Source organism: Ensifer sp. Root954, assembly GCF_001429005.1.
Lineage (GTDB): Bacteria > Pseudomonadota > Alphaproteobacteria > Rhizobiales > Rhizobiaceae > Ensifer > Ensifer adhaerens.
The window spans coordinates 228,320-283,798 of record NZ_LMJM01000045.1 but is presented as its reverse complement, the minus strand read 5'-3'; the positions used below and the strand labels follow the sequence as shown (position 1 = coordinate 283,798).

Annotated in this window: 57 protein-coding genes and 1 pseudogene (2 of these 58 only partly in view); 29 read left to right on the top strand and 29 right to left on the bottom strand. The window is 62.7% G+C overall.

Annotated features, from left to right (window positions below; all coding sequences use genetic code 11):
• From ASE71_RS26415 to ASE71_RS37450, 3 genes and pseudogenes are all read right to left on the bottom strand, one after another.
• A protein-coding gene (locus ASE71_RS26415) for a family 16 glycosylhydrolase (protein ID WP_034790436.1) crosses the window boundary here: on the bottom strand, positions 1-15 show its beginning. It extends 1,383 nt beyond the left edge of the window; 15 of the gene's 1,398 nt are visible here — the first part of the coding sequence; its start codon is at positions 13-15; its stop codon lies off the left edge, out of view.
• A 135-nt stretch (positions 16-150) separates the two neighbouring features.
• Positions 151-579 carry a TetR family transcriptional regulator C-terminal domain-containing protein gene (locus ASE71_RS26410; protein ID WP_244497391.1) on the bottom strand — a complete coding sequence of 143 codons (429 nt, stop codon included), beginning with the start codon at positions 577-579 and terminating at the stop codon, positions 151-153.
• Positions 580-585: 6 nt separating this feature from the next.
• A pseudogene (locus tag ASE71_RS37450) lies at positions 586-759 on the bottom strand (helix-turn-helix domain-containing protein); the annotation flags it as partial.
• Positions 760-857: 98 nt separating this feature from the next.
• Between ASE71_RS37450 and ASE71_RS26405 the strand changes: the two are divergent.
• Positions 858-1,580 (top strand): NIPSNAP family protein, encoded by a 723-nt coding sequence (locus ASE71_RS26405; protein ID WP_034790446.1) that lies wholly within the window; start codon positions 858-860, stop codon positions 1,578-1,580.
• Positions 1,581-1,692: 112 nt separating this feature from the next.
• The gene (locus ASE71_RS26400) at positions 1,693-1,881 is read left to right on the top strand and encodes a hypothetical protein (RefSeq protein WP_060521158.1); all 189 of its coding nucleotides are present in this window, start codon (positions 1,693-1,695) and stop codon (positions 1,879-1,881) included.
• Between the two features lie 96 nt (positions 1,882-1,977).
• On the opposite strand, the gene ASE71_RS26395 is transcribed toward ASE71_RS26400, so the two are convergent.
• Positions 1,978-2,955, bottom strand: coding sequence for a L,D-transpeptidase family protein (locus ASE71_RS26395; protein ID WP_060521157.1), 978 nt, complete (start codon positions 2,953-2,955; stop codon positions 1,978-1,980).
• Positions 2,956-3,208: 253 nt separating this feature from the next.
• On the opposite strand from ASE71_RS26395, the gene ASE71_RS26390 reads away from it, so the two are divergent.
• Genes ASE71_RS26390 through ASE71_RS26365 form a run of 6 tightly spaced genes read left to right on the top strand, consistent with a single transcriptional unit; the run spans position 3,209 to position 8,900 of the window.
• Positions 3,209-4,231, top strand: coding sequence for a LacI family DNA-binding transcriptional regulator (locus ASE71_RS26390; RefSeq protein WP_090297342.1), 1,023 nt, complete (start codon positions 3,209-3,211; stop codon positions 4,229-4,231).
• A gap of 34 nt (positions 4,232-4,265) precedes the next feature.
• Complete coding sequence (locus ASE71_RS26385; RefSeq protein WP_060521156.1) at positions 4,266-5,222, top strand: substrate-binding domain-containing protein; 957 nt, start codon at positions 4,266-4,268, stop codon at positions 5,220-5,222.
• Entirely contained in the window at positions 5,222-6,025 is an 804-nt protein-coding gene (locus tag ASE71_RS26380) for an ATP-binding cassette domain-containing protein (RefSeq protein WP_034790756.1), read from the top strand. The genes ASE71_RS26385 and ASE71_RS26380 overlap by 1 nt, the downstream gene beginning before the upstream one ends.
• Entirely contained in the window at positions 6,022-7,020 is a 999-nt protein-coding gene (locus ASE71_RS26375) for an ABC transporter permease (RefSeq protein ID WP_060521155.1), read from the top strand. Before ASE71_RS26380 ends, ASE71_RS26375 begins: the two co-directional genes overlap by 4 nt.
• Before the next feature lie 5 nt (positions 7,021-7,025).
• Positions 7,026-8,093, top strand: a complete 1,068-nt coding sequence (locus tag ASE71_RS26370; protein ID WP_060521154.1) for a phosphotriesterase — start codon at positions 7,026-7,028, stop codon at positions 8,091-8,093.
• Positions 8,094-8,132: 39 nt separating this feature from the next.
• Positions 8,133-8,900: a glutamine amidotransferase gene (locus ASE71_RS26365; protein ID WP_060521153.1), complete on the top strand. Its 768-nt coding sequence runs from the start codon at positions 8,133-8,135 to the stop codon at positions 8,898-8,900.
• A 31-nt stretch (positions 8,901-8,931) separates the two neighbouring features.
• Here the strand turns inward: ASE71_RS26365 and ASE71_RS26360 are convergent, their stop codons facing one another.
• A complete protein-coding gene (locus tag ASE71_RS26360; RefSeq protein ID WP_060521326.1) occupies positions 8,932-9,831 on the bottom strand; it encodes a ribokinase in 900 nt (299 codons plus the stop codon).
• A gap of 25 nt (positions 9,832-9,856) precedes the next feature.
• On the opposite strand from ASE71_RS26360, the gene ASE71_RS26355 reads away from it, so the two are divergent.
• From ASE71_RS26355 to ASE71_RS26320, 8 genes are all read left to right on the top strand, one after another.
• Entirely contained in the window at positions 9,857-10,699 is an 843-nt protein-coding gene (locus ASE71_RS26355) for a BtpA/SgcQ family protein (protein ID WP_060521152.1), read from the top strand.
• A 2-nt stretch (positions 10,700-10,701) separates the two neighbouring features.
• Positions 10,702-11,349: a TenA family protein gene (locus ASE71_RS26350; protein ID WP_060521151.1), complete on the top strand. Its 648-nt coding sequence runs from the start codon at positions 10,702-10,704 to the stop codon at positions 11,347-11,349.
• 24 nt (positions 11,350-11,373) lie between these two features.
• Positions 11,374-12,624: a Zn-dependent hydrolase gene (locus ASE71_RS26345; protein ID WP_060521150.1), complete on the top strand. Its 1,251-nt coding sequence runs from the start codon at positions 11,374-11,376 to the stop codon at positions 12,622-12,624.
• Between the two features lie 155 nt (positions 12,625-12,779).
• Positions 12,780-13,310 carry a sigma-70 family RNA polymerase sigma factor gene (locus ASE71_RS26340; protein WP_060521149.1) on the top strand — a complete coding sequence of 177 codons (531 nt, stop codon included), beginning with the start codon at positions 12,780-12,782 and terminating at the stop codon, positions 13,308-13,310.
• Positions 13,303-14,064: an anti-sigma factor family protein gene (locus ASE71_RS26335; protein WP_060521148.1), complete on the top strand. Its 762-nt coding sequence runs from the start codon at positions 13,303-13,305 to the stop codon at positions 14,062-14,064. Before ASE71_RS26340 ends, ASE71_RS26335 begins: the two co-directional genes overlap by 8 nt.
• Positions 14,065-14,074: 10 nt before the next feature.
• The gene (locus ASE71_RS26330; protein ID WP_034790478.1) at positions 14,075-14,791 is read left to right on the top strand and encodes a Bax inhibitor-1/YccA family protein; all 717 of its coding nucleotides are present in this window, start codon (positions 14,075-14,077) and stop codon (positions 14,789-14,791) included.
• 27 nt (positions 14,792-14,818) lie between these two features.
• Positions 14,819-15,385, top strand: a complete 567-nt coding sequence (locus ASE71_RS26325; protein ID WP_034790482.1) for a DUF2076 domain-containing protein — start codon at positions 14,819-14,821, stop codon at positions 15,383-15,385.
• 401 nt (positions 15,386-15,786) lie between these two features.
• Positions 15,787-17,367 carry a TerC family protein gene (locus ASE71_RS26320; protein ID WP_060521147.1) on the top strand — a complete coding sequence of 527 codons (1,581 nt, stop codon included), beginning with the start codon at positions 15,787-15,789 and terminating at the stop codon, positions 17,365-17,367.
• A 56-nt stretch (positions 17,368-17,423) separates the two neighbouring features.
• Here ASE71_RS26320 and ASE71_RS26315 read toward each other — a convergent pair whose 3' ends face one another.
• Positions 17,424-18,437, bottom strand: coding sequence for a 2Fe-2S iron-sulfur cluster-binding protein (locus ASE71_RS26315; RefSeq protein ID WP_060521146.1), 1,014 nt, complete (start codon positions 18,435-18,437; stop codon positions 17,424-17,426).
• A 473-nt stretch (positions 18,438-18,910) separates the two neighbouring features.
• Here ASE71_RS26315 and ASE71_RS26310 point away from each other — a divergent pair, with 473 nt between their 5' ends.
• From ASE71_RS26310 to ASE71_RS37445, 3 genes are all read left to right on the top strand, one after another.
• On the top strand, positions 18,911-20,173 hold the full coding sequence (locus ASE71_RS26310; protein ID WP_034790524.1) for an efflux RND transporter periplasmic adaptor subunit: 1,263 nt from the start codon (positions 18,911-18,913) through the stop codon (positions 20,171-20,173).
• Positions 20,170-23,349 carry an efflux RND transporter permease subunit gene (locus ASE71_RS26305; protein WP_060521145.1) on the top strand — a complete coding sequence of 1,060 codons (3,180 nt, stop codon included), beginning with the start codon at positions 20,170-20,172 and terminating at the stop codon, positions 23,347-23,349. The genes ASE71_RS26310 and ASE71_RS26305 overlap by 4 nt, the downstream gene beginning before the upstream one ends.
• A gap of 406 nt (positions 23,350-23,755) precedes the next feature.
• Positions 23,756-23,878: a hypothetical protein gene (locus tag ASE71_RS37445; RefSeq protein WP_255380984.1), complete on the top strand. Its 123-nt coding sequence runs from the start codon at positions 23,756-23,758 to the stop codon at positions 23,876-23,878.
• A gap of 53 nt (positions 23,879-23,931) precedes the next feature.
• Here ASE71_RS37445 and ASE71_RS26300 read toward each other — a convergent pair whose 3' ends face one another.
• Positions 23,932-24,213 (bottom strand): hypothetical protein, encoded by a 282-nt coding sequence (locus ASE71_RS26300; protein WP_143034231.1) that lies wholly within the window; start codon positions 24,211-24,213, stop codon positions 23,932-23,934.
• Positions 24,214-24,526: 313 nt separating this feature from the next.
• Positions 24,527-25,417: a LysR family transcriptional regulator gene (locus ASE71_RS26295; protein ID WP_034790537.1), complete on the bottom strand. Its 891-nt coding sequence runs from the start codon at positions 25,415-25,417 to the stop codon at positions 24,527-24,529.
• 98 nt (positions 25,418-25,515) lie between these two features.
• Between ASE71_RS26295 and ASE71_RS26290 the strand changes: the two genes are divergently transcribed.
• Positions 25,516-26,265 (top strand): sulfite exporter TauE/SafE family protein, encoded by a 750-nt coding sequence (locus ASE71_RS26290; RefSeq protein ID WP_034790540.1) that lies wholly within the window; start codon positions 25,516-25,518, stop codon positions 26,263-26,265.
• Between the two features lie 168 nt (positions 26,266-26,433).
• On the opposite strand, the gene ASE71_RS26285 is transcribed toward ASE71_RS26290, so the two are convergent.
• Entirely contained in the window at positions 26,434-26,766 is a 333-nt protein-coding gene (locus ASE71_RS26285; protein WP_034790543.1) for a DMT family transporter, read from the bottom strand.
• A 42-nt stretch (positions 26,767-26,808) separates the two neighbouring features.
• Positions 26,809-27,732 carry a DMT family transporter gene (locus ASE71_RS26280; RefSeq protein WP_034790550.1) on the bottom strand — a complete coding sequence of 308 codons (924 nt, stop codon included), beginning with the start codon at positions 27,730-27,732 and terminating at the stop codon, positions 26,809-26,811.
• Positions 27,733-28,124: 392 nt separating this feature from the next.
• Here ASE71_RS26280 and ASE71_RS26275 point away from each other — a divergent pair, with 392 nt between their 5' ends.
• Complete coding sequence (locus ASE71_RS26275) at positions 28,125-29,042, top strand: LysR family transcriptional regulator (protein WP_060521144.1); 918 nt, start codon at positions 28,125-28,127, stop codon at positions 29,040-29,042.
• 421 nt (positions 29,043-29,463) lie between these two features.
• Here ASE71_RS26275 and ASE71_RS26265 read toward each other — a convergent pair whose 3' ends face one another.
• From ASE71_RS26265 to nirK, 7 genes are all read right to left on the bottom strand, one after another.
• Positions 29,464-31,056, bottom strand: coding sequence for a TolC family protein (locus ASE71_RS26265; RefSeq protein WP_082566507.1), 1,593 nt, complete (start codon positions 31,054-31,056; stop codon positions 29,464-29,466).
• Complete coding sequence (locus tag ASE71_RS26260; protein WP_060521143.1) at positions 31,053-33,113, bottom strand: FUSC family protein; 2,061 nt, start codon at positions 33,111-33,113, stop codon at positions 31,053-31,055. Before ASE71_RS26260 ends, ASE71_RS26265 begins: the two co-directional genes overlap by 4 nt.
• On the bottom strand, positions 33,091-34,155 hold the full coding sequence (gene mdtN, locus ASE71_RS26255; RefSeq protein ID WP_060521142.1) for a multidrug transporter subunit MdtN: 1,065 nt from the start codon (positions 34,153-34,155) through the stop codon (positions 33,091-33,093). Before mdtN ends, ASE71_RS26260 begins: the two co-directional genes overlap by 23 nt.
• Positions 34,152-34,466 (bottom strand): YtcA family lipoprotein, encoded by a 315-nt coding sequence (locus ASE71_RS26250; RefSeq protein ID WP_244497390.1) that lies wholly within the window; start codon positions 34,464-34,466, stop codon positions 34,152-34,154. The genes mdtN and ASE71_RS26250 overlap by 4 nt, the downstream gene beginning before the upstream one ends.
• 183 nt (positions 34,467-34,649) lie before the next feature.
• The gene (locus ASE71_RS26245) at positions 34,650-35,297 is read right to left on the bottom strand and encodes a Crp/Fnr family transcriptional regulator (RefSeq protein ID WP_082566519.1); all 648 of its coding nucleotides are present in this window, start codon (positions 35,295-35,297) and stop codon (positions 34,650-34,652) included.
• A gap of 175 nt (positions 35,298-35,472) precedes the next feature.
• On the bottom strand, positions 35,473-36,390 hold the full coding sequence (locus ASE71_RS26240) for an SUMF1/EgtB/PvdO family nonheme iron enzyme (RefSeq protein ID WP_060521140.1): 918 nt from the start codon (positions 36,388-36,390) through the stop codon (positions 35,473-35,475).
• Positions 36,391-36,492: 102 nt separating this feature from the next.
• Positions 36,493-37,629 carry a copper-containing nitrite reductase gene (nirK, locus tag ASE71_RS26235; protein ID WP_034790564.1) on the bottom strand — a complete coding sequence of 379 codons (1,137 nt, stop codon included), beginning with the start codon at positions 37,627-37,629 and terminating at the stop codon, positions 36,493-36,495.
• A 338-nt stretch (positions 37,630-37,967) separates the two neighbouring features.
• Here nirK and ASE71_RS26230 point away from each other — a divergent pair, with 338 nt between their 5' ends.
• Positions 37,968-39,191: an NnrS family protein gene (locus tag ASE71_RS26230; protein ID WP_060521139.1), complete on the top strand. Its 1,224-nt coding sequence runs from the start codon at positions 37,968-37,970 to the stop codon at positions 39,189-39,191.
• Between the two features lie 68 nt (positions 39,192-39,259).
• Here ASE71_RS26230 and ASE71_RS26225 read toward each other — a convergent pair whose 3' ends face one another.
• The 4 genes from ASE71_RS26225 to ASE71_RS26210 form a co-directional block, all read right to left on the bottom strand.
• Positions 39,260-39,586, bottom strand: a complete 327-nt coding sequence (locus ASE71_RS26225) for a metal-sulfur cluster assembly factor (RefSeq protein ID WP_034790566.1) — start codon at positions 39,584-39,586, stop codon at positions 39,260-39,262.
• Positions 39,573-40,103, bottom strand: a complete 531-nt coding sequence (locus ASE71_RS26220; protein WP_034790568.1) for a DUF2249 domain-containing protein — start codon at positions 40,101-40,103, stop codon at positions 39,573-39,575. Before ASE71_RS26220 ends, ASE71_RS26225 begins: the two co-directional genes overlap by 14 nt.
• Positions 40,084-41,463, bottom strand: coding sequence for a hypothetical protein (locus ASE71_RS26215; protein ID WP_060521138.1), 1,380 nt, complete (start codon positions 41,461-41,463; stop codon positions 40,084-40,086). The genes ASE71_RS26220 and ASE71_RS26215 overlap by 20 nt, the downstream gene beginning before the upstream one ends.
• 135 nt (positions 41,464-41,598) lie before the next feature.
• Positions 41,599-41,877 carry a DUF2249 domain-containing protein gene (locus ASE71_RS26210; RefSeq protein WP_034790571.1) on the bottom strand — a complete coding sequence of 93 codons (279 nt, stop codon included), beginning with the start codon at positions 41,875-41,877 and terminating at the stop codon, positions 41,599-41,601.
• A gap of 224 nt (positions 41,878-42,101) precedes the next feature.
• On the opposite strand from ASE71_RS26210, the gene hemN reads away from it, so the two are divergent.
• A complete protein-coding gene (hemN, locus tag ASE71_RS26205) occupies positions 42,102-43,454 on the top strand; it encodes an oxygen-independent coproporphyrinogen III oxidase (protein WP_060521137.1) in 1,353 nt (450 codons plus the stop codon).
• Positions 43,455-43,923: 469 nt separating this feature from the next.
• On the opposite strand, the gene ASE71_RS26200 is transcribed toward hemN, so the two are convergent.
• The 6 genes from ASE71_RS26200 to ASE71_RS26175 all read right to left on the bottom strand — a co-directional run bounded on the left by ASE71_RS26200 (position 43,924) and on the right by ASE71_RS26175 (position 49,535).
• Complete coding sequence (locus ASE71_RS26200; protein ID WP_060521136.1) at positions 43,924-45,825, bottom strand: nitric oxide reductase activation protein NorD; 1,902 nt, start codon at positions 45,823-45,825, stop codon at positions 43,924-43,926.
• An 8-nt stretch (positions 45,826-45,833) separates the two neighbouring features.
• Entirely contained in the window at positions 45,834-46,646 is an 813-nt protein-coding gene (locus ASE71_RS26195; RefSeq protein WP_060521135.1) for a CbbQ/NirQ/NorQ/GpvN family protein, read from the bottom strand.
• A 65-nt stretch (positions 46,647-46,711) separates the two neighbouring features.
• Positions 46,712-48,058: a nitric-oxide reductase large subunit gene (locus ASE71_RS26190; RefSeq protein WP_060521134.1), complete on the bottom strand. Its 1,347-nt coding sequence runs from the start codon at positions 48,056-48,058 to the stop codon at positions 46,712-46,714.
• A gap of 24 nt (positions 48,059-48,082) precedes the next feature.
• Positions 48,083-48,535: a c-type cytochrome gene (locus ASE71_RS26185; RefSeq protein WP_060521133.1), complete on the bottom strand. Its 453-nt coding sequence runs from the start codon at positions 48,533-48,535 to the stop codon at positions 48,083-48,085.
• Between the two features lie 158 nt (positions 48,536-48,693).
• Positions 48,694-48,972: a cytochrome C oxidase subunit IV family protein gene (locus ASE71_RS26180; RefSeq protein ID WP_060521325.1), complete on the bottom strand. Its 279-nt coding sequence runs from the start codon at positions 48,970-48,972 to the stop codon at positions 48,694-48,696.
• 5 nt (positions 48,973-48,977) lie between these two features.
• The gene (locus ASE71_RS26175; RefSeq protein WP_113544623.1) at positions 48,978-49,535 is read right to left on the bottom strand and encodes a cytochrome c oxidase subunit 3; all 558 of its coding nucleotides are present in this window, start codon (positions 49,533-49,535) and stop codon (positions 48,978-48,980) included.
• Between the two features lie 122 nt (positions 49,536-49,657).
• On the opposite strand from ASE71_RS26175, the gene ASE71_RS36560 reads away from it, so the two are divergent.
• The 3 genes from ASE71_RS36560 to ASE71_RS26165 all read left to right on the top strand — a co-directional run bounded on the left by ASE71_RS36560 (position 49,658) and on the right by ASE71_RS26165 (position 51,020).
• Complete coding sequence (locus tag ASE71_RS36560) at positions 49,658-49,813, top strand: hypothetical protein (protein WP_089044838.1); 156 nt, start codon at positions 49,658-49,660, stop codon at positions 49,811-49,813.
• Between the two features lie 78 nt (positions 49,814-49,891).
• Entirely contained in the window at positions 49,892-50,320 is a 429-nt protein-coding gene (locus ASE71_RS26170) for a hemerythrin domain-containing protein (protein ID WP_051659203.1), read from the top strand.
• Between the two features lie 10 nt (positions 50,321-50,330).
• Positions 50,331-51,020 (top strand): NnrU family protein, encoded by a 690-nt coding sequence (locus ASE71_RS26165; protein ID WP_060521323.1) that lies wholly within the window; start codon positions 50,331-50,333, stop codon positions 51,018-51,020.
• 1 nt (position 51,021) lies between these two features.
• On the opposite strand, the gene ASE71_RS26160 is transcribed toward ASE71_RS26165, so the two are convergent.
• Both ASE71_RS26160 and ASE71_RS26155 read right to left on the bottom strand, forming a co-directional pair.
• Positions 51,022-51,612 carry a UbiX family flavin prenyltransferase gene (locus tag ASE71_RS26160; protein ID WP_060521132.1) on the bottom strand — a complete coding sequence of 197 codons (591 nt, stop codon included), beginning with the start codon at positions 51,610-51,612 and terminating at the stop codon, positions 51,022-51,024.
• Positions 51,609-53,120 carry a UbiD family decarboxylase gene (locus ASE71_RS26155; protein WP_060521131.1) on the bottom strand — a complete coding sequence of 504 codons (1,512 nt, stop codon included), beginning with the start codon at positions 53,118-53,120 and terminating at the stop codon, positions 51,609-51,611. The genes ASE71_RS26160 and ASE71_RS26155 overlap by 4 nt, the downstream gene beginning before the upstream one ends.
• A gap of 115 nt (positions 53,121-53,235) precedes the next feature.
• Between ASE71_RS26155 and ubiT the strand changes: the two genes are divergently transcribed.
• The 3 genes in view from ubiT to ubiV are tightly spaced (at most 7 nt apart) and all read left to right on the top strand, a layout consistent with a single transcriptional unit that may run on beyond the window.
• Complete coding sequence (ubiT, locus tag ASE71_RS26150; RefSeq protein WP_060521130.1) at positions 53,236-53,754, top strand: ubiquinone anaerobic biosynthesis accessory factor UbiT; 519 nt, start codon at positions 53,236-53,238, stop codon at positions 53,752-53,754.
• Complete coding sequence (ubiU, locus tag ASE71_RS26145) at positions 53,745-54,722, top strand: ubiquinone anaerobic biosynthesis protein UbiU (protein WP_034790618.1); 978 nt, start codon at positions 53,745-53,747, stop codon at positions 54,720-54,722. Before ubiT ends, ubiU begins: the two co-directional genes overlap by 10 nt.
• Before the next feature lie 7 nt (positions 54,723-54,729).
• Positions 54,730-55,479: the 5' portion of a ubiquinone anaerobic biosynthesis protein UbiV gene (gene ubiV, locus ASE71_RS26140; protein WP_034790621.1), read on the top strand. The gene runs 177 nt beyond the window's last position; the window shows 750 of its 927 coding nt (coding positions 1-750); its start codon is at positions 54,730-54,732; the stop codon falls past the right edge of the window.

The window sequence follows — 55,479 nt, the reverse complement described above, 5'->3', positions numbered from 1 at the left end:
GGCAGTTCTGCTCATCGAGAAGTCTCCTGTTTATTGGAGTGCCCCTTCCCGATGAGCACCTCTAGCATCTCAAGCTGTCGCCCACACCCCCAACATTTGCGGATAATCCGGAGCAGCGGCCTCCCCACGAGGGAGCCGAGCGGACCCAGCCTAGACGTATTTCGACGCGAGAAGTGCTGCGATCTCCGCCTGACAGTTCACGAGCGGACGTGTGTGCTGATTGGCTTTTGCCATCGCCATCGCGCCGGAATAGGCGGCGATGATCAGGGTGGCGAGGCTGTCGGGTTGAATGCCTGCGACGCGCTTCAGGCGGATGTCTTCCTGGAATCGCGCCGCGAGCGCTTCTTCCCAAGCCTCAAAAATTGCACCCAGCGCCTGCTGCATCTCGTCATCATGCCTGGAGACTTCGATCGCCATATTGTTCAGCGGGCAGCCGGAGACGGAGCCGTTTTCGGAGAGCTCGCTGATGATCTCGGTGAAGATCTGATCGATCGCTGTGGGTGTATCGCTCGAGGTACGCAGCGGGTCGATCCACGTTTGCCGCACCGCTACGGCGACGCGGTCGCGGATAACCGCCAATCCAAGTTCCCGTTTGGCCGGAAAGTGATGGGCCATAGCGCCTCCTGAGACGGATGCCTTCGCGCGCAATTCCTGCATTCCCGTCGCGAGATATCCTTGGGTGACAAAGGCCTGGTAGGCCGCATCGACGATCCTGCGGCGCACCGCTTGAGGATCGTTGGTTCTTTTGTGTTCGCTCATGACCGCCGCCTGAAAAATCGTTCGCCATAGTGCCTTGACAAAACAGGTCGATCAACCTGTTATTAGAAACAGGACAATTGACCTGTTTTGGAGGATTCATGGAACCGCACGCCGTTTACGAACTTCGCCGCTACCGACTTCATCCCGGCGGAAGGGATCGCCTGATCGACTTGTTTGACCGCGAATTCGTTGAACCGCAGGAAGCGCTCGGAATGCGTCTTGAAGGCGAATTCCGCGACTGCGACGATCCCGACGCCTTCGTCTGGGTACGTTCCTTTGCCGATATGCCAACGCGAACCGACGCGTTGGCGGCCTTTTATTCGGGCCCGGTTTGGAAGGACCATGGGTCTCGCGCCAACGAGACGATGCTCAACTCGGACAATGTGTTGCTGGTCAAGCCAGTCGCTGGCACGCAGCCGTTTCCTCACAACCTTGCAAGGGAGCAAGAGGCACAATCGACCAGAGGTGTCGTCACCGTGAACCTCTGCTCGCTGGCGCCCGGCACGGAGGACCGTTTCGCTGCATTCTTCATCGCCGAGGCACTGCCGATCCTCGAAGACGCCGGTGCTCGCATCGACGCGGTGTTCGTTACCGAACGCAGCGCAAACGCCTTCCCGAGGCTCCCCGTCCGTGAGGGCGAAACGGTGTTTATCTGGTTTGAAATGCATGAGGACGACGACGGCCTTTCACGGCATCGGGAGCAACTGAACAAGGACGTCAGATGGACCAGTGAGGTCTTTCCTCGAATGGATAGCCAGTGCTGGCGAAGGATCGAGGTTTCTCGGCTGACCCCGACGTCGCGATCGCTTTGCACCTTGTAGCTGGCGCCCATACACGCCGGATCGGTACGAACGCACCCACAGCCGCCAGGAACGCATCCTGGCGGAACCAAACCAGCCTCCAAACGTTGTATTGGGTTAGGGGAGGCACGGAATGAAACACGCGGATGTTCGAACAGTCGCCAACGCCCAGATCAGACATATCTGGGACGTCGCGGATTATTGCCGGCGGACCGGTATTCACAAAACCGAAGAGCAGCGCCTGATCAAGGTGCTCGGTAGACAGGCAACCAGCCACGAGCTCCAGATGAACATCGTGCGCGTTCAGACGCGTATCCGCTGAAGCTTCGACATGGGAATTGCGCGAGCGGTCACCGCGTGATCGGTGGCCGGTTTCGACTTCTTGCCCGTTCAGAAATTCCTAAACGTCTTCGCTACCTTAGTCGACGAACTCGACAATCACGCCAGGCTTGACCATCCCCGCCAACTCCTCCGCATCCCAGTTGGTCAGGCAAACGCATCCGTGCGATCCCGACTTGTCGATCATCGACGGCTCCGGCGTGCCGTGAATTCCGTAGGTGGGCTTCGAGAGATCGATCCAGACCGTGCCGACCGGACCGTTCGGGCCGCCCGGCAAGGTCAAGATCTTTCGGTTGTCGCCCTGCTTGAAGTTGATTTTTGGATTGTAGACATAGGGCGGCATTCGGGCGACGCCTTTGACCTTGTGCGTTCCCGAAGGAGATGGCGTTTCCCGGCTGCCGATCGTTGCCGGATAGGCTGCGATCAGCGTATCGTCGGCGCCAAGTGCCACGATTTGACCGGTGCGCCGGTGCGCTTCAATGCGCTTGACCGTTCCCTGCGTCGGTGGACCTGGGTTCACAACGGAAACCGTGTCACCGACCGAGAACTCCGAAGTCTGATTGAGCGCCTTGAGAAGATCGATATCCATGTGGAAGCGCTCCGCCAGCTTCTCGGCGACGCTCGTGTATCCGAGCTGAGCCATCTTCGCCTGCTCGGAGTAGTCTTCGGGGATCTCAGCGACCAATCCTTGAGCATCGTCCTCGGAGATGACGTAGGGCTCGACCACCGTCGTCTGGTCCGGCAGTCGCCCGATGACGTCGGCGTCCAATGTTCCGTCAGCGGACAGACCTTGCATGGTCTCGAAGGCGGCGATCGCCTTGGCGACATTCTCACCGGCGAAACCGTCGATCACACCGGGCGACGCCCCCGCCCGATCGAGAAGCACCTGGAGCCTGACGATGGCGGGGTCTGGCTTGTCCGAGGTCTCGGTCGTCCGTTCCAACAATGTGGGCGTAATCGATGCACCGTCGATGGCTTCTGGCTGAAGCGTCTGGGCATTGGCCAGCGCGGCGGGGGATAGCAGCATCAGCGCCGCCAATAGAACCTTGGTTTTCATGATCTCTCAATCGATCAGCCCCTGATTTGTTCCCGCCTCGCGGCGCCAAGATGCTGCTTTCTCAGGTGCGAACGGCATTGACCTTGCGGCCTTTTCGCCGCGGCCAATCGGCCCCAGGCCGAGCCTCGATCCGTGGCCCCATAGGCGCACCGACCTCGTGTCAGAGAAAGTCTCTTGACAGAACACGAAAGTCGAAATCTTATTGTAAAGCGTTTTAGTAAATCGGTTTACAACGGCAGGGGATGGAGCCAAGGTGACCACACGACGCGTCACAGGTCTGAAGGATGTAGCCCGAGCTGCCGGCGTTTCCGTGACAACGGTCTCGCGCCTGCTGAACGGATCGCTCGACCTGCCTTCCGAAACGAAGAAGCGGATCTCGGATGCGATCCGCGACCTCAATTACCAGCCCAACCCGCATGCCCGCCGGCTCAGCCGCGGTCGTTCCGATACGATCGGTCTTGTCGTTCCCGATATCGCCAACCCCTTCTTCGCGACGCTCGTGGCAGCCGTCGAAGAAGAGGCGGATACCCGCGGGCTTGCCGTCTCGCTTTACGCCACCCTGAACCGGGCCGGTCGCGAGGTAGCCTATCTCCAGCTGATCGAACGCAATCACGTCGATGGCCTGATCTTCGTCACCAACCACCCGGACGACGGTCAACTCGCCACGTTGATAAACCGCACCGGCAAAGTCGTGATCGCCGACGAAGACGTTCCCGGCGCGCAGGCGCCCAAGCTCTTCTGCGATAACGAGCTGGGCGGAGCGCTCGCAGGCCGGCATCTGGCGGAATTCGGGCACAGGGATGTGCTGTTCGTCGGCGGCCCGCAAGCGATGATCAGTTCGCGTCGGCGCTCCAACGGTCTTGAGCGGACGCTGCGCGATGCGTTCGGCGAGGATATCCGTCTTTTAAAATACGCCGGTGACTACACCGTGGCCTTCGGTCGGCAGGCGGCGAAGCGCTTCATCGAGGAAGGTCGCCCGGCAACGGCGATCTTCGCCAGCTCGGACGAAATCGCCATCGGCATGATCGAGGTCTTCCGGGACCAGGGGGTGTCGATCCCGGACGATGTTTCGGTCATCGGCTTTGACGACGTCGGCCCGCTCCATCTTTTCGGTCCGCCTATGACCGCCATTCGCCAGCCGGTCCGCGCGATCGGCGGGCGTGCCCTCTCCCTTCTTCTCGAAACAAACTGGCAGGGCAAACAGGCTCTCGTCGAAGAGCTCCTGCCAGTCGAAATCGTCGTGCGGAAATCCGTTGCTCCGCCTGCGAAACGATAAATCACGCAATGGAGAACCAACAGAGGATGAGAACATGAACTGGAATTTGAAACGCAGGACTTTAGTCGCCACGCTTGGTTTCACGGCATTGACGACCCTCGGCGCTGCTCTCTCGCCGGCCCTTGCCGCCGAAAAGACCTTTGCGCTCGTGCAAATCAACCAGCAGGCGCTTTTCTTCAATCAGATGAACGAAGGCGCGCAGAAGGCGGCTGACGCTGCCGGCGCGAAGCTCGTCATCTTCAATGCCAACAACGACCCGGCCGCGCAGAACAGTGCGATCGAAACCTACATTCAGCAGAAGGTCGATGGCATCGCCGTCGTCGCAATCGACGTCAACGGCATCATGCCGGCGGTCAACCAGGCAGCCGAAGCCGGGATCCCCGTCGTCGCCATCGATGCGATCCTTCCGGAAGGCCCGCAGAAGGCGCAGATCGGCGTCGACAACGCCACGGCCGGCGCCGACATGGGCAAGTTCTTCCTCGACTACATCAAGGCCAACGCCGATGGCAAAGCCAAGATCGGTGTCGTCGGCGCGCTCAACTCCTTCATTCAGAACGTTCGTCAGGAAGGATTTGAAAAGACCATCAAGGATGTCGACGGTATCAGCTCGGCCGGCGTCGTCGATGGACAGAACGTGCAGGACAACGCGCTCGCTGCCGCCGAGAACCTGATTACCGGCAATCCCGACCTGACCGCAATCTATGCGACCGGTGAGCCGGCCCTGATGGGTGCCATCGCCGCGGTCGAAAGCCAGAGCAAGCAGGATAGCGTGAAGGTCTTCGGTTGGGACCTGACGGCCCAGGCGATCGCCGGCATCGACGCCGGCTACGTCACCGCCGTGATTCAGCAGGATCCGGCTGCCATGGGTGCCGCTGCCGTCGACGCCTTGAAGAAGGTCTCCGACGGCGGCAGCGTCGAAAAGACCATCGCCGTGCCGGTAACGATCGTCACCAAGGACAACGTCGAGCCATATCGGGCGATCTTCAAATGATGACGACTGAAAGACAGCATCCTCCCGCTGTCGCTGGTGTCGGGGGGGCTTTGCCCTCCCGCACCGGTGTCAGCCCCCGCGTGTCCCTCAAAGGGATCGTCAAGACGTTCGGATCGCACCAGGCGCTGCGTGGCGTCGACCTCGACATCTATCCCGGCGAGTGCCTTGGCCTCGTCGGCGACAACGCCGCCGGCAAATCGACGCTGACCAAGGTCATCTCGGGCACCTACATTCCCGATGGCGGGACCATTACGCTGGAAGGCGAAGAGGTTCGGTTCTCAGGACCTGCGGACGCCCGTAACCGCAATATCGAAATGGTCTTTCAGGACCTGAGCCTTTGCGACCACATCGATGTGGTCGGCAATCTTTTCCTCGGTCGAGAAATCAGCAAAGGGCCATTCCTCGATACGAGGACCATGCTCGAGGAAGCACGCAAGATGCTCGATGCGCTGGAAATCCGCATTCCGCGTCTGACCGGCAAGGTCGCTCAACTCTCGGGCGGACAGCGTCAGGCGATCGCGATCGCGCGCGCCGCTTCGTTCAATCCGAAAGTCCTCATCATGGACGAGCCCACCTCGGCGCTCGCCGTGGCGGAGGTCGAAGCCGTGCTCGCGCTGATCAACCGCGTCAAGGCAAAGGGCGTCTCGGTCATCCTGATCACCCACCGTCTCCAGGACCTGTTCCGTGTCTGCGACCGCATTGCCGTGATGTACGAAGGCACCAAGGTCGCCGAGCGCGAAATCGGCAAGACCAACCTGGAAGACCTCGTCAAGCTGATCGTCGGGGAAGGAGCCAAGCAATGACGGCCTATACCGAACGCGCAAAAGGCTCGCCGGCGGCAGACTTCCTTTCGGAAAACGCCCAGGTTCTGTCGATCGCCTTCTTCTTCCTGGCCTGCGTCATCTTTTTCGCGGCCACGACCGATACCTTCATGACGCTCGGCAACATTCTGAACGTCATCCGCCAGGCAGCGCCGATTCTCATCGTCGCGGTCGCCATGACGCTGGTAATCATAACCGGCGGCATCGACCTCTCTGTCGGTTCGCAGGTCGCCCTGGTCAATGCGGTGGCGGCCATTGTCTTGGCCATGGGCTATCCCTGGCCTCTCGTCGTCGTCGCGATGCTCTTCTTCGGCGCCTTTCTCGGCTTCGTGCAGGGATGGTTCACCGCCTATCAGGGTATTCCGGCCTTCATCGTCACGCTTGCCGGCCTGTCGATCCTGCGCGGCTTGGCGCTCTATCTGACGCAAGGGTACTCGATCCCGATCAAGGACGCTCCCGGCTTCTTCATGCTCGGCCGCGGCGAATTGCTGGGCATTCCGATGCCTGCGCTTATCGCGGTTGCGGTCGCGGTCGCCGGTTATGTCGTCATATCCTCGACCAAATACGGCCGCCAGGTCGTCGCCGTCGGGTCCAACATGGAAGCGGCTCGCCGCGTCGGCATGCCGGCGAAATGGGTGATCGCCTCGGTCTATATGATCGCCGGCGTTGCCTGCGCCCTTGCTGGCCTGTTGATCGCCGCGCGCCTCGGCTCCGGCTCCTCGAATGCGGCCGTCGGCTTCGAGCTTCAAGTTATCGCCGCCGTAGTGCTGGGCGGGACATCGCTGATGGGGGGGCGCGGCACGATCCTCGGGACCGTGCTCGGCACGATGACGATTGCGGTCATCGGCAACGGCCTGATCCTCATGCATATCTCGCCGTTCTTCACGCAGATTGTTACCGGTGCGATCATTCTCGTTGCGATCTGGCTCAACACCCGGATCTTCACCGCCAACTTTCGCTTCGGCGGCAAGAGATAACCGTCATGAGCAAGGAGCTGTCAGAAGGACATGTGCGGTCCGGCAAGGTGATGACGGTGAACGGCGCGATCAACGCGGATCAACTCGGCATCACACTGATGCACGAGCATATCCTCAACGATTGCCGCTGCTGGTGGAACGCACCGCAAACGAAGGAGCGTCAGTATCTCGCCGAAGGCTTCGTCTGCATGGAGATCCTCGGCGAACTTCGCCAGGACCCCTTCGTTAACAAGCACAACATTACGCTCGACGACGAACCCTTGGCTATCGCCGAATTGCAGGCTTTCGCGACCGCAGGCGGCCGTACAGTCGTCGAACCTACCTGCAATGGCATCGGTCGAAACCCGCTCGCCTTACGGCGCATCTCCAAGGCGACGGGTCTCAATATCGTGATGGGGGCCGGATACTATCTTGCCTCCTCGCATCCGGCCGAGGTCGCGGACATGAGCGTCGACCAGATCGCCGACGGCATCGTCCGCGAGGCCATCGACGGTGTTGACGGCACGGGCGTGAAAATCGGACTGATCGGCGAGATCGGCGTCTCCTCCGATTTCACCCCGGCCGAGGAGAAGTCCCTGCGTGGGGCCGCCCGGGCGCAGGTCCGGACCGGTTTGCCGCTGATGGTGCATCTGCCGGGCTGGTTCCGGCTCGGCCATCGGGTGCTCGATGTCGTCGCCGAGGAAGGGGCGGATCTGCGCCACACCGTGCTTTGTCACATGAACCCGTCCCACGACGATTTCGCCTATCAAAGCGAGCTCGCCGAACGCGGTGCGTTCATCGAATACGACATGATCGGCATGGACTTCTTCTATGCCGATCAACAGGTACAGTGCCCGAGCGACGAAGAGGCAGCACGAGCGATCGCCAGGCTGGTGGACGCCGGCCACATGGACCGCATCCTGCTCTCGCACGATGTGTTCCTGAAGATGATGCTCAGCCACTACGGAGGCAACGGCTATGCCTACGTCCTGCGCCACTTCCTGCCGCGTCTCAAACGACACGGACTGGAGGACGGCGCGCTCGACAGAATGATGCGGGACAACCCCCGCTCGGTATTCCAAACCGGGGCCTGATATCGGCTCCCAACGCAATTCAAGACAGACGGATAGACCATGACAAAGAAAGTGCTTCTCGTCGGCGAGAGCTGGGTAAGCTCCGCCACCCACTACAAGGGTTTCGACCAGTTCGGCAGCGTGACCTTCCATCTGGGCGCGGAACCGCTCGTCAAGGTGCTCAAGGACAGCGAGTTCGAGCTGACCTACATGACCGCACACGACGCCGTGGACCAGTTCCCCTATGAAATGGCAGGCCTCGACCAATACGATGCGATCATCCTGTCGGATATCGGCGCCAACTCGCTGTTGCTGCCGCCGGCCGTATGGCTGCATTCGCGCACCGTTCCGAACCGGTTGAAGCTCATCAAGGCCTGGGTCGAAAAGGGCGGAGCGCTGCTGATGGTCGGCGGCTACTTCTCCTTCCAGGGTATCGACGGTAAGGCGCGCTGGCGCCGCACGGCTGTCGAAGACACGCTTCCGGTGACGTGCCTTCCCTATGACGACCGCGTCGAGATTCCCGAGGGCGCGGTTGCCGACGTCGTCAAGCCGGACCATCCGACCATGGCGGGGCTTTCGGGCAGTTGGCCGTTGCTTCTCGGCGTCAATGAAGTGGAGGTTCGCGATGGAGCCGAGGTCGTCGCCCGGCTTCCCGAAGATCAGGGCGGACACCCGCTGCTCGTCCTTGGCGGTTTCGGCAAGGGGCGCACCGCCGCCTGGACGTCCGATATCGGCCCCCACTGGCTGTCGCCGGCATTCTGCGAGTGGGAGGGCTACGGCCGCCTCTGGAAGAACATCCTTGGGTGGATGACGGCAACGGAGCGCTAACCGCAGCGAGGAGCGCGCGCTGAGGAGAGCCTCAGCGCGCGGCCAGGATCGCTTGCAACTGCTCGATCGATGGAAACGCCGAACGGGTTCCGGGACGGCTGACAGTGATGGCGGCGGCGCGCGTTGCATGTTCGATCGCGGTGCGATCGAGGCGAGTGCCACGAAGTGTGGCGGATGCGAGCGCCACCGCCATGAACGTGTCGCCGGCGCCTGTCGTGTCGACGACGTCGCATTCGACGGCGCCGATCGGGACGCTGCTTTCGGCGGTGACGAGCATGGCTCCGTCGCCGCCGAAGGTCAGGACGACTTCGCGAACGCCGGCCGCAAGCAGCTTGCGGGCAGCCTCTTCGCCGCTGGTACCGGTCATTGCCTGCGCCTCACCCTGGTTGAGGAAAGCAATGTCAACCAAGGGCCACAGGGTGCTGAAATAAGGACGCAAGGGAGACGGATTGAAGGCGGTGATCATGTGGCGGGCGCGCGCAGCTTCAAGGACACCCCGCGTCGTTTCGTCCGACAGGTTTCCCTGGAGCACAGCAAGGTCGCCGGGAACCGCGTCGGCCAGCGCTGCCACGGCGTCGGCAAGCGTGAGGTTCTGGGCAGAGTCGGTGGTCGTGATGTTGACGTTTTCTCCATCCGGCGTGGTCAGCACGATCGAGAAGTCGGTGGACTTGCCGAGGACCGGCACAAGTCTGCTGACCACCGGTTCGCTTGCCAGATGCTGGCGGATCATGTCGGCGCGAAAGCCGTCGCCGAAGGCTGCGACAAGGCTCGTCGGCAGGCCGGTGCGGGCCATGACAACAGCCTGGTTCGCGCCCTTGCCACCGAGGTCCCGGGACCGCTGGCTACCGTGGATCGATGCGCCCGCGGCCGGCATTTCCGACACGGCGATGGTCTCGTCCACCGTCACATTACCGATTACGTAAGCGTGCATGAACATACCTTCGAAAGGGAGAGAAATGCAGGAAATATCTGACAAGTCCACAAGCGCCATAAGGGAAATATTTGGGACTGACAAGGTTCTGATCGGCATGATCCATTGCCCGGCCTTCCCCGGTGCGCCGCGCTATCGGGGTGCCGATATGTCTGTTATCTACGATGCCTGCATGCGTGACGCCGAGGCGTTGGTCGAGGGTGGCCTGCATGGCCTGATGATCGAAAATCATGGCGACGTGCCGTTCTCCAAGCCGGAAGATATCGGCCACGAAACGGCAGCCTTCATGTCGGTCGTCACCGACCGGATCGCGCGGGCGACAGGTGTGCCGCTCGGCATCAACGTCCTTGCCAATGCGCCGATCCCGGCCTTTGCCATAGCCATGGCGGGCGGCGCCAAGTTCATTCGCGTCAACCAGTGGGCCAACGCCTATGTCGCCAACGAAGGCTTCATGGAGGGGCGGGCCGCAGAAGCGATGCGCTACCGCTCATTGCTGCGTGCCGAGCACATCAAGGTCTTTGCCGACAGCCATGTGAAGCACGGCGCCCACGCCATCGTGGCCGATCGCTCGATCCAGGAACTGACGCGCGACCTCGCCTTCTTCGACGCCGACGGTGTGATCGCCACCGGTCAGCGCACCGGCAATACGGCAACCATCGAGGAGATCGAGGAGATCGGCTCGGCGACGCACCTGCCGCTTCTGGTCGGCTCGGGCGTGACCAAGGACAACATCGTCGAAATCCTCAGGCGCACCAACGGCGTGATCGTCGCCTCGTCTCTGAAGCAGGGCGGGGTCTGGTGGAACCCGGTCGATATCGAGCGGGTTAAGGCTTTCCGCGCCGCTGCCGAACCCGCGCTGGAGGCGTGACGATGGCGGCTGAAACGCTTTCGGAACAGATCCTGCGGGAAAACGCCACCGTCTTCGAAGCCATGGTGAACCATCGCTTCGTCGAGGACATCGTGATGGGGCGCCTGTCCCCGCAGGTTTTCGAACGCTATCTCGTCTATGAGGGGGCCTTCGTCGAAAGCGCGATCTCGATCTTCGCCTTTGCGGCGGCGAAGGCCGAGACGATCGAACAGAAGCGCTGGCTGATTGCCGTTCTGGATGCGCTCGCCAACCAGCAGATCGCCTACTTCGAACGGATTTTTGCCGAACGCAATATCAATCCCGGCACCTATGATCTCAATGTTGCCGAGGTCGATGCTTTCCGAACGGGTATGCTGGACATCGCCCGCAACGGCGGTTTCCTCGATACCGTCGCTGCCATGTTTGCGGCCGAGTGGATGTACTGGACCTGGTCGAAAAGGGCCGCCCGTTCATCGTTTGCCGATCCACATTTGAAGGAATGGGTCGAAATGCACGCCGATGATGAGTTTGCGGCTCAGGCGAAGTGGCTGAAAAAAGAACTCGACGTAGCCGGCGACGCGCTCGAGGCTTCCGAGCGCAAGCGCCTGAGCGCTATCTTCGGGCGAGCGCAGCAACTTGAAATCGCCTTTCATGACGCAGCCTACGTCTGATCAAGGCGACATTTGGGAACGACCATGACCTCTCGCACCACAGTGGACGGCAAGCGCCTGCTCAAGCGTCTTGATGACTTCGCAAAAATCGGCGGGACGCCGGCCGGGGGCGTCAACCGGCAGGCTTTGTCGGTGGAAGATCGGGGCTCCCGCCGGCTGCTAGCGGAACTCGCGCTTGCGCGCGGTTTCCGCGTCTTCCAGGATCCGATGGCAAACCTGTTCATCCGGCGGGAGGGCCTTTTTCCTCAAAGGCCGCCGTTCGTGATCGGCAGCCACCTCGACAGCCAGCCGACCGGCGGGCGCTTTGACGGAGCGCTCGGCACTCTGGCGGCCTTTGAGGTGATGGAAAGTCTCGAAGATGCCGGCATCGAGACTGATTTTCCGCTTGAGGTCGTTGCCTGGACGAACGAAGAAGGAAGCCGCTTTGCCCCCGGCACGATGGGATCGATGGCTTTTGCCGCCGGTGCCATCCCCGGGGCCTGGTCCGATCTTCGCGGCCGCGACGGAGCGTTGTTCGTCGATGAGTTGGAGGCAACACTGAAAGCCCTGCCGGAAGCCGAAATGCGCCCGCTCGGCTTCCCGATCACCGGCTACCTTGAGCTTCATATCGAACAGGGCCCGTCGCTCGAACGGGAGAACATACCGGTTGGCATCGTCTATGGCATCCAGGGCACGCGGTGGCTGGAGGTCAGGATCGATGGGCAGGCAGCGCATGCGGGCACGACGGCGCTCGAATTCCGTCGCGACCCGATGGCCGCGGCCGTTACCGCGCTTGAACCACTGTATAGGAGCGCCATGCCGGGCGACCGGCGCGCACGCTTTACCGTCGGCCGCTTCGCAGTCGAACCAGGTTCGGTGAACTCGATTCCGGGGTCGGTCACGTTCACCGTCGATCTGCGCCACCCGGAGACCAACGCCATCGACGACCTGGAAGAGCGGGTCCGGCAGGCATGTGACAACGCCTCTAAAGCCAACGGTTGCCAGAGCACAACGCGGCAAATCTTCGACATGCCGCCGGCCCTCTTTTCAGACGACCTGCTCACCTGCCTCGATCGCGCTGCCGCATCGCTCGGACTGACAACCAGGCGTATGCTCTCCGGCGCCTTCCACGATGCCTTGTTCGTCAGTCGTGTCGCGCCGGCAGCCATGATCTTCGTGCCTTGCCGCGATGGGCTTAGCCACAACGAAGCGGAATATGTCGAGCCCGCGCATTCCATCGAAGGTGCCCGTATGCTGCTTGCCGCGACCCTCGAAGCGTTTGCTGCGGGCGCATAGAGCGCGCGCGGGTGCTGCTCGCCGCCCCTGTAGCCAGCGCAGGCGCGCTTCGGTGTTGCCAGCGGGCATGCGCTCCGAAACTGCTGCATCCGGATGGATCATATTTTTTTCGTCGACGATGGATGAGAAATCGCATCGGCTCCGTATATGCGGGTATGGAATCGAAAAAAGGCGCTTTCGACGTTATTGGGCAGCTGGCCGCGCTGCGGCGCTACGCGCGTTCGCTTGCGCGCAATTCGCCTGACGCAGAAGATCTCGTTCATGATGCCTTGGTGAGAGCCTACGAGCGGCGCTCGACGTTCCGGTCGGGAGCGAACCTTCGAAACTGGCTTTTTGCCATCGTTCGCAACGCCCATATCGACCGCGTACGATCGGCGCTGTCGCGCGGCCAGCGTGACAGCCAGACGGCGCAGGAAGCCGTATCGTCCTACCCGGCCCACCAGGAACACAGCGTCCGGCTCGCTCAGGTTCGCGAGGCGTTCATGCTGCTGCCGGAGGAGCAGCGCGAAGCCCTACATCTGGTTGCTGTCGAAGATCTCTCCTACCAGGAGGCCGCCGACATACTCGACATCCCCGTCGGGACCTTGATGTCGCGCGTCTCCCGCGCACGAGCAGCGCTCAGAGATTTCGAAAGCGGACGGAGGAAGCCTAACCATCTGAAGCTTGTCGGAGGCGACAATGACTGACGTCGATACGATTACCGATGGCGATCTCGACGCCTACATCGACAATCAGCTCGACGCGACCGGTCGGCTGCGGGTCGAGACCTGGCTTGCCAGGAATCCGGATGCGGCGGCGCGCGTCATGGCCGACCTCGGCATGCGCACCACGCTCAAACTGGCGATGACGTCGGATGTCGTTGCCGGTCGTCCAGAGACGCGCGAGGCGGCCCGGCGCCTTTCTTCTGGGCTTGCGAATGCGCGCGTTTGGAACGCGCTGCAAAAGGTTGCGGCGGTCGGCTTGATGGTGTCGGTCGGGTGGATTGCCCATTCGGCGGTCGGCCCGAGCGAAGTCAATGCCTCGGCCCATCCGCCGGCTTTCGTGGAGCACGCCATCCGCGCCCATCAGACCTCGGTCGTAAGGGCTGGAATGCCGTCGCAGCCTGAGGTTCAGACCTATGACCGGGACGACATTCGTGCCGCGACCGCCATCGTCATGCCGGAGCTCCCGAAGGGCTGGAACGTCGTCGATGTCCAGGTGTTCCCCTCGGAATTCGGACCCAGCGTCGAGATGAGCGTCAAGACCGACGCGGGCACGGTCATTTCACTTTTCGCCGGCAGGCCCGGTCGTTTCGCGGTCGAACCCGTGAAGGACCTCAACCTTTCCAATGCCGAGGCTGCCTGGTGGCAGGTCGGCGAGGTTGCCTATGCCGTCGTTTCAAGCACGCCGGGCATCGGCCTCAGCGACGAGGCCGAGCTTCTCAAGAACTCACTTTACTGAGGAAACCTTCATGTATCAGAACCAGAACCGCTTCGGCGGTATGAGTCAGGCTTCGGCCGCCGCCCTCGACGAGGGCCTTCGCCAGCACATGCTGCGCGTCTTCAACTATATGGGCCTCGGCCTCGTCGTGACGGGCCTTGTCGCCTTCATCGTCGGCACCACGCCGGCGCTTTACGTGCCGATCTTCTCCACGCCGCTGAAATGGGTGGTGATGCTGGCGCCGCTCGCCTTCGTCTTCTTCTTTTCCTTCAAGATGCATTCGATGTCGGCATCCTCGGCACAGATGACCTTCTGGGCCTTCTGCGCCGTTATGGGCCTGTCGCTCGCTTCGGTCTTCCTGGTCTTCACCGGCGCCAGCATCGCCCGCACATTCTTCATCGCCGCTACCATGTTCGGAGCGACGAGCCTCTACGGCTATGTGACGAAACGGGACCTCGCGAAGTTCGGTTCGTTCATGATCATGGGTCTGATCGGCGTGATGATCGCCTCGATCGTCAACATCTTCCTCGGTTCCAGCGCCCTTCAGTTTGCCGTCTCGGTGATCGGCATCGTCGTCTTCGTCGGTCTGACCGCCTGGGACACGCAGAACATCAAGGAGCAGTATGCCGACAACTTCGACCAGGAATCCCAGCAGAAGCTGGCGGTCTTCGGCGCTCTCTCGCTCTACCTGAACTTCGTCAACATCTTCCAGCTGCTGCTGAATTTCACCGGCCAGCGCGAAGAGTAACAGTCGCCGATATCAAGGACATATCTTATGGATCGCAATGATCAGCAGGCCATAGACGGCCTGTTCTCCAAGCTCGCCCAGGCGGAGCGCCAATCCGCTCCGCGCGACGCGGAAGCCGACCGCTTCATTCAAGAGCGGATAGGCCAGCAGCCGGGCGCGCCCTATTACATGGCGCAGACGATCGTCGTACAGGAACAGGCACTGGAGGCGGCTCAACGCCGTATCGAAGAACTGGAAGCGCACACCGCACAAAGCCAGCAGCGCGGCGGCTTCTTCTCCTCGATGTTCGGCAGCAACGCTGCTCCTCAGCGCCCGGCGCCACAACAGGCCGGGTATGGCCGTGCGGCCCCGAGCTCGCCATGGGGCAACCAGAGCCAGGCTTACGGCCAGCCGATGCAACAGCGCACCGGCGGCGGCTTCCTCGCGGGCGCCGCGCAGACCGCAATGGGCGTCGCCGGTGGCGTCCTGCTCGGCAATGCGATTGCCGGCATGTTGGGTGGTAACGAGGCCCAGGCCGCTCAACCAGCCGCCCCTGCCCCGGAGCCGGAAGCGCCCGTTGACGACATGGATTTCGGCGGCGACGAAGATATTTGACGCCGCTTTTGGCTTCCGGGGACCATCCCCCTCCCCCGGAAGCCAGCCTTCCCTCAGAGCCAACCCTTTCTCATGATCCCAGCTGCACCAAGCCCACCGCCTGTCCCCCATCCGGTCACGATGACCCGCCACCTTGTCGGTCGCGCAGGGTGGGCGGAGTTCGGCTTGCTGTTTGCCGCCCGCTCCATGGCCTATCCGACAAGGCGGACCACGCGGCATGCCTGACGACGCCGACCCTGACCAACGTTCATCAGACCCTACAAGCGCGGCTCCGCTGAAGCGGTTTCGCGGTCACCTACTTTGCGCCCGCAACCGTCGACCAGACGGGCGGGCGACGCTTTTTCTTTTCCCATCAACAATAGAAGGATTGGCCTTGCCTTGAGGGCTGGCCTTTAAACCCAATGATGTTCGAATGGATGTCTGATCCGGCCGCCTGGGCGGGTCTCGCCACCCTCATCGTTCTCGAGATCGTGCTCGGTATCGACAACCTCGTCTTCATCGCCATCCTCGCGGACAAGCTTCCAGAGCATCAACGGGAAAGAGCCCGACTGATTGGCCTCGGACTGGCGCTGGGCATGCGTCTCGTCCTGCTTGCCTCGATCGCCTGGATCGTGACGCTGACCACTCCGTTGTTCACAGTGCTCGGCGCTGAGATCTCCGGCCGCGACCTGATCCTTCTGTTCGGCGGCCTGTTCCTTCTGTTCAAGGGGACGATGGAGCTGCACGAGCGCCTCGAGGGCCATGCCGGTCACAAGGAAGGCAAGGTGGAGCATGCGGTCTTCTGGCAGGTCCTCGTGCAGATCGTCGTCCTCGATGCCGTCTTCTCGCTGGACAGCGTCATCACCGCCGTCGGGATGGTTCAGCATCTCTCCGTGATGATGATCGCGGTCATTGTCGCCGTCGGCGTGATGCTGCTTGCGTCCAAACCACTGATGGCCTTCGTGTCGAAACACCCGACCGTCGTCATCCTCTGCCTCGGCTTCCTGATGATGATCGGCTTCTCCTTGATCGTCGAAGGGTTCGGTTTCCATATCCCCAAGGGCTACCTCTATGCGGCGATCGGCTTCTCGGTGCTGATCGAGGCCTTCAACCAGATCGGACGCCGCAACCGCGAACGCTTCATGACGACGGGTGACTTGCGCGAGCGTACGGCAAATGCCGTTCTCTCCCTCCTCGGTCGACGCAAGAGCGAGACGTCGCTCGGCGAAACGGCGGATGTCATCGCGGAGCGGGCGACGGAGGACGAACTGTTCACGCCGGTGGAGCACGAGATGATCGAAGGCGTACTGACACTTGCAGAGCGCCCGGCAAAATCGGTCATGACCCCGAGGCTTGATGTCGAGTGGCTGGATATCGAGGAGAGTGACGACGAGTTGCGCCGCAAGATCATCGAAACAGGTCATTCGCGCTTCCCGATCGGACGCGGCAATCTCGATGAGTTCCTGGGCGTCGCGCTGGCGAAAGACCTGTTGAGAGACCTGCTCGAGACCGGCAAGATCGACTTCAGCCGATCCCTTCGCCAGCCCTTGGTCGTGCATGAAACCGTCAGCGCGCTGCGCCTGCTTGAGCAGTTGCGACAGTCTCCCCTTCAGGTCGCGATCGTCCTTGACGAATATGGCTCGATGGAAGGCCTGGTGACACCAACAGACCTGCTCGAAGCCATCGCCGGCGACTTTGCCGACGATGATGATGATCAGTTGACGGTCGAGCGCGAGGAAGACGGAGCGCTCCTCGTCGACGGGTGGATCGATATCCGGCATGTCTCAAAACTGCTGGAGGTCGATCTCGTGGATGAGGCCGACCGCTACTCCACACTGGCAGGCCTCGTTCTTTGGCGCCTCGGACATCTGCCCAACCAGGGTGAAAGCGTCAGCTTTGGTGGCCTGACCTATGAAGTCGTCGCCTTGGATGGCCGCAACGTCGACAAGGTCAGGATCCGAAGGCCGCAGATGGAGGAACTGACGGGCGCCCAGTTTCGCTGAGCTTCCGCCAGGCTGAGATGAAGCAGTTGCGCCGCCGATTTTGCGCCCGAGAGCGGCTATTCCGCCGGCTCGGGCGTGAAAAACACGTCGGCATGCATGTCTGAGCGGTTCAGGCCGCGGGCAAACGCAACCTCCATTGCCGCATCCACCATCGGCGGCGGGCCGGCGACATAGGCTTTCCATCCGTCGAGGTCAGACAGATCCTCGGCCACTGCCTCCGTCACGAATCCACGGCGGTATCCTGCCGAATCCGCCTCCGACAACACGGCCTGGAAGACGAGATTGGCGTGCCACTCGGCGAGCGCGCGAAAATGATCGACGAGGTAGAGATCACGCTCGCTGCGTGCGCCGAAGTAGAGATGGATCGGCTGCTTCAGGCCGTGGGCAAGGGCGGTTTCGACGATCGATTTGATGGGGGCGAGGCCGGAGCCGCCGGCGATGCACAGGATCGGGCCGGAGTGGTTCTCCCGCAGATAGGAGGATCCCATCGGGTATTCGAGCGTCACCTTGTCCCCGGCCTTCAGAGCGCCGTGCACATATTGCGAGGTCGCTCCGCCGACCACGTGGCGAATGTGGAACTCCACCCGGCCGTCGCCATGCCGGTTGGCCATGGAATAGCTGCGGGCGGGGACCCCGTCGAAACTCACCTGCGCATATTGTCCAGCGACGAAACGAGAGCTGCCCCCATCTTCCGCATCGATGCGCACCAGCTTGATGTCGTGCGTGAGGTCCTCCAGATGCGTAACGATGCCGCTTAGCCGTTGGGGCGTTTGGACGGCATCTTCTTCGCCGCCTCCAAGCCATGCCACGGCGGTGTCCGTTACCGGAAGCGCCCGGCAGGCAAGGATGAGACCGCCGGCTTTCTCCTCATCGGTGAGGGCGAAGGGCGAATGCTGGAGAAGCTCCACCTCGCCTTCGATCAGCCGAGACTTGCAAGCGCCGCACCGCCCAGATCTGCAGCCATGGGGGTAAGGAAGCTTGGCGGCGAGCGCAGCGTCGAGAATGGTCTGGTCGGCGTGCACTTCGAGGTTTGTTCGTGCCGATCGTATGTCTATGCGTTTGACGGTCATATCAAATGTTTCCTCACAGCGTTCGAATCCTCTCGCGGGCCGGTTCCTGACGGCGGCAAGCGAAAATGCCCTCAGGCTGCGGCTTCCAGCGCTGGTAAGGTCAAGGGGTATCGGATCACCGCCGACGTTCTCAGTTTCGGAGATTGGAATGCGACGGCGAACCTGGACCGATCGCCTAGTGGGACTCTCGGCGCGACCACACGAATGACGGTGGCGTGGCGCCCCAGCAAAGAGCACAGCTCAGTCGTGGTCGGCGCCCCCCGCCGGAGTGCCAGCCGCGGGGAATACACAAGACGAAAATCCAGATTTTCCAATCTCTTATCGGCAGAACTTGACCATTCGCATCAGGGTGAGCGAAAGAAGTTTCAGGAGGTCTTGACCTTTCCATCGTTGGAAACCGCACCTTCGCGAAGAACTGATCGCTGCCGTGGCCGCCCCGGCCGCAAGCGTGAACAAAATGAAGGTGAACGAGAATGAGTAAAAAGGCCGCCGCCCTGTTCCTAGCCGGTATCGCAACCGTTGGAGGGCTTGCGCTTGCCGACGGCGATGGAATGGGAACCTTCGCCAGTCGGCTTCTTGGGCTTGCCTCCTCGACCAGTGCGTCGGAGGCAGTCGCGGCGACCGGAACCACGGGTGCGCCCATGCCCAAGGTTCCGGTCGCCGAGGTCATCACGCGAGAGGTCGCGCCAGCCGTAGAGTTCACGGGCCACTTCGAGGCGGCAAAATCCGTTGAACTGCGTCCGCGTGTCGGCGGCGCCATCGACAGGGTGAGTGTTCCCGAAGGCGCTCTCGTCAAACCGGAACAGGTCCTGTTCCAGATCGATCCGCGACCGTTCCAAGTCGCCCTGGACGCCGCCAAGGCGCGCTTGAAACAGGCGATCGTTCTTCTCGATCACGCCGACATCGCGTTCCGCCGCGCCAAATCCCTGGCTCCGAACGGGACCGTGTCGCGCAAGACCTATGACGATGCCGAGGCAGTGCGGCGCCAACGGCAGGCCGAGGTCGAAATCGCCAAGGCAGCAGTGGCTGCGGCAGAGCTTGATCTCTCCTTCACGCGCGTCGCAGCCCCGATTGGCGGGCGGGTCGATCGTGTCCGGGTGACCGAGGGCAACCTTGTTTCAGGCGGCAATGCGGGTGCCGCCACGCTCCTCACCACCATCGTCTCGACGGACCCGCTCTACGTCTACTTCGACATCGACGAAGCGACGTTTCTCGATTTTGGCGGGCGAGCGCGTCCTGACAATGGAGAAGGCGGAACCGAGAAGTTGCCGGTCGGGATTGGCCTCATGACGGATGCCGGTTTCCCCCATGCCGGCGTGCTCGACTTCATCAGCAACCAGGTCGAACGCAGCACCGGCACGATCCGGGCCCGCGCGATCGTCCGGAATCCGGACGGACTGCTGGCCCCGGGTCTGTTTGCTCGGGTGAACCTTGTGACGGCCCAGCCAGCCCGCACCGTTCTGATCGACGATCAGGCGATCGGTACCGACCAGGGTCGCCGCTATGTGCTGACGCTGGGCTCGGGGAACAAGGCCGAGTACCGGCCGATCGAACTCGGTCCGATGATCGACGGCTTGCGTGTCGTCGCAAGCGGTCTCAGGCCGGGTGAGAAGATCATTCTCAAGGGCCTCGTGCGCCCTGGTATGGAGGTTGACCCGCAGACGGTTTCGATGGTGTCGGGCGAAGCGGCCAAAGGTGACTTAGCGGCCGCCGCTTCGCAGGAGGCGCGTCGATGAACATTCCACGCTTTTTCGTCGACCGCCCCATCTTTGCGGTCGTTCTCTCCGTATTGATGCTGATCGGCGGTGGCCTGACCCTCCTAAAGCTGCCGCTCAGCGAATATCCCCAGGTGACGCCGCCGACCGTGCAGGTGACCGCAAGCTATCCGGGTGCCAGCCCCGAAGTGATCGCCGAAACGGTTGCGGCTCCGCTGGAGCAGGTGATCAACGGCGTCGAGAACATGCTCTACATGAGCTCGCAGGCCGCAACTGACGGGCGCATGACGCTGACGGTGACCTTTCAGCAGGGCACCGATCCCGACATGGCGCAGATCCAGGTTCAGAACCGGGTTTCGCGCGCGCTTCCGCGTCTGCCGCAGGAAGTTCAGCGCATCGGTGTCGTGACGCAGAAGACCTCGCCCGATATCCTGATGGTCGTGCATCTGGTTTCGCCCGATGACCGCTACGATCCTCTCTACCTATCGAACTTCGCGACGCTGCAGGTCCGCGACCAGCTCGCGCGCCTGTCGGGTGTGGGTGACGTGCTCGTCTGGGGAGCCGGCGAATACTCCATGCGGGTCTGGCTCGATCCGGCCAAGGTCGCGGCGCGCGGATTGACCGCTTCCGACGTGGTTGCTGCAATCCAGGAGCAGAACGCTCAGGTGGCCGCCGGCTCCGTCGGCCAGCAACCGGATGCCTCGGCAGCGCTGCAGGTCACGGTCAACACGCTCGGCAGGCTATCCAACGAAGAGCAGTTCGGCGCCATCGTCGTCAAGACCGGCGCCGATGGCCAGGTCACCCGGCTGCGCGACATTGCCCGCATCGAGTTGGGCGCCGACTCCTATGCGCTGCGCAGTCTTCTTGACGGCAAGCCGGCGCTGGCGCTGCAGATCATCCAAAGCCCCGGCGCCAACGCGCTCGACGTGGCGAGTTCCATTCGCGCCACGATGGAAGACCTGCAGAAAGGCTTTCCTGAGGGCATAGAGTATCGCATCGCCTACGATCCCACCGTCTTCGTGAAGGCCTCGCTGGAGGCCGTGGTGATGACGCTACTTGAAGCGATCGTGCTGGTCGTCATCGTGGTCGTGCTTTTTCTTCAGACCTGGCGCGCGTCGATCATCCCGCTGGTTGCCGTGCCGATCTCCTTGGTCGGCACATTCGCGCTGATGTACATGTTCGGCTTTTCGCTCAACACGCTGTCGCTGTTCGGCCTGGTCCTCTCGATCGGGATCGTGGTCGACGATGCGATCGTCGTCGTCGAAAACGTCGAGCGTCACATCGCGCTTGGCGAAACGCCGAAGGAAGCGGCGCGCAAGGCCATGGACGAGGTGACCGGGCCGATCATTGCGATCACGTCCGTGCTCTCGGCCGTGTTCATTCCGTCAGCGTTCCTATCCGGCCTGCAAGGCGAGTTCTATCGTCAGTTCGCCTTGACGATCGCAATCTCGACGATCCTGTCCGCGGTCAACTCCCTCACCCTTTCCCCGGCGCTAGCCGGCGTGCTTCTGAAGCCGCACCACGGCGAGGTGAAGCGCGATCTCCTGACGCGCGTGATAGACGGCCTGTTCGGCTGGTTCTTCCGGCTCTTCAACCGGTTCTTCGAGCGCGCTTCGAACGCCTATGTCTGGTCCGTCCGCCGTGCCGTCAGGTTCAGCGCGCTCGTCCTTCTCGTCTACGCTGGCCTGGTCGCCACGACATGGCTGGGCTTCCACACCGTGCCGAACGGCTTTGTCCCGGCGCAGGACAAATACTACCTGGTCGGCATCGCCCAATTGCCGACAGGAGCCTCGCTCGACCGAACCGAGGCGGTCGTCAAGAAGATGTCGGAGATAGCCCTCGCGGAACCGGGCGTCGAAAGCGTCGTCGCTTTTCCGGGGCTTTCGGTCAACGGCATGGTCAATATTCCCAATGCCGCCGTCATCTTCACGATGCTGAAGACCTTCGACGAGCGCAAGGATCCGTCCTTGTCCGCATTCGCGATCGCAGGTCGCCTGATGGGCAAATTCAGCCAGATACCCGACGGCTTTGCCGGCATCTTCCCGCCGCCGCCCGTCCCGGGTCTCGGTACGACCGGCGGTTTCAAGTTCCAGGTCGAGGACAGGGCCGGGCTCGGCTTTGCGGCGCTTGCCGAAGCGCAGGGCGCGATTATGGGCAAGGCGATGCAGACGCCGGAGCTTGCCGGAATGCTTGCAAGCTTTCAGGTGAATGCGCCGCAGGTGCAGGTGGACATCGACCGGGTGAAAGCCAAGTCTCAAGGAGTGCCGCTCAACACCATCTTCGAAACGCTGCAGGTCAACCTCGGTTCTCTCTACGCCAACGATTTCAACCGCTTCGGCCGGACCTATCGCGTGGTGGTCCAGGCAGACGCGCCATTCCGCATGCAGCCGGAAGACATTGGCCGGCTGAAGGTGCGCAACGCGGCGGGCGCGATGATACCTTTGTCGGCGCTGTTGACGGTCAAGCACAGTTCGGGACCGGATCGCGTCATGCATTACAACAGCTTCCCGTCGGCCGATATCAGCGGCGGTCCGGCGCCCGGCTATTCGTTCGGCCAAGCAACCGCGGCCATAGAACGGATCGCGGCGGAGACGCTGCCACCCGGCATGACCTTCGAATGGACGGAGCTCGCCTATCAGGAAAAGCAGGCCGGAAACACCGCGATGTACATTTTCCCTCTGTCTGTCCTGCTGGCGTTTCTCATTCTCGCCGCCCAGTACAACAGCTGGTCTTTGCCCTTCGCCGTGTTGCTGATCGCGCCGATGGCGCTGCTTTCCGCAATCGCAGGCGTCTGGTTTACCGGCGGCGACAACAACATCTTCACGCAGATCGGCTTTGTCGTTCTCGTGGGGCTCGCGGCCAAGAATGCGATCCTGATCGTCGAGTTCGCGCGAGCGAAAGAGGATGAAGGTGCCGATCCTCTGTCCGCCGTGCTTGAGGCGGCCCGCCTTCGGCTCAGACCGATCCTGATGACGTCGCTTGCCTTTATCGCAGGCGTCGTTCCGCTGGTGATTGCTAAAGGCGCTGGCGCAGAGATGCGCCACGTCATGGGCATCGCCGTCTTTGCCGGCATGCTCGGCGTTACCTTGTTCGGCCTCGTATTGACGCCGGTATTCTATGTTCTGGTGCGGAAGTTGGCGATCCGGCGGGAAAAAGGCCGAATCCCTGAAGGGGCGTCGCTGGAACAGCGAGCCTAAACCAACCATAACCATCGCACGCGGTCATGTCGGGAAGCCAGATGGCCACGTGCGATGCCTCCCGTCCGAAGGCAAATCCGATCGGCCTGGCGAACTGAGCGCAAGTGCAAATAGTCGTCAGGTTTGCCGGCTAGGGCGCACCTGGTTTCCAGTCGCAAACCGCAGGGCTCACGCAAACGTGCAAGGACGTGACCGGCAAAGGATTGCATCGGGTCGAAACCCTGCTAACACCCGGCTCCTCAAGCACCGCGTTGGAAGATCAGCAAGCGGTCGACGTCGGAATTTCGAGTGGGGCACTGCTTTGCCTGGCGCTCTTCGTTGATCCCGACCGAGCTGTCTCCCATATGCGACGAGCCCGGCCTCTCCTCCCGGCGGGCTCGACAACAACGACCCAGGAAGAATAAAAATGAACAATAATGGACGCCTATCGGGCAACTCCTTCGCTGCGCATAACCTCCGCGATCGCCTGGCGGCCGACGGTCTCGCCTATCTGGTCGCGCTGATGCCCGTATTCCTGTTGCTCTGCTAAGCTCGACTGCCGCGTTTCAGGACGCCTGTCGTGGACGCGCTCTGTTCGCGGCCTCAAAGCCACCTTCGGCGCAAGAAAGATCCCCATTCGGCTTCAATTCTCAGCTTTCGGAGGCGATCGCCGCTTGTGACGTGCGCGGCGTAGGAATTGGTAAAGGTGACGAGCAGGATGCGCGCCATCTTCGGATCTCCTTCGGTTCGCTCAAGTTCGTCGGCGATCTCTCGGTAGAGAGCTTCGCTCGACGTGGGCTCGGCGATACGCCGTTCCGCCATCTCCAGCATCCGTTCGACAAAGGCGAGATCGATCACATAGGCCGGCATCGATTTTCCGATCATGATGATGCCCCGCTGCCTGCAGAAGAGGTCCGGCATGGTGTCTCGTGCGTGGGAACGCACGGGCGGTCCGTCTGAGAGAAGGTGGGAGTCCGGGGCGTGTCCTGTCCTGTTCGGAAAAGTATCATGCTCCATCTCCTTCTCACGCTATAGGCCCGGCAAGGATCGGGCCGAAGGATATCCCTATGGGAGCCCAACCGCCAAAGGCGCGAAGAGTTCCAAGGGAAAATCAACTTTTGCGATCAAAGGTCGCCTTCGCGCGACGACGCCAAACGCATGGAAGGGAGCGCGTGAGGCTACCGGCGCGTTTCTAAGGTCAATGCGAACCGCTCGAGCCCAGATGCTCGAACAGGTCTCGCGCCGGCGGGGACAGTTCCTCTTCCGCGCGCACGCAGACGGACAGCCGCCGCGTCGCCCAGTCATCAGCAAGGCGCACGAACGCGGTCTTGGGAGATCTGCCGCCGCGCCGTGCCGCCGTCTCCGGCATGATGGCAAGGCCGACACCCGCCGAAACCATGTGACACATGCCTTCGAAGCTACGCATGCGCGAGCGCATCTTCAGCGTCAGCCCCAATCTCCGAGCTTGTGCATCGATATGGCTCTGCAATGCGCCATCTGCCAAGCCGACGAAAGGCTGGTCCGCAATGTCGGCGAAGAGTGCCCGCCTGCGTGCCGCGAATACGTGATCGCGTGGGATGACGGCGACGAGCCGGTCGACGGCAAAGGGACGCAGTTGCAGGCCGCCAGTATCGACCGCGTCCGAAAGAATGCCGATCTCCACGAGGTCGGCGGCGACGGCTCTCGCAATCTCGATGCTTTGCCGTTCCTTCAGATCGACGTCGATCCGCGGATGCGCCGTCATCCAGGCGCCGAGCCGCTGTGGCAGAAACTCTGTGAGTGCGGCGGTGTTCACCGCAAGCCGGATTGTTGCTCGAAGGCCATCGGCGTGTTCACCAAGCTCGCCGCGCATCCGCGCCATCTGGCGCAGGATCAGCCGGGCGTGATGCGCGAGCGCTTCTCCGGCCGGCGTCGGCCGCACCCCGCGGCGACCACGTTCGAGCAGTTTGACTTTGCCGATCATCTCCATGTCGCGCAGACGTTCACTTGCCGCCGGCAACGAAAGCCCGGCATCCGCAGCACCATGGGTCATGCTGCCGGCATCCACCACGGCAAGAAACAGACGAAGGTCGATAAGATCGAAACGCATGCAAAGGAGGCTAACGGAAAAACAGCCTTCGGACCAGCCGAAGTCTGACTGCGGATGATCCGCATTGTGCCGATGCGGGTATACGCTATGCCGATGGCATGTTCGATCTTGCTCCGTCCCTCGTCGTTGCGATTGCCGCAACTTTCTTCGCCGCCGGCATCCTCAAGGGCGTCACCGGCATGGGGTTGCCGACCTTGGCGATGGGCGTGCTCGGTACGCTCATCTCTCCACTTGCGGCCGCCAGCCTGTTGATTGCCCCGTCCTTCGTGACAAATGTCTGGCAGCTTCTCGCGGGCCCGAGCTTCGGCGCGCTTGCGCTCCGGCTTTGGCCGATGATGCTGGCGATCGTTCTTGGCACGCTCAGCGGTTCTTCGGTGCTTGCCGGTGGCAGCACCGCGCTCACGACGGGCGCGCTTGGTGCGGCCCTCCTTCTCTACGCCGCCTTCACGCTCTTTGCGCGCCAGCTTCGCGTTCCGGCGAAGTGGGAGCCGTGGCTGTCTCCCGTGGTCGGCGCGGCAACCGGGATCGTCACGGGCGCAACCGGCGTCTTCGTCATCCCGGCCGTGCCCTATCTGCAGGCGCTAGGTCTTGAACGGGACGAACTGGTGCAGGCGCTCGGCCTCTCCTTCACCGTCTCCACAGTCGCCCTCACCGCCGGGCTCGTCTGGCGGGGCGCTTTCGAGGCCGACAATCTGCTCTTCTCCGGCCTCGCGATTGCGCCGGCGCTCGCCGGCATGTGGGCGGGGCAAGTCGTTCGCAACCGTGTCGACCCGCCCGTATTCCGGCGCTGGTTCCTCATCAGTCTGCTCGTCCTCGGCGCCGAAATGCTTGCGCGGCCGCTTCTGTAGGTCCTCGCCCAGTCCGTGGTTTGGTCATCTTGGGACGGAAAACTGCCGCTACGGGACCCATTACGCAAGACGCGGATCGCGCTGGCTGACGTTCCCAAGAGCTTTGCTGAGAAACATCGATCAATATATTGAAGAAACTACGTTTTAATGCCGACTCCGGCCCGGAATTCAGGCCGGCACGATCTTCAGCGCGATGACACCGCCGGCGATCACCAGCATTGCGGTTGCCCGCGAGACTGTGATGGTTTCTCCAAAGAGCAGCACACCGCAGAGCACGGAACCGACGGCGCCGATGCCGGTCCAGACCGCGTAGGCTGTTCCGAGCGGCAAGGTCTTGAGCGCCTGGGTGAGCAGGGACAGAAAGATCACCAGGGCAACGATCGAGACCAGCGTCCAGGACAGGCGGCTGTAACCGTTCGAGAACTTGGTGCTGACGGCCCAGGCGACGTCTGCAACGCCGGATAGCACGAGGTAGATCCAGGCAAGCGATGTGGATGACATGGCAATTCTCCAGGGTTCGGCAGATCGCGATCGGTTGCGGCTTCAGACGAGTTTAATAACGGCGACACCGGCCAACAGCAGCACCACGCCGCCCAGGCGCAGCCCCGACACGGACCTCTGCGGCAGACGGAACCAGCCATAGCGATCGACGAAGACACTTGCGACCTGCTGGCCGGCCACGGTGAGACCAACCGCCGCGGCCGCACCAATCGCTGGGATTGCGGTAAAGACCGTGGTGACATAGGTCGCTCCGGCGAGACCACCGAGCCAACCCCACCAGGGCATCGTCTGCACGCCGGTGATGTTGGGACGGGATGTCTTTTGCCCGGCGAGCACCAGAAGCATCACCGCGGCCATGGCGAGCGTGGCGACGAGAAACGAGATCGCACCCACCGCGAACGGCGCACCCCCGAGATCATGGCGCAGGAGCGCATTGACGGCACCCTGGACCGGGAGCACGGCCCCTGCCATCAGCGCAAGGGCAATCCAGCCAAGCCGGTCGACTTTAACATTGTCTTTTCCGCCTTGCCCGAACACCACCATAGCAACCCCGAGGAGCACGACGAGCGTGCCAACGGCGGCCCCGACCCGCAGTCCCGTCGGCGGAACGCCCAGCAAGCCGAAACTATCGAGCGTCAGGGAGGCGAGCATCTGTCCGGCTATGAACAATCCGACGGAAACGACGGCGCCAAGGCGGGGGAAGAGAACGATGGTCGAGACGACATAGACGGCTGAGGCGGTGCCTCCGACGAGATGCCACCACTTGACCGCGGGAATTGCACCAAGCGCGGCGATTGTTCCCGTCAAGAGGGTGACGAGAAGCAGCAGACCGGTACCAATCGCGAGCTGAAGTGTGGTCGCCGCAAAAGGCGATCCGACAGCTTTGGAAAGTTGTGCGTTGGCACCCGCCTGGACAGCGAGCAGACCACCCGCAAACAAGGCCAATGGGACGAACAGGGTCTCCATGACGGGACCTCCTTGATGAGAATGAGTTGAAAATGGAGGAAGGGTTGATCAGGTGGACGTGCTCTGGTGCGCCTGGACCTGAGGAAGGTGCGGGGCGGTCGGGTGATCACTCGTCTCAGGCACCAGATCGCTGAAGAATGGGATCATCTTGCGTCGCTCCACCGATCGGCCCATCCGATCGTGACACCATCTTTAGACGGTGCTCGGTTGCAGAACGATCTGTCGTTTCGCCTACTGCCTCTGCATATTTGCACAGCCGCTTCAATGACGGTACCACAGCGAATAAGGCGTTTGACCGTGGAGCTCGATTGCGCAGAGCGATTGACAATACGCGGTGATAGCGGTGCAAATTCGCTCATCCGATGAACAACCTGTCTTAGGTTTGCCCAATCATGCACAGCCATCACCGTATCGACTGGGAAGACCTCCGCTTCGTTCTGGCAGTCGCGGAGGCGAACTCCCTTGCTGCTGCTGCCCGGGCGCTTGGCGTCAATCACACAACAGTGTTAAGGCGTGTCGGGTCGTTCGAACAGAAGCTCGGGGTCCGGCTGTTTGACCGCCTCCCGTCCGGCTACATGCTCACCGCCGGCGGCGAGGAGCTGCTGGCCGTGGCCCGGCAGATGGCTGAAACGGTCACGGAGCTCGAGCGCCGCTTGACGGGTCAGGATCTGCGGCTCGAGGGTAGCCTGCGGATCACCACCACGGATACGCTGATGGCGTCCATCCTGCCGTCGATCCTGGCGGATTTCCGTCAACGCCATCCCGGCGTCCTGCTCGAGGTCAGCACCTCGAATGCGCTCGCAAACCTCTCGCATCGCGACGCGGACGTTGCCATCCGCCCCGCGGTCGATTCACCGGATGCATTGGTCGGTCGCCGGATCGCGAAGGTCGCTTTCGCCGTCTATGCGGCGCCGTCCTATCTCGATGTGCGGGAGCTGACAGCCGACACGCTGAATATTGCACGGGAGCACTGGATCGGGCTTGGTGACGCGCTTGCGTCCACGAGCGTGGCACGATGGATGCGCGCGACGCTCGTGGCACCCGCGGTCTTGCGTTGCGATTCGCTGGTTACGGCCCGCGAGGCGGCAAAGGCCGGCATCGGTCTTGCGGCCCTGCCCTGTTATCTCGGAGACACGACGCCCGGTCTCATCCGTATCGGCGCACCGGTCGCCGATATGACGAGAGAGCTTTGGCTTCTCACACACGAGGATCTGCGGCGCACGGCCCGCGTCAGCGCCTTCACCGAATTTGTTGGCCAGGCGCTCGCGAAACATCGGCCGCTCCTCGAAGGCAACAAGCCCTCAACTTAGGAGTTCCCCCGGGAACGGCCAATGCGGACGGAGCGCTTAAGATCGCTTTAAATCCAGTTGATCAGGGACACGTCAGATGCCAAGCTCAGTTTGCGAAACCTATCCCGGAATATGCGAAAAAAACCGCCTGAAGTATCCGCGGCCACCCCGCCTCCTGCGTGCTGCCAACCAGAACCTCCGAGGTGCGCCACGGCCGATATCGTTCGCGCCGGTAGCCATTTCACTGACCGTTGAAAGCGAAAGCGCTTCGGCAATCCGGATCGGATCGGCTATCTCGATGCTGGGATTGCTCGTTCTTGCCGCGTACGCCGGGACGACGGCCGTTGCAGGGATTCTTGCCGGCGGATTCGATGGACTGTTGATCGAGGCGTCGTCGAACCTCTGGTGAGTTCGGCACTGGGCGACCCGTCGCCTCAGGCCGTCAGAAGCGATTGACCGCATTGCGGTTCGTCAACGTTCCCGTTGCAAAAGCAAGGCTTGCCGCGGCGACAAGCGTGTCGCTGTAGGCGGTCGCCTTTGCGACTTTCGCCTGGAGCAACGCCGTCTGCGCGATGCTGACATCGGTGATCGTGCCCAGGCCCTGCTTGTAGTAGTCGACCGCAGCATCGTAGGTCGTCTGAGCGGCCGTCGTCAGCTCGCTTGCGGCCGCATAGCCGGCCAGGCTGGTGCGCAGCAGATCATAGGCGACGACGACTTCCCGCGCCGCAGTGTTTTGCAACTGCGCCATCTCCTGCTCGGCAGCGCCGACCTGCGCCATCGCCGACTGCAACCGCGCGTCGCGCAGTCCGCCATCGTAAATCGGGAAGCTCAGGCCGATCATCAGGTTGGCGTTCGGCTGGTTGACGCGGATCGTCGAGCGCTGGTCGAAACGGGTGTCTTCGACGCTGAGCGAGCCGATATTGCGGTTCACGTTGCCCACCAGCGCGACCTTCGGCATGAACTCCGCGCGGGCGGCCGCAATACCGTTCTTGTCGGCCTGCAGGCGGGCAAAAGCCGCCTGCACATCCGGGCGACGCTGGAGCGATGTCGCAATCAGCCGGTTGAGGTCCTCGGGCACAGCCTTCGGCAGAGCACGATTGCTGCCGTCGGCGATGCGGATCTCGAGCGTTGGCGAGACCCCGACCGCTTCGAGAAGCGTCATATAGGCATTGCGCTCGTGCCCTTGCGATTGGGTCAGGTTGAAGCGCGCCTGCGCCACTTGCTGGTTTGCCTGCGCGACTTCGATCGATGTGGCGATGCCGCGACCCATGCGCGCCTTGGCGGCTGCCTGGACAAGCTCGGCATTCTGCACCGTCTGGCGGGCGATCTTCAGCTGAACACGCGCCGCCGTCAGGACGAAATAGGCGTTGGAAACATCGAAGATCAGCTTCTGGTGCGTACCGTTGAAGGTCACGTTTGCGGCAAACGCCAATTGCGTTGCCGCCTCTCTCCCCGCATCCCGCCCGCCGAAATCGAGAAGCAGCCACTTGACCGTAAGGGATGGAATGAACTGCGCGCCAGTTGTCGTCAGCGTGCCGGGGGCGATCGGTATGGGACCGCCGATGCCGGGCGCAGTCGCCGACGTCTGCTCCAGACCGGCGAGTACATCGGCCGTCAGGAGAGGCAGGTACACCGCTTCGGTGATGCCGACGGCAATCGCCGCCTGCCGGGCGCGCTGCCAGGCGGCACGGGTGATCGGATTGGTTCGCTGGGCGATATCGACCAGTTCCGGCAAGCTGTAATCGTGTTTCGGATCGATCGACGGCGTCGCGATCGTAATCGGGATCTCAGGGTTCGGCGCGAGAGAGAAATCCGGCGCGCCGGCACTCACCTTCGAGGCGTCCTTGGTGCCCGTTCCCGAAACGGCCGGCCGGTCGGCGCTCGGTGGCGCCAGATCATCGAGTGCAGCGGACGTGCAGGCTGCCGGGATCGACAATGCGCCAAGGAGAAGAGAGCCTCGGGCAGCACGGCACATGCTTCGGCAAAGGGCGATCACCCCTACCGAAACCCACCTCGCCCCCGCAGAAACCATCATTCCAAGGCATCCCCCGCTGCCAGCCGCCGAACCACAGTCTCGATCTTCTCGTAGAGTGCAAGCCTCCAGGCGAGCTCGTCGCGAATTCGCCGGGGAAAACCTCCGGCATGTATGCTTGCCTTCCGGGCGCGGGCGAGACGCGCTTTCAGCCGCCGAAGCGCCAGGGCCAGATCCGCACTGGGCTTCGGCCGGTGCCATGCCTCTAATCCCTCGGCCTGATCGTTCAGCCATTGCGCCACCGCGTGTTCATAGCCGAGAACCGCGCGCTTCAGCGGCGTCGGCGCGCCCCGCAACGGACCGAAGGCCCGGTCGTGTTCGCGCAATTCGACGATCGGGGCGGCCAGTTCCTGCAGGCTGAGGGCAATGCGCTCCGTCGTCCGGGCATCGATGTCTCCCCGCCGCACGTTTGCAGGCTCGAAACGCAGCAGTTCACTCTGGCGCAATGCGCCAGCGACACCGCTGATCAGGTCGGCATAGTCGCCGGTGGGGCCGCCGCGGCGCGCTAACAGATTGGCAAGCGTGGCACCGCTCGTAGCAAGGCTCTTGCGTATTCCCTGCCCGATGCTGACCGGCCAGATCGTCGAGAAAACGACCGAAACGACGATGTTGCCGAAGACGATGCCGATGATGCGATCCCGCGCCTCGTTGAGATCCAGACTCGGGCCGAAGCCGTGCAGCACGACGAGAAAAAAGCAGAGCGCCATCTGCCAGCCGATATAGGAAATGCGCTCCGAGCCGACGGAGATCCATGCCGCAATGAGGCTGACCGCACCGACAAGAAAGGCGAGCTGGCCGATATCCGTCATGTGCGGCACGAGCCAGATCGTCGAGCCAATCGCCACGGCGCCGCCAAGGAGGCAGCCCGTCAGCCGCAGTGCCAGCTTGTGCATGGTCTCGCCCGTCGTTCCAAGCGCTACCATGAAACAGGTGATCAGGGCGGTGTGGATCGCAAACCAATCGAGGGCCGTGTAGGTGATGTAGGTGATCATCACCGCAAGCAGAGCCTTCAGCGCGAACTGCGTGTAGAGCGGATTGCTGAAAGCATCCGGCAGGAAGAACCCTCCCTTATGCGCATCTGACACCGGCCCGGGCGGGTCTGCTTCCGATAGGATATCGACGATCCTTTCGACCTGATGCGCCGGGAGCGCATCACCGGCTTCAAAGGCGCGAAAATCGGGTGAGCTTAGCAGCGTCTGTTCCGGCGGCTTCCGCCTGCGGATCGCTTCGGCAATGCGGCGAAGAACCTCCGGCGCCGCAGCGTTTTCCCGCGGCCTTCGTTCATCAAGCGATAGGGCGAGTGCCAGCGTCAGCAAATCATAGGACGCGTCCGTCGCCGCCTGCATGCGCGGCACGTCGTGCTTGTCCATCAACGCCAGAAGCTTTGAGAACCCGGCATATTTCTTGAGCTCGCCATTGCCTTCGGCCAGCAACGTCGCAGCCACGCGTTTCGCCGCGTGGTCTCCACTGGACAGGAGCTGGCCCGCCACCTCCAACCGCTCGGCGATCGCCGAGCGTAGCCGTCGCGCCGGGCTGTGGCCGGTGATGAGATGGATCGCGATCAGGTAGACCACCGGGAAGAACACGACCACCCACATCCAAGCGAGCCCTCGGATCAGCAGTTCCGGGATCGGCACGATATCGTAGAGCGTCATGACGAAGGCAAAGACCATGGCGACCGTACCGATCGGCGGCCCGGCACGGCTTGCCTGCGTCAGGTACATGCCGCCGAAGGTAAAAAAGGCGACAAGTGCCAGGCGCAGTGCCGGTTCGTCCGCCACCACCATCAGGCAGACGATGGCCAGCAGAATTCCGATCGTCGCCCCGACAAGCAAGCCGATGGCGATCAGGATGCCGGAGCCGGCATCAGCTCTGAACGCGAAGAAGACGAGATAACAGGAGATCGCCGCTTCGGGGACCCGCAGCGCCATCGCCGTTACAGCAACCAGCGTGGTGACCAGCGCCATGCGCAGGGAAAGGTCCAGCCGGCCCGGATAGGGTTGCAATTCGTCCCAGAGGATCGACGTGTAGCGGACGCTACTTCGCGGCTGGAACAGCATCGGCGTCGTTATGCGCGGGCCCGATGACGACGACGGCGGAGGCGCCGACGCGCATCAGGTCCTCCGGCGGATTTTCAAGCCGCACATGCACGGGAAAGCGCTTGGCGACCCTCACCCAATTCAGCGAGTTGGAAACGATCGGTATGCCGAGGATCGTGGCGGAATCTTCCGAACGCACGCCCCAGCCGACACCCTCGACCGTGCCGGAAATACGGCGCTCCGGATCCGCCATTACGAAGACATCGGCGCGGCTGCCGATGGCGATCGCCTTGAGTTCTGTTTCGCGGAAGAAAGCGACGGTTTCCCATTCGGCGGTATCGATCAGAGTGAACAGCGTTTCGGCGGGAACCACGACTTTGCCGACCGTCGTGCGCAAGCCGACGATCTTGCCGTCGAAGGGCGCCCGCACGACGGTGTTCTCCAGGTCCCGCTCGGCAAGTGCTACCGTCGCGCGTGCGACATCCGCCTGGGCTTTACGGGTGTCGAGGGTTCCAATCACCCGGTTGGCTCCGTGGGCCGACTGCAACGCCTGAGCAAGGCTGACTTCGGCGTCTTTGACGGCGGTTCGCGCCTCGTCGACTTGCTGCGCCGTCACGAAGCGCTTCGGCAAGAGCGGCTCCAGCCGTTCCTGTGTCTGGCGCGCAAGCAAGACATTGTTCTGAGCACGGGCGATCTGCCTGTCCGCAACGTCGGCATTGGCGCGCTCGAGATCGAGATTGCGCTCTCCCTGCGCCACTTCCGACTGCGTCGCCTTCAGTTCGGCCTGCGCCTGTTCGAGACGCAGGCGATAGGGTTCCGGATCGAGGCGGAAGAGCACGTCGCCCTTCTTCACGCTCGCATTGTTACGCACCTCGACGGCGATTATTCGGCCCGGCACGCTCGCGGCGATCGCAACCGTCGGCGCATCGATTTCAGCGACGTCCGTGCGCGGGCTGCGATCGACCTGCCAGAAAGCGAAATAGACCGCAACGGCCGCACTGGCGATAATAAGCGGGCCGAGAGTGCGTGCAACTGCACGCCGGAAGACGTCATCGGCACTCAATGCGGCGCTCCGCCAAAGGCCAGAAACCAGTAGACGATGCTGGTGGTGAGCGCGAGCGAGAGGTAGACGAGAAGCGGCACGGGCAGGTGTTCGTCGATACCGGCGTGGACGAGGATCAGCCTTGCGACAACCGTAGTGACGATACCAAGCCCGGCACAAAGCAGCCAGGCTGGAAAGTAGGACCCGAACACCACGATCGAAGGGGCAAGCGGATCCCGGGTACACCCCGCGGCCGTCAGCATCCCCACCGATAAAAGTGCGCGCCCGATCGTCCACCGCCGGCGGCCGGCACGCATGCTAAGTCGAACCACACCATCCCCCGTGTCATGGCCATTGTCATGCAATTGCCGATACTGGTGAATTACGCGAGCCGATTCAACCATTCATGGACCGGCATCACCAGGGTTCGAGAAACGACCGGTCGTTGAGGGTCGGTGATCTGTCGTTCTTGGGACGGACGGCCTTGCCCCATATGGAGGCGATCAAGGGTCGGGCTAGTTGTCGGCGCGCTCCGCCAGGCGCCGCAGCCCGGGAATGTCCTTCAGCGTCAGCTTCTGCCGTCCGCCGACGACCAGACCCTGCCCCTCCCAGGCGCTGAGGATGCGCGAAACCGTGTGCAGCGTTGTCCCGGTCATCTCGGCGATATCCTGGCGTGAGATCGGAAAGTCGATGCGGATGCCGCCGCTTTCGGGTTTGCCAGCCTGTTCGGCGAGCCGGAGCACCGTGTGCGCGACGCGGCGCTCGACCTCTTCGGTCGACATCTCGCGGATACGGGTATGCGCCTCGTCGAGCCGCTGGCCGATGGTGTGGAGGGCATTCACAGCAAGGTGAGGATTTTTCTCGACGAAGATGTTCCAGAGCTCCGTCGGCCAGGCGAGAACCAGGCTTTCGGTCGCCGCCGTTGCGGTGCCCGGATAGTCGCTGCGCTGGAGCGCTCGGGCAAAACCGAAGAGATCGCCGGGATTGACGACCCGCACGATGATCTGCTGCCCGTCCTTGGTGACCTGGGTCACCTTCAGCCGGCCATTCAGCAGCAGGAAGAAGAAATCGGCCGTCGCCCCCTGTTCGAACACGGCTTCGTTCTGCGGCACGCGCCGCACCGTGGCGCGCGTCAGCAGCGTGTCCAGTTCCGGGTCGCTCATCTTCTGAAACAGGGGAAGCGATTTGACGAGTGTGCGATCGAGTGCAGCCACGTTGGCCCTATATCCTGCCGATTTGAAATTGCCTTTGCTCTAGCATAGTGCCGGGTCCTGCAAAAGGACCCGGCATTTATGCCCGAGCGACGGTTTTCCCAGCAATTTCATCGGCCGTCTCATCTCAGCCCGCACCGTGGAGCCGCCGTTCAAAGGCATAGAGGTAGCCCGAATACCAGCGGCCGTCGTGCACGAGCCGGAAACCGAGATTGTCGGGCGGCACGCCGACGGCGCAGCCGCCGCTCTTCGGATCCCGGATGAAGAAGCTCATCGACGCCCGGTGCTTGCCGTTGACGACGAAGATGCCGCAAGCGGGAGCCTCCTTCAGCACCTCGCCATCGTCACCGAGGGTGACGCGGCGGTGGCAGGTCTCGGTCCATTCCCAGACATTGCCGTCGAGGTCGGCAACCCCATACTCGTTCTCACCGAAGGCGCCCGTGGGCAGCGGCATGGGGTTCTTCGCCCTCTGCCGGCTGGATTCGCGCTCGTAGTCCGCAAGCCAGCGCAGCGCCGGATTGTCCTTGGTGCCGTCGATCCCCAGCGCATCGTCGGGGAATTTGGACCCGGCGGCAAACGCCCATTGCTGGTCGGTCGGAAGGCGCCAGACCTCGCCGGTCTTCTTGGTCAGCCACGCCGCATAGTCGGTCGCGTCCGTGTAGTTGACCCCAGTCATCGGCACACCCGACAGGCCGGCGCCATGGCCGCCCTCCGGCTGCTGGCAGCCGCCATCGGCGACGCAGCGTTCGTAGTCGTCGCGCGTCACCTGATACTTCATGATCTCGAGCGGCTGCTTGATGGCTGCCACCACGATCGGCGCGTCGACGGCAAAACCGTTCTTCAGGAAGTGTCCCTCCGCCCGATAGCTCATCTGTCGCGGCGCGATCGTCACGGTCACCGGCGGCCTGATCGACGGATCGATGCCGTCCTTGAGATCGTCGAACAGCCCCACCTTCGCCGAAAGTACGCCGCCGATTGCCGCCAAAAGGACGACCGGTGCTGCTAGCGAGAGGAGCGAAACCGCAGTTTTCTTGGTGGTGGGCATGGAAGGTCTCCGGGGGAAGTGGCACGCGCCGGCAAGCGCGTGCCTTTGTTCGCGCGTGGGGTCGCTGTGAGCGCGGCCCCACGATCATCCGCTGTCACCCGGCTACATCGACGCCGGCTTAACGACCGATGTCATCAGGTCGTCGTTCCATTCGCCGGTCACCTTGAAGTGGCCGGCGGCACCCAGCTCGAACGCCTCGATCAGGTTGTGGTTGACGTAGGCGTACACACCCGGCTGGCGGAAGGTGTAGAAGGCAGCGCCCGCGGTTCCGCCCGGAATGAGCCAGGTTTCCTGGTCGAGATCCGGCGGGTTGCGGAACTTGCCGGTCGCCCAGACATAGTCACCATGCCCGCCGATCAGGTGCGGCCGCGTATCGCGGTTGGCCTGCGAATGGACGACGAGCACACGCTCGCCCACGGCCGCAGTCAAAGCATGGTCGCCGGTCAGCGCGCCGACCGCACCGTTGAAGACGATGTGGGTCGGGGTCAGCGTGCGCATCGCCTTGACAGCATCTTCATAGGCTTCGCCGGGGGTTTCGTACTTCTTGTAGTTCCCGGCCTCGTCCTTCGGCACGTAGAAGTCCTGCTCGCCGACATAGTAGATCTTGTCGTACGTCAGCGGCTGGCCCTTCTCGTCCTTCAGTCCGTCGCGCGGCAGCACCATGATGGCGCCGTTCATGCCCGAGGTGACGTGCCAGGGCACCATGCCCTCCGGCGCGCAATGGTAGACGAAGACGCCGGGCTTGGTCGCCTTGAAACGAAGCGTGGTTTCCTCGCCCGGGTTCACCTGGGTCAGCGCCCCGCCGCCGAGCGCACCGGTTGCGGCGTGGAAGTCGATGTTGTGCAGCAACGTGTTGGTGTCAGGGTTGATCAGCCGCAGTTCGACATAGTCGTTCTCATGCACCACCATCAGCGGACCAGGCACCGAACCGTTGAAGGTCATCGCGTGGATCTCGGTGCCCTCGCGGTCGATCACCAGCTTCTTTTCCTCGATTGTCATGGTGAACTCGACGACGCGCGGTCCGGTCTTGGCGACCTGGTCATGGGCGTGCACGAAAGGCGGCTTGACGAGGTCGACCTTCACGCGAGGCAGGGTCGAGATATCGACGGGGGCAGCACCGGCTGCCGCGGCAGCGCCAGCGGCATGCGCCTGAGCGGTGTGGAGAAGCGGCGCAACCGCGCCCGCCAGGGCAGCGCCGGCAAGCATCGTCCGGCGGGTCATCTGAAGTTGTTCAGTCATCTTGCTCTCCTTCGGCGCGTTCCAGCGGCCGGGATTGGCCTTCTGCGAAACGCGCCTGTATTCAACGAGTTAGGGTGGGCGGCGCCGACTTGGGCGGCCTCACCTCCGGTCTCGACCACCGGTCCCCCAGCAGTCACTAGAGAAGTAGAACCACAGACGAATCTCGTCTTTGTCTTGGAACAAATCGTTGCGAGGAGATCGCTTTTCTTTACGCCTTGCGACGTCGGCGGTCCGACCGGGCAGCGATACTTGCGTTTTCGCAAAGAGGGCCTTCGAACCCATTGATAGATCAAGCCTCATCCGCAAGTCCGCAAGGACGCACGACGAGGAACACGACCATGTTGGACAGATTGATAAGACCGAAACCGAGCGGCGGCATTCCGCGCGGACTCTCGACCACCGGCCCGGTGCTCTTCTCCTATGGCTTTCGGCCGTTCTTCCTCGCAGCCGCCCTCTGGGCGATCGGCGCCATGGCGCTGTGGATCGCCGCACTGATTCTCGGACTAGACCTAGCCGGCGACTACGGTGCCGCCCATTGGCACGCGCATGAGATGCTGTTTGGCTTTTCCTCCGCCGTTCTCGGCGGCTTTCTGTTGACGGCGATCCCGAACTGGACGGGAAGGCTGCCGGTTTCCGGCCGACCGCTCGCTGCCCTCTTCGGACTCTGGGTCATTGGTCGGGTTGCTCTCCTGTCGAGCGGCATCATCGGCCTACCCGTCGCAGCCGCTGTCGAGGCGCTGTTTCTGCCGGTGCTGTTGCTGATCTGCGCGCGCGAGGTGATCGTCGGTCGCAAGTGGAAGGACCTCAAGGTGATCGGCGGGCTCATAATTTTGTCGGCCGCCAATATCTGGTTCCACCTCTCGGTCCTCGGCAATCTCGATGTCGACGCCGCAGCGCGGCTGGCGATCGGGGCCTACACCATGCTGATCATGATCGTCGGCGGACGCATCGTGCCGAGCTTCACTCGCAACTGGCTGAACAAAGTTGGCCGCACCGATTTCCCCGTGCCCTACAACAGGTTCGACACCGCGGCGATCCTGATCGGCGTTGCAGCGCTCGGTGCCTGGACCTTCGCGCCCGTTCACATCGTCACCGCAGCGATTGCGGTGATCGCGTGCGCCTTTCATACGGTACGGTTGCTGCGCTGGCACGGATCACCGACCTGGCCGGAGAAGCTGCTCTTCGTTCTGCACGCGGCTTACGCCTTCGTGCCGCTCGGCTTCCTGGCCATATCGGCCGGCGCGATCGAGCTCCTCAGCGACTACCCGGTCATGCATGTGCTGACCGTCGGCGTGATCGCCTTCATGATGCTCGCCGTGATGACGCGCGCCACTCGCGGCCATACCGGGCGGCCGCTGGTGGGATCGGCACTCACCAGCGCCTCCTATGTCGCGATCGCGGGCGCCGCGCTAATCCGGCCGCTGGCCGAGGTGCTGCCGGAGCATTATCATCACCTGATCGCGCTCTCGGGTGCATTGTGGATCGCGGCCTTTGTGCTGTTCACGCTCGAATACGGACCGATGCTGGTGCGCGAGCGCCGCGCGCCGCGCGCCTCACCCTGACCGGACGTCGATACCCAACGCAAAAGGCGCCGCAGATGCGGCGCCTTTTCTTTTCTAGAAGGCTGGTCCTAGAAGATGCTGCCGTGGCCAAGTTCCAACGCGCCGTCGGCGATCATGTCAGGCGTCCACGGCGGCTCGTACGTCAGCCGGACCTCGGCATATTCGACACCCGGCACATACCAGACGCAGTTCTGCACCGCTTCCTTGAGGAAGGCAGTCGCCGGGCAGCCCTTGATCGTCGTCGTCATGGTGACACGGGCAATGCCGCCCTCCTGAACGTCGATGTCATAGATCAGGCCGAGATCGACGACGTTCTTGCCCATTTCGGGGTCGATGATGATGCGCAAGGCATCGCGGATCCTCGCCTCGAGGTCCAGGGTTTCAGGCGCCGACATGGGAGCGCCTCCCACCGATGCGGATGAGGATCCGGTAGGTCTCGCCGGTCGCATCGAAATTGCCGGCCCATTTGTGGCCGCGCTTGGCGAGCTCCGGATAAAGGAATAGCGGTTCGCGCGCGAGCAAGGCGAACAGAACCTCGCCTTCGGCCATCTTCTCGGCCGCTGCCAGAATGCGCACCATAGGCTCCGGCGGATCGAGCTCCGTCAGGTCGAGCTGGCGGCTCGGGTCGGGCCAGGCGTCGAGATCCGTTTCGCTGACCGAAAGCCTGATCCCCTCGACCTCGCCTTCGGGCGTAAACAGAACCTCCCAGTCGCCATTGTCGAGCGGGCGGTCCTGATGGGTGAAGCCGCGACCCGCCATGACGCTGAAGAGCGGAACGGGCCGGAAGGTCGCGATCAGCTTCAGCGCCTGGCCCGGCGCCAGGCTGTCGACTGCATTCATGATGGCCTGGAACGGGTCGCTGCCGCCGCGCAAGTGCGGTCGGACGTCGAGTTCATAAGGATCTTGGCTCATGGGAACCTCCGTGAGGAAAAGATGGCAGAAACAGGCCTGGTCGAACAAGTCCATCAGGCAATCGAAGTTCGGCCGGAACGTTGATCAGTCGCCGTGTTCGCACGAACTCCAGGATGAGCGCATTGACGGCAATCAACTGGCCGAGGCTTGCAAAACGAAAAATAGGCGCGCTGCCGATCAGGAGGGCGAGCGAGCCAACCGCGACCGTCAGATAAAAGAGCCGGAACCAGCGAAGGGCGGACGTTTCGCTGACGAGGTCCTGGACCCTCGGGGTCGGCATGCGCCCAAGCGCCGGCCCGTAACATTCGAGCCAGGTCATGAACGGCACGATCTTGTAGAGCTGGGCGAGCCCCATGCCCGTCAGCCATCCAAAGGTGGCGAGATAAATAACGGCGCCGATAGCCTCATCAAGGCGGCCGGCCGAGAGCAGCGCGACGAAGAGCATAGCCGCGGCGACCAGTGACACGAAGGCGCCGATGCTGGCGCGGCTGTTGAGTTCGATCGCCTTGCGCCGGCGCTCCCGATAGATACGCAGGATATCGCCGACATAGATCGCGACCACGGCCGCGCCGGAACCGACGGCAAGGAGGAAAAGCGGCGAGCGACCAACGGTGCCCACGAGAATGACGGGCACTGCGGCCGCCAGAACGCCGAGGCAAAAGGCACCAAGCATGAAGACAACACGGCTGCTTGTCCGCTCTTTGTCTGGCGACAGCATGAACATGGTCAAAAGTCGATAGCTGACGCCCATGGTGGTGAAGCTCAACCAGCCGCAGAGGCCGAGGGAGGCATGAAGCGAGAGACCATCGACGGTGAGGTCGATCGCGCCCGCCGCGTCGATCAGGCCCGAGAGCACGCCAGCATAGACGCCGCCGAGCAGCATCGTGCCGAAGAGAGCGGCAAGGCCGACCGCGACGAAGCGGGCCGGTAGTGGCAGGGGGCGTGCATGCCAAAGCGTGACTGCGAAGGAAAAGCCAAGCACCGAAAAGCCAACGATCGAGAAAGCGGCTCCAAGAGGAAGCAGCGTCACGGGAACATCGATCGCACCGGAAAGACCGACGAAGCCGAGGGTCAGGGTGGCGATGCCGACGATAAGAAACAGGAGCGCCGGAAGGGCGACGGTCGGCAAGGACAGCGGCTGGCCGACGAGAACAGGTACGAATTGCAGCAATGCGCCGGTCATCAGCAGGCTTAGCCAACCGAGAGCGACAATATGGACGAGCGCCAGCGTTTCAGGCGCCTCAAGGGCTAAGACCGGATAACCAAAGCCGAGAACCATCATGGTCTCGCCAAGGACGAGGAAAATCAGCGCGGCCGCGAAATAGGACATGGTCCAGCGGGATAGCGTGGCTGCGAACATGGTGGTTCAACCCTTGGATCACGATGGCTCTGGTCGAGCCGAACAAGCGTGATCGATTCTGCTAAGTGGGAGCGGGATGAGAGCGGAAAATGACGCACGCTTTTTCTCACCCCGCTCTTGAAGGACACCAGGGGCTCAGTGCCCGCCGCAGCAGCAGTCACAGCCGGAGGACTGTTGCCGACCGATCTCAACTCGCCAGACCTCCGGCCCCTGCTCGAGGTATTCCCAGGTGAATTCGCCCGGATAGCGGGTTTCCAGCTGGTAGTGCAGTGGACGCGGATCGTGGTCGTTAACGATGATGAAGGCGCCACCCTCGGCAAGTGCGTTCAACATGCCGAAGATTTTCGGATGGCGTTCTACCGGCGGGATCGTCCGCACATCGATAAAGGGCTTGTCGGTCTCTGCAATGGTCATGGTTATCCGATTCTGAGCGCCGTGGTTTGATGATGATCCGGGAAACGCCGGCGCACACGCCCCGGATTTCCGCAACCTAGCGACAGCGCCGCCGCGACATTTTGTCGAAGCGCAAACAAATCTCGCTTTGGCCTCGACCAACCCCGTCCTTGACTTTTCGCAAAGAGGTGCCTGCCAGCGCGGCCTACAAAAGCTGTATCCATCGCCACCCAGATGAGGACGAAATGTTAGCTTCCGCGCTCCTGAAATACGGTGAAATGCGCCTGCCGCGCTACACGAGTTACCCGACCGCACCGCGCTTTGCCGCTGATGTCGACGATCACACCTACGGCGACTGGCTGAAGGCGATCCCCGAGGGGCAGAACGTGTCGCTCTACCTGCACATCCCCTTCTGTCGTTCCATGTGCTGGTACTGTGGCTGCCACACGACGATCACCAAGAAGGACGATCCGATCCTCGACTATCTCGATGTGCTCCGAGACGAGATCCGCATGGTCGCCGATACCATTGGCCGGCCGCTTCCGGTCTCGGAGGTACATTTTGGCGGCGGCACGCCGACGATCATCGAGCCACGTGAATTCCTTGCGCTGATGACGTTGATGGGCGAGCGCTTCGCGCTGTCACCATCAGCCAATGTCGCCGTCGAGATCGATCCGCGCCGGCTGACGCTTGCCATGGCCCAGGCACTCGGCGAAGGCGGCGTTAGGCGTGCCAGCCTCGGCGTACAGAGCTTCGATCCCGTCGTGCAGAAGGCGATCAACCGCATCCAGAGCGAAAAGCAGACGGCCGAAGCCGTCGACCATCTGCGCGGCGCGGGCATCGGTGGCATCAATTTCGACCTGATCTACGGCCTGCCGCATCAGACGGTGCGCTCCTGCGTCGAGACGGTCGAAGCGGCCGTCGCGATGCGGCCGGAACGGTTCGCGGTTTTCGGTTACGCCCATGTGCCGAGCTTCAAGAAGCACCAGCGTATGATCGACGAGAACGCGCTGCCCGACAGTGCCGCCCGCGCCGAACAGGCGATGGCGATCAGCGAAGCGCTGGTCAAAGCCGGCTACCGCCAGATCGGCCTCGATCATTTTGCGCTTCCTGACGACGATCTCGTCACCGCCCAGGAGGCTGGGCAACTCCGCCGCAACTTCCAGGGCTACACGACCGACACTTGCGAAACGCTGATCGGTTTCGGCGCCTCGGCAATCGGCCGCTCGCGCGACGGTTATGTCCAGAACGAGGTGCCCCCCGGCGTCTATGCAAGCCGCATCGCATCGGGACGGCTCGCAACCACCAAGGGCTACCGACTGACCGACGAGGACCGTTTGCGCGCCGCGATCATCGAGCGGCTGATGTGCGATTTCAGCGCGGATATTTCCGCAATCGCCGCAGCGCATGGCCGGGACTGGCAATCGTTCGTCGACGGCAATAGCAAACTGGCCGAACTGCGAAAGGATAGCGTGATCGATATCGCTGATGGCGTCATCACTGTGCGTCCCGAGCACCGCTTCGTCATCCGCGCGGTGGCGGCGGCCTTCGATGCCTATATCGACGAGTCCCAGAGGGTGCACAGCAAGGCGGCTTGAGGGCGCTGGTCGCCGGGAAGGTTTGGCTATTGCCAAGCATTCCCGGCGCAATCACGCCGGCAAAGCGCCGTCCGTCTCTTACGTCATGCTCGACCCGAGCACTTCGTTGTTTTGTGCCACGAAATACGTTTGGATGCGCCTTGGATCCTCGCCTCAAGGGTGACGATGACGAAGTTTGGGGCAACTGCGCTCCCTGAAAACGAGCCGTTTCCAAGCTTGTCGCCGGCAGCCATCGCTGGCAGCTCAGCGATACACTTTGGCAAAACTGCCCATCCAACACGTCATGCCCGGCTTTTCCCGAGCATCGAGACCCAGCCTCCTCCCCCCGAGAATAGCCGCGAGCGGATCGGCAAATCCGTCCCGAATGGCCGCGAAACGGCGCACGCGCGGCGGGCATACGGCTTCCGTTGAATCAAAGAGGCCCGGCGGTTGCAGGGCCTCTTGCTTCTCTCTCGACTTGGGGACCGCCCTACCCCACCAGATTGCGGTAGATCGCCGGCAGTGCCGCCGGCAGCCGCGAGATGTTGCCGACTACGGAATAGCCGTTCTGGCCGAACATGGCGGGCACGTAGGACTTCGCCTCCCGGTCGACCGTGACAGCGAAGGTGTTTATGCCGCTGCGCCGTGCCTCCGTGACCGCGCGACGGCTATCCTCGAGCGCAAAACGCCCCTCGTAGTGATCGATATCGTTGGGCTTGCCATCGGTCAGAACAAGCAAGAGCTTCTTGCGGTTCGGCTGCCGACGAAGCTCGGCCGAGGCATGCCGGATCGCAGCACCGATGCGGGTATAGTAGCCGGGTTTCAGTGCGGCAATGCGCGCTTCGACCAGCGGCCCCATAGCCTCGTTGAAGGCCTTCACGGTTTCCACCCGCACCCAGTCACGCCGCCTTGAGGTGAAGGTAAGGATCGAGTGGTTGTCGCCGCAGGCCGACAGCCCGTGCGCAAGGATGAGCAAAGCTTCTTTTTCCACGTCGAGCACCCGCCGGTTGTCTGACCAGGAATCGGTCGACAGCGACACGTCGACGAGGATCGTCACCGCCAGGTCATGCACCTGCGGCCGACTCATCAGATGGATGCGGTCGCTGCCCTGGCCGCCGGCGGCGAGATCGGTGCGGGCACGCACGACCGCGTCGAGATCGAGATCGGCGCCGTCAAGTTGTGCACGCAGCATCTCGTGCCGCGGGCGCAGCACTTCGAACTGGCGCCGCACCCGGCGGATCAAGCTCCGGCTTTCCTCGGTCAGTTCGCTCCGCTCTTCCTGGGCGGAAGCCGGCATTGCCAGCACGCGGCAATGGTCCTTGAGGTACTGCCCGGTCCGGTAGTTCCATTCGGGATAGGTCAGCTCGGCCGTCAGCGGCGTCGGATCGACGGCTTCCGGCGGCAGATCGAGATCGAAGCGGAATCGCGCCGAGGGCCGTCCCTTGCGCTCGCCGAGCGTCATGTCGTCCAGTTCCTCGGCAGCCTTGCTGTCGTGGTCGTCGCTGTCGTCGCCGGGACGGTCGACGTTGACCATCTCGGCCATGGCCAGGATCTTCTCGAAGCGATTGAGGATGAACGGGCTGCGTTCGCCCTTGCGGTTCTCCGGGTTTTCGCGCACCGCCACGTGGCGCTCAACCTCGACACCCTCACTCTGCGTGCCCGCTGTCGCGGCCACATCTTCGTCACGCACGGTCGTGGTTTCGCCCCGCAACAGCGTGTCCGGCCATAGCGGCATCGGCAGCATCGGCAGGTAGCCGGGCGGCGCACGATGTGGGAAGATCACCGGCAGCGTCGTATCTGCCTCGCCTGTGGCCCTGCGCAACAGCCGCAGGATGCGGTTTTCAAGATGCTGCTCGATCGACGGCAGAGCGCCCCGCTTCCGCTCGGCAAGGGTCGCCTCGGCCAGACGCCGATAGCGCCGCCTAAGGCCTGGGAACCGTTGGAAGACGTCCTCGACCGTCTCCAGCGCGCGCGATATCAGCGCCAGGTCACGACGGAGCGGATCGGTCTCGCTGACGGGGTCGACCGGCATCGTCGCCATATAGGCGACGAGCCAGTGATAGAGATCCCGGTTCAGGTCTTTCGTCGGAAAAATGTCGATCTCGCCCGGCAGCATCAAGGACGCGTGGTCGCGCGCCGGCTGGACGAGTTTCTCTTCGCCAAGTCCCATGCGCTGCCGCCACCGCAAGCGATGGGTCGACGTGCGCCCGCGGGCGGGCACGATCTGCACCGCTGGCTCGCCGCCATGTCCGCGAAAGCAAACGCCGAGCACCGGCAGCATGTCGGCGAGCTTCACCGCCTCCTCCGGATAACGCCGCCAGGTTCTGGTGTTGCCGACGAAACGGTGCCAGGCTCGTCCGACGGTTTCTTCGAGCTCGAGGAAATCAAGCATGGCTCACCTCAGGCGATCAGAGAACCGGCCACTTCGAGAAGTGCTGAGCGCACATCCGGTTCGTCGGTCAGAGGCTCGATCATCGCGGCCCGCACCGCATCCTTCACCGGCATTCCGGCATCAATCAGCGAGGCGCAATAGACGAGCAGCCGGGTCGACACGCCTTCTTCGAGATCATGCCCTTTCAGAGCGCGCAGGCGCTGCGCGAGGTTGACGAGCGGCGCCACCTGGCTCTCCAGCAGTCCGCTCTCTTGCGAAACGACTGAAATCTCCGCGTTGCGCGGCAGGAAATCGAACTCGATCGCCACGAAGCGCTGACGGGTGCTCGGCTTCAGGCTCTTCAAAAGGTTCTGGTAGCCGGGATTGTAGGACACGATCAGCATGAAGCTCGACGGTGCTTCGAGCAGTTCGCCGGTCCGTTCAAGCGGTAACATGCGGCGATCGTCGGTCAGTGGATGCAGGACGACGGCGACGTCCTTGCGGGCTTCCACGATCTCGTCGAGATAGCAGACGCCACCGTTGCGCACGGCCCGGGTCAGGGGGCCGTCGACCCAGACGGTGTCGCCACCCTTGAGCAGATAGCGACCGGTAAGGTCGGCGGCGGCCAGATCGTCATGGCAGGAAACGGTCGAAAGCGGCAGGCCGAGCTTCGCTGCCATGTGGCTGACGAAGCGGGTCTTGCCGCATCCTGTCGGTCCCTTCAGAAGCAGCGGCAGCTGGCGCACCCAGGCGCTTTCGAACAACGCGCATTCATTGCCGGAGGGGCTATAGGCGGGGATATCGAGCGCCGCGCGACTGACGGCAGATTGGACAGGGCTCATGGCAAGTCTCCATGCTGGGATTTTTTGGGGAGATGCCGGCGCGGCGAACCGCGCCGGCTGGGCAGTTATTCAGCGGGTTGGACGATACCGGCGAGCTTCTCGCTACGCTCGCGCCCGGGCACCAGAACGGCCCAGATGAACATCAGCGCCGAGATCAGGACGACGGCACCGGAACCGAGGCGGATCCAGTAGAACAGTGCCAGCTGGTCCTGGACGTCCATGTAGCTTTCGCCGAGCACGCGCTGCAGATGCGCCTGGAGAACACCGGCAAAGGTCAGCGCGAAGGTCATGACCGACATGGCGGTGCACATGATCCAGAAGCTCACCATCGACAGCCACTGGTTATAGGGCGCACGGCCGCGGATCTCCGGGATGGCATAGGCCATGACCGCGAGGTTCAGCATCACATAGGCGCCGAAGAAGGCGAGGTGTCCATGGGCTGCGGTCACCTGGGTGCCGTGGGTATAGTAGTTCACCGAAGACAGCGTGTGCAGGAAGCCCCAGACGCCGGCGCCGAAGAAGGCCATGACCGAGCAGCCGATCGACCAGAGGAGGGCTGCGCGATTCGGATGCTTGCGGCCGGCCTTCCAGGTCATCACGAAGGTGAAGACCACCATGGTGAAGAAGGGGGCCACTTCCAGCGTCGAGAACAGCGAACCGATCCACTGCCAGTAGCCCGGCGCGCCGATCCAGTAGTAGTGGTGGCCCGTGCCGAGGATGCCGGAGAAGAGCGCCAGGCCGACGATGACATAGAGCCACTTTTCGACGACCTCACGGTCGATGCCGTTGAGCTTGATCATCAGGAAGGCGAGCACCGATGCCATGATCAGTTCCCAGACGCCTTCGACCCAGAGATGGACGACGTACCACCAGTACATCTTGTCGAGCGCCAGGTTGATCGGATTGTAGAAAGCGAAGAGGAAGAAGATCGCGACACCCCAAAGCCCGAAGATCAGGATGTTGGTGACGGTCGTCTTGCGGCCTTTCAACACAGTCAGCGTGATGTTGTAGAGGAACATCAGCGCGACGATGACGATGCCGACCTTGATCGCGAAGGGCTGCTCGAGGAACTCACGCCCCTCGTGGATGTGCATGAGGTAGCCGACGACGGCAATGGCCGCGGCGATCAGGAAGATCCAGAACTGCGCGATGGCGATCTTCGTGCTGTAGAGCTCAGTTTCTGCCTCTTCCGGCAGCAGGTAGTAGGTCGCGCCCATGAAGCCCATGAGCAGCCAGACGATCAGCGCGTTGGTGTGGACCATGCGCACGATGTTGAAGGGCAGCAGCTCGGAGAGCGTGTTGGGCAGGACGTAGATGGTGCCGGCAAGCACGCCGAACAGCACCTGGGCGAGAAACAGGCCAAGCGCTCCGTAGAAATAGAGCATCGCGACCTTTTGGGTTTGGTATTTCATGGTGTCACACTCCACTCGGTTCGCTTAACCTGCCTCGTTCGGCGGCCAGTTCTGGGTCTTTATGCGGCTCGTCCATTCGAGGAAGTCGGCGAGGTCGTTGAGTTCCTGTTCGGTGAGATTGAACTGCGGCATCTGCCGCCGTCCCTCGATGCCGGTCGGCTGGGCAGCCATCCAGGCCTTAAGCGTATCGCGGGCGCCATCCGGATCGGCCTCGCCGCCGAATCGCTTCCAGACGTTGCCGAGCTCGGGCGCGAAATAGGCGCCCTCGCCGAGAAGTGTGTGGCAGTTGATACAGGAGTTCTTTTCCCAGACGTGTTTGCCGCGGGCGACCGCATCGGTCAGCGTCGACTCATCCGTCGAAGTCGTCCGCATGTAGTAGTGGCTGTGGGCGGTCAGCCCGACGAAGATTGCGAAGAAAAAGAAGGACCCGCCGTAAAAGACGTTACGGGCCCCGGTTTTGGTGAGGCGTTCTGCCATCACGTCGTCCTTTCGATTTCAGTTGGCCGCTGAGAGTGCGGCCGGCTGATCTGATCCCCTCCCCGTGCGGCGCAGCCGGCAACAATCGGGGCGACCTCATGTCTAGGGAAATCGGCGGCGGCTTCTTTGCGTTTCGGCAAACAAGTCCGCGGCTAGCCTCAGCTGATGAAAGCAGTGCTCAGGACCAGCTTCGCTGCAGCGACGAGGACGAGTGCTGCGGGCCAGATCAAAAGGCCAAGACGAAGGGCCGACGGCGCCTGCCGGAGCCCCATGAAATCGAGCGCGACGAACCGGCTTTTGACTATGGCGAGCCCGAGCAACACGACGATGACGAGGGTGGCCGGCCCGGCGACCGCCATCAGCGCCATGCCCGACATCACGGCTACGGCAAGCACCAGCCAGGTCTTGAACAATTGTCTGGGATTGCGATCGGTCATGGCACTCACACGAGATAGACGAGCGGGAACATCACGATCCAGACCAGATCGATCACGTGCCAGAGCGTGGTGATCAGCTCGACATTGCCGGGTTTCGGTCGCCAGGCAACGATGATGAGCACGAAGGCACCGAAGACGACGTGCAGCAGATGGAAGCCCGTGACGAGAAAATAGAGCTCGAAGAAGGAGCCGAACTGAGGATCGCCGGCAACGCCGGCCTCGGCGCTATATTCGAAGAGCTTGATCCCCACAAAGGCGAAGCCGAAAAGTGCTGCATTCACCAGCGCCCGCCGACGCTGCTTAAGCGATGCACTCGGCCTCGCCGCCAAGGCCGCCTGCCAGCCGCTTGTCAAAAGAACAAGCGTGTTGATGCCGGCAAGCAGCGGATCGAGATGCGAGCGGGCGGCGGCAAACGCGTCCGGCTGGAGAAGACCCACAATCAGGAAGCCGACAAGCAGAATACCGAACGCGGCAAGTTCACTCCAGACGAGCACCCAGAGCAGCAAGGCGTCCGTCGTATCCTCTTCCACCGTTGCGGCAATCGGATGACTGCGGGCATCCATGTCAGCGCCTCCGTTCAAAAAACATCGTTCGAGCTAGGCGCGAGCGCGCACCCTGTCTTTGCGATTGAGCAAAGAAGCCGGCAGGGGGCGGGGCTATTGGCTGACAACAAAGGAGCCTTCCGATGACAGACGCACAGATCGGCCTTTCCGTCGCCACCCCCATCATCATCGTCTTCGCCCTCGTGCTCTATCGCATGGGCGTGCTTCAGCGCGGCGCGACGCTGTCGGCGATCCTCTCCTCCGTTGCGATCGCCATCGTTCTGTTTCTCGATCGCTGATCTGCAGACTTTGAGAAATGTCAAAGAGGATCATTGCCGTCGGGTGTAGTTCGAACCAACACTCAACGGAGCAGATCGATGCAGCAGCAATTTTCAGAACATCACGAGCTGGGGCAGGCTTACCGCGAGCTTTTATCCCTGTGTGATCGCCTCGAGACGCTGGCCGATTCCATCCCGCGCCGCATCGACCTGACGAGCTGCCGCGTGATCCTGACGGAGCTGCCGGAAAAGCTCAGGCGCGTCCACGCGCTGGAGGAAATGATCCTGTTTCCAGCAGTCGAAATTCAGCGGGCAGACGACGGCCGTTACGCCTTGATCGCACGGCTGCGCGCCGAGCATGACCAGGACGATCGGGCAGCCGTCGAGCTGGTACGTGTGCTGAAGGCGGTTCTCGACAACAGGCCATCGCTCAGCTGGGATGCGATCGGCTACATGCTGCGGGGCTTCTTCGAAACTGTTCGCCGCCATGTCGCAACGGAGCGCCTGCTTCTCTGGCGCCATGCGTGAGACAACCGATATGACCTATTTTCTCCTCGCCTTCGCCGTCTTCCTGCTGCTCCATCTGGTGCCGGCCTGGCCGGCGTTACGCCAGGGCCTGATCAACCGGCTCGGTCGCTCGACCTATTTCGCGGTCTATTCGCTTCTATCAGTGCTCGCTCTCGGCTTCGTCTTTCACGCGGCCCTTCAGCTCGATTTCATCCCACTCTGGGAACCGTCAGCCTGGCAGGCCTGGGTAACCTTCGTGCTGGCGCCACTCGGCATCTTTCTCGTGCTGGCTGGCCTCTTCAGCGAAAACGCGTTGTCGATCTCCATCTATCAGGGAAACGAGCGGCCCGGCGCCATCGTAACGATCACCCGTCACCCGGTGCTCTGGGGCTTCCTGTTCTGGGCCGCCGGTCACATCGTGCCCAATGGCGACTTGCGCGCGCTGGTGCTTTTCGGCGGTTTCGCACTGTTTTCCGCCGGTGGCTTCTTCATGCTTGAAAAGCGTGCCCGCCGGCGTTTGGGTGACGGCTGGCAAACGGCCTCGAAGGGCACGTCAGTCTGGCCTTTTGCGGCCATTATCCGAGGCGAAACCCGTTTGCGCGCCGATCCCGTGATGATCATCGCCGCCTTTGCCACCGTCGCGATTGCCGTGTGGCTACTGCTTGGCGGTCACGAGGTCCTGTTCGGCGCCGATCCGCTGCTTCAGGCCACCGTCTTCTAGATCACGATGATTTTTGGTCCTCGCCCTGCCAAGCCATAGCCTGCGGGGTGATCGGCAGTGCCAGCAGGTCGATCGCTCGGGCCGCCAGATGGTCGACGATGGCCGCGACGCTCTCAGGCCGATGATAGAAGGCCGGCACCGGCGGCATGATAATCGCTCCCATTTCCGTGACGGCGCACATATTGCGCAGGTGACCGAGATGCAGCGGTGTCTCGCGTGCCATCAGCACCAGCCTGCGCCGCTCCTTCAGATGCACGTCGGCTGCACGTACCACGAGGTTATCGGCCATGCCGGCAGAGATCGCCGCAAGTGAGCGCATGGAGCACGGCGCGACGATCATGCCGGCCGTCGAAAACGATCCGCTCGCAATCGCCGCGCCGATATCGGCGTGGTCATAGGTCCGCGCGGCCAGACGCAGCAGGGATGGAAAAGCGTCTGCGCCGACCTCATGCGCGAGCGTGCGGTGCGCCGCCGGCGACAGAACCAGATGCAGCTCGACGCTTTCGATTTCGCTGAGCCGCTCCGCGATGCGTACCGCAATCGCAGCACCCGAAGCCCCGGTGACACCGAGGACGATCTTCAACCTGATCATCGGGTCAGCCCTCCAAGCCCGAGACCGGCCCAGATCGCATCGACCTGACCCACGACCTCCGGCGACATTTCGAGCACCCGCCCCCATTCACGGTCGGTCTCAGTGCCAATCTTGTTGGTGGCGTCGAGCCCGAGCTTGCCACCGAGGCCGGAGCGCGGCGACGCGAAGTCGAGATAGTCAATCGGCGTGCCTTCGATCACGGTCACGTCACGGCTGGCATCGAAGCGGGTCGCAAGAGCCCACATTACGTCGGACCAGTTGCGCACGTCGATATCCGGGTCGACGGCGATGATCAGCTTGGTGTAGCTGAACTGCGGCAAGACAGACCAAAGCCCCATCATCACGCGCTTGGCCTGACCGGGATAACGCTTGTCGATCGCGACGACCATGGCTCTGTAGGAGCAGGCCTCCGGCGGCAACCAGAGATCGGATATCTCCGGAAACTGCTTGCGAACCAGTGGCACGAACAGCCTGTTCATCGCCTCTCCGAGCCGCGAAGGCTCGTCCGGCGGTCGGCCGGTATAGGTGGAAAGATAGAGCGGATTCCGACGCATGGTGATCGCCGACAGACGCATGACCGGGAACGGCTCCACCGAATTATAATAGCCGGTATGGTCGCCATAGGGGCCCTCCTCCGCGGTCTCGCTCGCCGAGACCGTACCCTCGATCACGATCTCCGCATTGGCCGGCACTGAAAGTGGCACGGTCTTCGCCTTCACGAGTTGCGTCCTGCCGCGCCGAAGCAGGCCTGAGAAATTCAGCTCGCTCAGTCCGTCCGGCAGCGGCATGACCGCAGAAAGGATCGTCGCTGGGTCGGCACCGATGACGACCGCGATCGGCATGTCCTGACCCAGGCGTTGCCAGAGACGATGGTGGCGGGCGCCGCCGCGGTGGGCGAGCCAGCGCACGATGGCGCGATCGGGCCCCAGCACTTGCATGCGATAGATCCCGACATTGACATCGAACGGATCATCCGGCGCGCGCGTGATCACCAGTGGCCAGGTAATCAGCGGCGCCGGCTCGCCCGGCCAGCACCATTGAACCGGCAGGCGCCCAAGGTCGATTTCCTGATCGCGCCAGACGACCTCCTGACACAGCGCACGCGTTACCTTTCGTGGCCGCATATACATCGCCGATCGGAGCAGAGGCAGCCGATCCCAGGCGTCGCGCAGCGACTGCGGCGCTCTCGGATCGCGCAGCTCCGCAAGTTCACCCGCAAGCGCATCGAGCCCGCCCGGCGCCAGGCCGAAACCACGCTCGATCCGGCGTTCCGACCCGAAGAGATTGGTCAGAAGCGGGATCGGTTGTGCGGTGCCTGTCGCATCGACCGGCCGCTCGAAGAGAAGCGCCGGCCCGTCGGCGGCAAGCACGCGGCGGTGGATTTCGGTCACCTCATGCACCAGCGAAACCGGTCGCGAAATCCGCTTCAAATCGCCTTCGCGCTCGAGCACGTCGATAAAATCCTGAAGCGTTGCAAAGCCCTTTGACGGGCGAAAGGTCCTGTTCATGGAGCCTGTTTGTGGCGGCGAATGGCCCTTGTCTTTGACGTGGCGCAAACAACGACCGGCAGCAGGCGACTAGCATGCGCCGCATCGTTCGATTCCGACGCTCCACAGGTAGCAAATGACACTTCCGCTCGCGATCACCGCCCCCCTTAGCTTCGTTCCCATCGTCGCCATCGAAAGCGTGGTGCAGCGCGTCTTTGCCCATGTGATCGCGAGCCATCCGGGCCTCTTCGACCGTCTCGCGGATCATGCAGCCAAGCGCTACGCCTTCCAGCCGTCTGACCTGCCGATCAGCTTCCTTGTCGAACCGGCCGTGCCGCGCATCTCCGTACATCGCAAGGAGCGTGCGCCGGTTTCCGATGCCTGCATGGAAGGTGAGCTCGTACTGCTCTTGGCGCTGCTCGAGGGCCGCATCGACGGCGACGCCGTGTTCTTTTCGCGCGATCTTGCCGTCAGCGGCGACATGGAGGCGATGCTGGCGCTGCGCAACGCACTCGACGATTGCGAGATCGACCTTCCAAGCGATCTCGCTGACATGGCCGGACCGCTGGCCCCGCTCGTGCGCCGCGCGGGAGAACAGATCCGCGAACGGGCGCTTGGCCGCGTTCTCAAGGAGGAGGCTCCCCAATGGAACTGATCTGCCCCGCCGGCACGCCAGCTGCGTTCCGCGAAGCCGTCGATGCCGGCGCCGACGCGGTCTATTGCGGCTTTCGCGACGAGACGAACGCCCGCAATTTTCCGGGCTTGAACTTCTCGCGCGACGAACTCCGAACGGCAATTGCCTATGCCAAGCAGCGCAGGGTGATGACCTTCGTTGCGATCAACACCTTCATGCGCGCCGGCCAGGAGACGCTCTGGCATCAGGCGGTGGATGACGCCGTGGCACTTGGTGCCGATGCCGTCATCCTCGCGGATTTCGGCCTGATGGCTTATACGGTCGAACGCCATCCGCAGCAGCGGCTGCACGTTTCCGTGCAAGCCTCGGCCTCGAATGCCGACGCCGTGCGCTTCCTCGTCGAGACCTTCGCGGCAAAACGCGTTGTGTTGCCGCGGACCCTGACGATCGCCGACATCGCTCGCCTTGCCAAACAGATCGATTGCGAGATCGAGGTCTTTGCCTTCGGCGGCCTCTGTGTCATGGCCGAGGGGCGCTGTTCGCTTTCTTCCTACGCCACCGGCAAGTCGCCCAACATGAACGGTGTCTGCTCGCCCGCAAGCCACGTGCGCTATCGCCAGGACGGACGCGAGTTGGTGTCCGAGCTCGGCGATTACACTATCAACCGCTTCCCGGCGGGCGAAGCCGCTGGCTATCCGACGCTCTGCAAGGGGCGCTTCGACATTGCGGAGGACCGCGGCTACGCCTTCGAGGACCCGGTTTCACTCGACGTCATGGACCATATCGATGCCCTGCGCAGCGCCGGCGTCAGCGCGCTGAAGATCGAGGGCCGGCAGCGCGGCAAAGCCTATGTCGCCGAGGTCGTGTCAGTGATGCGGCGGGCACTGACCGCCAGCGCCACCGAGCGGCCCGCATTGGTGTCGCGGCTGAAGGCGCTCAGCGAAGGCCAGAAGACGACAACAGGCGCCTACGAAAAGCGCTGGAGGTAATCGGCCCATGACCATATCAACAAGCCCATCCAAGCCCGTCCTGAGCCTCGGCCCGGTCTACTATCTCTGGGATGGCCCCAAATGGCGCGATTTTTATTTCCGCATTGCCGACGAAGCGCCGATCGCCCACGTCACGATCGGCGAGGCCGTCTGCTCGAAGCGGCTGCATTTCATCGAGCCCCATGTCGGCGAGGTCATCGAACGGCTGGAGAATGCCGGCAAGCAGGTGAGCCTCGCCTCGCTCGCGCTGGTGACGCTGGAACGTGAAAGCCAGTTGGTGCGCGGGCTGGTGCGTGACAGCGCCCATCCGATCGAGGTCAATGACCTATCCGCGCTGCACCTGCTTGCCGGCAAGCCGCATTCTATCGGGCCGCTGGTCAACGTCTATAACGGCGCGACTGCCCGGCTCTTGGCCTCGAGGGGCGCGATGAGCATCTGTCTGCCGCCAGAACTGCCGATGACGTCGGTGCGCGGCATTATCGAGGAAAGTCCGGGGGTCGCCTTCGAGGTCTTCGCGTTCGGCCGCGTACCGCTCGCGATTTCGGCGCGTTGCGCCCATGCCCGCTCCAAGGGGCTGATCAAGGACAATTGCCAGTTCATCTGCGGCGAAGACCCTGACGGCCTGACCGTCGAGACCCTCGACAGCCAGGCTTTTCTGGCGCTGAACGGCGTACAGACCATGTCGCACACCTGCCAGGCGCTGATCCAGGAACTGCCGGAGCTTGCCGCCGCCGGCGTTTCCCGCATTCGGCTGTCG

Coding starts and splice junctions, on each gene's coding strand:
- ASE71_RS26405 (WP_034790446.1), top strand. CDS start 858: ATGGAACCGCACGCCGTTTACGAACTTCGCCGCTACCGACTTCATCCC.
- ASE71_RS26400 (WP_060521158.1), top strand. CDS start 1,693: ATGAAACACGCGGATGTTCGAACAGTCGCCAACGCCCAGATCAGACAT.
- ASE71_RS26395 (WP_060521157.1), bottom strand. CDS start 2,955: ATGAAAACCAAGGTTCTATTGGCGGCGCTGATGCTGCTATCCCCCGCC.
- ASE71_RS26385 (WP_060521156.1), top strand. CDS start 4,266: ATGAACTGGAATTTGAAACGCAGGACTTTAGTCGCCACGCTTGGTTTC.
- ASE71_RS26380 (WP_034790756.1), top strand. CDS start 5,222: ATGACGACTGAAAGACAGCATCCTCCCGCTGTCGCTGGTGTCGGGGGG.
- ASE71_RS26375 (WP_060521155.1), top strand. CDS start 6,022: ATGACGGCCTATACCGAACGCGCAAAAGGCTCGCCGGCGGCAGACTTC.
- ASE71_RS26370 (WP_060521154.1), top strand. CDS start 7,026: ATGAGCAAGGAGCTGTCAGAAGGACATGTGCGGTCCGGCAAGGTGATG.
- ASE71_RS26365 (WP_060521153.1), top strand. CDS start 8,133: ATGACAAAGAAAGTGCTTCTCGTCGGCGAGAGCTGGGTAAGCTCCGCC.
- ASE71_RS26360 (WP_060521326.1), bottom strand. CDS start 9,831: ATGCACGCTTACGTAATCGGTAATGTGACGGTGGACGAGACCATCGCC.
- ASE71_RS26355 (WP_060521152.1), top strand. CDS start 9,857: ATGCAGGAAATATCTGACAAGTCCACAAGCGCCATAAGGGAAATATTT.
- ASE71_RS26350 (WP_060521151.1), top strand. CDS start 10,702: ATGGCGGCTGAAACGCTTTCGGAACAGATCCTGCGGGAAAACGCCACC.
- ASE71_RS26345 (WP_060521150.1), top strand. CDS start 11,374: ATGACCTCTCGCACCACAGTGGACGGCAAGCGCCTGCTCAAGCGTCTT.
- ASE71_RS26340 (WP_060521149.1), top strand. CDS start 12,780: ATGGAATCGAAAAAAGGCGCTTTCGACGTTATTGGGCAGCTGGCCGCG.
- ASE71_RS26335 (WP_060521148.1), top strand. CDS start 13,303: ATGACTGACGTCGATACGATTACCGATGGCGATCTCGACGCCTACATC.
- ASE71_RS26330 (WP_034790478.1), top strand. CDS start 14,075: ATGTATCAGAACCAGAACCGCTTCGGCGGTATGAGTCAGGCTTCGGCC.
- ASE71_RS26325 (WP_034790482.1), top strand. CDS start 14,819: ATGGATCGCAATGATCAGCAGGCCATAGACGGCCTGTTCTCCAAGCTC.
- ASE71_RS26320 (WP_060521147.1), top strand. CDS start 15,787: ATGATGTTCGAATGGATGTCTGATCCGGCCGCCTGGGCGGGTCTCGCC.
- ASE71_RS26315 (WP_060521146.1), bottom strand. CDS start 18,437: ATGACCGTCAAACGCATAGACATACGATCGGCACGAACAAACCTCGAA.
- ASE71_RS26310 (WP_034790524.1), top strand. CDS start 18,911: ATGAGTAAAAAGGCCGCCGCCCTGTTCCTAGCCGGTATCGCAACCGTT.
- ASE71_RS26305 (WP_060521145.1), top strand. CDS start 20,170: ATGAACATTCCACGCTTTTTCGTCGACCGCCCCATCTTTGCGGTCGTT.
- ASE71_RS37445 (WP_255380984.1), top strand. CDS start 23,756: ATGAACAATAATGGACGCCTATCGGGCAACTCCTTCGCTGCGCATAAC.
- ASE71_RS26300 (WP_143034231.1), bottom strand. CDS start 24,213: ATGATCGGAAAATCGATGCCGGCCTATGTGATCGATCTCGCCTTTGTC.
- ASE71_RS26295 (WP_034790537.1), bottom strand. CDS start 25,417: ATGCGTTTCGATCTTATCGACCTTCGTCTGTTTCTTGCCGTGGTGGAT.
- ASE71_RS26290 (WP_034790540.1), top strand. CDS start 25,516: ATGTTCGATCTTGCTCCGTCCCTCGTCGTTGCGATTGCCGCAACTTTC.
- ASE71_RS26285 (WP_034790543.1), bottom strand. CDS start 26,766: ATGTCATCCACATCGCTTGCCTGGATCTACCTCGTGCTATCCGGCGTT.
- ASE71_RS26280 (WP_034790550.1), bottom strand. CDS start 27,732: ATGGAGACCCTGTTCGTCCCATTGGCCTTGTTTGCGGGTGGTCTGCTC.
- ASE71_RS26275 (WP_060521144.1), top strand. CDS start 28,125: ATGCACAGCCATCACCGTATCGACTGGGAAGACCTCCGCTTCGTTCTG.
- ASE71_RS26265 (WP_082566507.1), bottom strand. CDS start 31,056: ATGATGGTTTCTGCGGGGGCGAGGTGGGTTTCGGTAGGGGTGATCGCC.
- ASE71_RS26260 (WP_060521143.1), bottom strand. CDS start 33,113: ATGCTGTTCCAGCCGCGAAGTAGCGTCCGCTACACGTCGATCCTCTGG.
- ASE71_RS26245 (WP_082566519.1), bottom strand. CDS start 35,297: ATGAGCGACCCGGAACTGGACACGCTGCTGACGCGCGCCACGGTGCGG.
- ASE71_RS26240 (WP_060521140.1), bottom strand. CDS start 36,390: ATGCCCACCACCAAGAAAACTGCGGTTTCGCTCCTCTCGCTAGCAGCA.
- nirK (WP_034790564.1), bottom strand. CDS start 37,629: ATGACTGAACAACTTCAGATGACCCGCCGGACGATGCTTGCCGGCGCT.
- ASE71_RS26230 (WP_060521139.1), top strand. CDS start 37,968: ATGTTGGACAGATTGATAAGACCGAAACCGAGCGGCGGCATTCCGCGC.
- ASE71_RS26225 (WP_034790566.1), bottom strand. CDS start 39,586: ATGTCGGCGCCTGAAACCCTGGACCTCGAGGCGAGGATCCGCGATGCC.
- ASE71_RS26220 (WP_034790568.1), bottom strand. CDS start 40,103: ATGAGCCAAGATCCTTATGAACTCGACGTCCGACCGCACTTGCGCGGC.
- ASE71_RS26215 (WP_060521138.1), bottom strand. CDS start 41,463: ATGTTCGCAGCCACGCTATCCCGCTGGACCATGTCCTATTTCGCGGCC.
- ASE71_RS26210 (WP_034790571.1), bottom strand. CDS start 41,877: ATGACCATTGCAGAGACCGACAAGCCCTTTATCGATGTGCGGACGATC.
- hemN (WP_060521137.1), top strand. CDS start 42,102: ATGTTAGCTTCCGCGCTCCTGAAATACGGTGAAATGCGCCTGCCGCGC.
- ASE71_RS26200 (WP_060521136.1), bottom strand. CDS start 45,825: ATGCTTGATTTCCTCGAGCTCGAAGAAACCGTCGGACGAGCCTGGCAC.
- ASE71_RS26195 (WP_060521135.1), bottom strand. CDS start 46,646: ATGAGCCCTGTCCAATCTGCCGTCAGTCGCGCGGCGCTCGATATCCCC.
- ASE71_RS26190 (WP_060521134.1), bottom strand. CDS start 48,058: ATGAAATACCAAACCCAAAAGGTCGCGATGCTCTATTTCTACGGAGCG.
- ASE71_RS26185 (WP_060521133.1), bottom strand. CDS start 48,535: ATGGCAGAACGCCTCACCAAAACCGGGGCCCGTAACGTCTTTTACGGC.
- ASE71_RS26180 (WP_060521325.1), bottom strand. CDS start 48,972: ATGACCGATCGCAATCCCAGACAATTGTTCAAGACCTGGCTGGTGCTT.
- ASE71_RS26175 (WP_113544623.1), bottom strand. CDS start 49,535: ATGGATGCCCGCAGTCATCCGATTGCCGCAACGGTGGAAGAGGATACG.
- ASE71_RS36560 (WP_089044838.1), top strand. CDS start 49,658: ATGACAGACGCACAGATCGGCCTTTCCGTCGCCACCCCCATCATCATC.
- ASE71_RS26170 (WP_051659203.1), top strand. CDS start 49,892: ATGCAGCAGCAATTTTCAGAACATCACGAGCTGGGGCAGGCTTACCGC.
- ASE71_RS26165 (WP_060521323.1), top strand. CDS start 50,331: ATGACCTATTTTCTCCTCGCCTTCGCCGTCTTCCTGCTGCTCCATCTG.
- ASE71_RS26160 (WP_060521132.1), bottom strand. CDS start 51,612: ATGATCAGGTTGAAGATCGTCCTCGGTGTCACCGGGGCTTCGGGTGCT.
- ASE71_RS26155 (WP_060521131.1), bottom strand. CDS start 53,120: ATGAACAGGACCTTTCGCCCGTCAAAGGGCTTTGCAACGCTTCAGGAT.
- ubiT (WP_060521130.1), top strand. CDS start 53,236: ATGACACTTCCGCTCGCGATCACCGCCCCCCTTAGCTTCGTTCCCATC.
- ubiU (WP_034790618.1), top strand. CDS start 53,745: ATGGAACTGATCTGCCCCGCCGGCACGCCAGCTGCGTTCCGCGAAGCC.